Annotated in this window: 52 protein-coding genes (2 of these 52 only partly in view); 23 read left to right on the top strand and 29 right to left on the bottom strand. The window is 74.7% G+C overall.

All coding sequences use genetic code 11. The features are described from left to right. Positions 1 to 993 carry the 5' portion of a DUF4389 domain-containing protein gene (locus ACR80Q_RS05375; protein ID WP_435376547.1) on the bottom strand. It extends 588 nt beyond the left edge of the window, so only the first 993 of its 1,581 coding nucleotides appear in the window; the start codon lies at positions 991 to 993; the stop codon falls past the left edge of the window. 271 nt (positions 994 to 1,264) lie between these two features. On the opposite strand from ACR80Q_RS05375, the gene ACR80Q_RS05370 reads away from it, so the two are divergent. After that, the gene (locus ACR80Q_RS05370; RefSeq protein WP_435376546.1) at positions 1,265 to 3,646 is read left to right on the top strand and encodes a heavy metal translocating P-type ATPase; all 2,382 of its coding nucleotides are present in this window, start codon (positions 1,265 to 1,267) and stop codon (positions 3,644 to 3,646) included. A 24-nt stretch (positions 3,647 to 3,670) separates the two neighbouring features. Here the strand turns inward: ACR80Q_RS05370 and ACR80Q_RS05365 are convergent, their stop codons facing one another. From ACR80Q_RS05365 to glnA, 7 genes are all read right to left on the bottom strand, one after another. Further along, entirely contained in the window at positions 3,671 to 4,558 is an 888-nt protein-coding gene (locus ACR80Q_RS05365; RefSeq protein ID WP_435376545.1) for a universal stress protein, read from the bottom strand. A 183-nt stretch (positions 4,559 to 4,741) separates the two neighbouring features. Next, complete coding sequence (locus ACR80Q_RS05360) at positions 4,742 to 5,434, bottom strand: response regulator (RefSeq protein WP_435376544.1); 693 nt, start codon at positions 5,432 to 5,434, stop codon at positions 4,742 to 4,744. Between the two features lie 81 nt (positions 5,435 to 5,515). Then, the gene (locus ACR80Q_RS05355; RefSeq protein WP_435376543.1) at positions 5,516 to 5,713 is read right to left on the bottom strand and encodes a hypothetical protein; all 198 of its coding nucleotides are present in this window, start codon (positions 5,711 to 5,713) and stop codon (positions 5,516 to 5,518) included. Next, on the bottom strand, positions 5,710 to 6,333 hold the full coding sequence (locus ACR80Q_RS05350; RefSeq protein ID WP_435376542.1) for a hypothetical protein: 624 nt from the start codon (positions 6,331 to 6,333) through the stop codon (positions 5,710 to 5,712). The genes ACR80Q_RS05355 and ACR80Q_RS05350 overlap by 4 nt, the downstream gene beginning before the upstream one ends. Continuing rightward, positions 6,330 to 6,806, bottom strand: a complete 477-nt coding sequence (locus ACR80Q_RS05345; RefSeq protein ID WP_435376541.1) for a PspC domain-containing protein — start codon at positions 6,804 to 6,806, stop codon at positions 6,330 to 6,332. Before ACR80Q_RS05345 ends, ACR80Q_RS05350 begins: the two co-directional genes overlap by 4 nt. A gap of 120 nt (positions 6,807 to 6,926) precedes the next feature. Continuing rightward, on the bottom strand, positions 6,927 to 8,456 hold the full coding sequence (locus ACR80Q_RS05340; RefSeq protein ID WP_435376540.1) for an alpha/beta fold hydrolase: 1,530 nt from the start codon (positions 8,454 to 8,456) through the stop codon (positions 6,927 to 6,929). 378 nt (positions 8,457 to 8,834) lie between these two features. Then, positions 8,835 to 10,259: a type I glutamate--ammonia ligase gene (gene glnA / locus ACR80Q_RS05335; protein WP_435376539.1), complete on the bottom strand. Its 1,425-nt coding sequence runs from the start codon at positions 10,257 to 10,259 to the stop codon at positions 8,835 to 8,837. Between the two features lie 207 nt (positions 10,260 to 10,466). On the opposite strand from glnA, the gene ACR80Q_RS05330 reads away from it, so the two are divergent. Beyond that, complete coding sequence (locus ACR80Q_RS05330) at positions 10,467 to 10,922, top strand: RDD family protein (protein WP_435376538.1); 456 nt, start codon at positions 10,467 to 10,469, stop codon at positions 10,920 to 10,922. A gap of 9 nt (positions 10,923 to 10,931) precedes the next feature. Here ACR80Q_RS05330 and ACR80Q_RS05325 read toward each other — a convergent pair whose 3' ends face one another. Both ACR80Q_RS05325 and lipA read right to left on the bottom strand, forming a co-directional pair. Continuing rightward, the gene (locus ACR80Q_RS05325) at positions 10,932 to 11,654 is read right to left on the bottom strand and encodes a DUF4191 domain-containing protein (RefSeq protein WP_435376537.1); all 723 of its coding nucleotides are present in this window, start codon (positions 11,652 to 11,654) and stop codon (positions 10,932 to 10,934) included. Positions 11,655 to 11,788: 134 nt separating this feature from the next. After that, the gene (gene lipA, locus ACR80Q_RS05320) at positions 11,789 to 12,721 is read right to left on the bottom strand and encodes a lipoyl synthase (protein WP_435376536.1); all 933 of its coding nucleotides are present in this window, start codon (positions 12,719 to 12,721) and stop codon (positions 11,789 to 11,791) included. A gap of 109 nt (positions 12,722 to 12,830) precedes the next feature. Here lipA and ACR80Q_RS05315 point away from each other — a divergent pair, with 109 nt between their 5' ends. Both ACR80Q_RS05315 and ACR80Q_RS05310 read left to right on the top strand, forming a co-directional pair. Then, positions 12,831 to 13,757 (top strand): LLM class F420-dependent oxidoreductase, encoded by a 927-nt coding sequence (locus tag ACR80Q_RS05315; RefSeq protein ID WP_435376535.1) that lies wholly within the window; start codon positions 12,831 to 12,833, stop codon positions 13,755 to 13,757. Positions 13,758 to 13,834: 77 nt separating this feature from the next. Then, entirely contained in the window at positions 13,835 to 14,755 is a 921-nt protein-coding gene (locus ACR80Q_RS05310; RefSeq protein ID WP_435376534.1) for an alpha/beta fold hydrolase, read from the top strand. Here ACR80Q_RS05310 and ACR80Q_RS05305 read toward each other — a convergent pair. Continuing rightward, on the bottom strand, positions 14,729 to 15,445 hold the full coding sequence (locus ACR80Q_RS05305) for a TetR/AcrR family transcriptional regulator (protein ID WP_435376533.1): 717 nt from the start codon (positions 15,443 to 15,445) through the stop codon (positions 14,729 to 14,731). The genes ACR80Q_RS05310 and ACR80Q_RS05305 overlap by 27 nt on opposite strands. 89 nt (positions 15,446 to 15,534) lie before the next feature. Here ACR80Q_RS05305 and ACR80Q_RS05300 point away from each other — a divergent pair, with 89 nt between their 5' ends. Both ACR80Q_RS05300 and ACR80Q_RS05295 read left to right on the top strand, forming a co-directional pair. Beyond that, positions 15,535 to 16,023 carry a hypothetical protein gene (locus tag ACR80Q_RS05300; protein WP_435376532.1) on the top strand — a complete coding sequence of 163 codons (489 nt, stop codon included), beginning with the start codon at positions 15,535 to 15,537 and terminating at the stop codon, positions 16,021 to 16,023. Between the two features lie 121 nt (positions 16,024 to 16,144). Next, on the top strand, positions 16,145 to 17,251 hold the full coding sequence (locus tag ACR80Q_RS05295) for a phosphatase PAP2 family protein (protein WP_435376531.1): 1,107 nt from the start codon (positions 16,145 to 16,147) through the stop codon (positions 17,249 to 17,251). A 42-nt stretch (positions 17,252 to 17,293) separates the two neighbouring features. On the opposite strand, the gene lipB is transcribed toward ACR80Q_RS05295, so the two are convergent. Continuing rightward, positions 17,294 to 17,971 carry a lipoyl(octanoyl) transferase LipB gene (gene lipB / locus ACR80Q_RS05290; protein ID WP_435376529.1) on the bottom strand — a complete coding sequence of 226 codons (678 nt, stop codon included), beginning with the start codon at positions 17,969 to 17,971 and terminating at the stop codon, positions 17,294 to 17,296. Beyond that, positions 17,968 to 18,492, bottom strand: a complete 525-nt coding sequence (locus ACR80Q_RS05285) for a MarR family winged helix-turn-helix transcriptional regulator (RefSeq protein ID WP_435376527.1) — start codon at positions 18,490 to 18,492, stop codon at positions 17,968 to 17,970. The genes lipB and ACR80Q_RS05285 overlap by 4 nt, the downstream gene beginning before the upstream one ends. Positions 18,493 to 18,594: 102 nt before the next feature. On the opposite strand from ACR80Q_RS05285, the gene ACR80Q_RS05280 reads away from it, so the two are divergent. Beyond that, on the top strand, positions 18,595 to 21,102 hold the full coding sequence (locus tag ACR80Q_RS05280) for an MMPL family transporter (RefSeq protein WP_435376526.1): 2,508 nt from the start codon (positions 18,595 to 18,597) through the stop codon (positions 21,100 to 21,102). A 278-nt stretch (positions 21,103 to 21,380) separates the two neighbouring features. Here the strand turns inward: ACR80Q_RS05280 and ACR80Q_RS05275 are convergent, their stop codons facing one another. Genes ACR80Q_RS05275 through ACR80Q_RS05260 form a run of 4 tightly spaced genes read right to left on the bottom strand, consistent with a single transcriptional unit; the run spans position 21,381 to position 25,354 of the window. Further along, positions 21,381 to 22,148: an adenosylcobinamide-GDP ribazoletransferase gene (locus ACR80Q_RS05275; protein WP_435376525.1), complete on the bottom strand. Its 768-nt coding sequence runs from the start codon at positions 22,146 to 22,148 to the stop codon at positions 21,381 to 21,383. Beyond that, positions 22,148 to 23,203 carry a nicotinate-nucleotide--dimethylbenzimidazole phosphoribosyltransferase gene (cobT, locus tag ACR80Q_RS05270; protein ID WP_435376524.1) on the bottom strand — a complete coding sequence of 352 codons (1,056 nt, stop codon included), beginning with the start codon at positions 23,201 to 23,203 and terminating at the stop codon, positions 22,148 to 22,150. Before cobT ends, ACR80Q_RS05275 begins: the two co-directional genes overlap by 1 nt. Further along, entirely contained in the window at positions 23,200 to 23,934 is a 735-nt protein-coding gene (locus tag ACR80Q_RS05265) for a Type 1 glutamine amidotransferase-like domain-containing protein (protein WP_435376523.1), read from the bottom strand. Before ACR80Q_RS05265 ends, cobT begins: the two co-directional genes overlap by 4 nt. Beyond that, positions 23,924 to 25,354 (bottom strand): NAD(P)/FAD-dependent oxidoreductase, encoded by a 1,431-nt coding sequence (locus ACR80Q_RS05260; RefSeq protein ID WP_435376522.1) that lies wholly within the window; start codon positions 25,352 to 25,354, stop codon positions 23,924 to 23,926. Before ACR80Q_RS05260 ends, ACR80Q_RS05265 begins: the two co-directional genes overlap by 11 nt. A gap of 70 nt (positions 25,355 to 25,424) precedes the next feature. On the opposite strand from ACR80Q_RS05260, the gene ACR80Q_RS05255 reads away from it, so the two are divergent. Beyond that, positions 25,425 to 26,831, top strand: coding sequence for a protein kinase domain-containing protein (locus ACR80Q_RS05255; protein ID WP_435376521.1), 1,407 nt, complete (start codon positions 25,425 to 25,427; stop codon positions 26,829 to 26,831). Between the two features lie 12 nt (positions 26,832 to 26,843). On the opposite strand, the gene ACR80Q_RS05250 is transcribed toward ACR80Q_RS05255, so the two are convergent. The 4 genes from ACR80Q_RS05250 to ACR80Q_RS05235 form a co-directional block, all read right to left on the bottom strand. After that, entirely contained in the window at positions 26,844 to 27,734 is an 891-nt protein-coding gene (locus ACR80Q_RS05250) for a TIGR01777 family oxidoreductase (protein WP_435376520.1), read from the bottom strand. A gap of 4 nt (positions 27,735 to 27,738) precedes the next feature. Continuing rightward, entirely contained in the window at positions 27,739 to 29,778 is a 2,040-nt protein-coding gene (gene sucB, locus ACR80Q_RS05245) for a 2-oxoglutarate dehydrogenase, E2 component, dihydrolipoamide succinyltransferase (protein ID WP_435376519.1), read from the bottom strand. A gap of 83 nt (positions 29,779 to 29,861) precedes the next feature. After that, complete coding sequence (gene lpdA / locus ACR80Q_RS05240; RefSeq protein ID WP_435376518.1) at positions 29,862 to 31,241, bottom strand: dihydrolipoyl dehydrogenase; 1,380 nt, start codon at positions 31,239 to 31,241, stop codon at positions 29,862 to 29,864. Positions 31,242 to 31,319: 78 nt separating this feature from the next. Further along, complete coding sequence (locus ACR80Q_RS05235) at positions 31,320 to 32,843, bottom strand: leucyl aminopeptidase (RefSeq protein WP_435376517.1); 1,524 nt, start codon at positions 32,841 to 32,843, stop codon at positions 31,320 to 31,322. A 94-nt stretch (positions 32,844 to 32,937) separates the two neighbouring features. On the opposite strand from ACR80Q_RS05235, the gene gcvT reads away from it, so the two are divergent. Further along, entirely contained in the window at positions 32,938 to 34,143 is a 1,206-nt protein-coding gene (gene gcvT, locus ACR80Q_RS05230) for a glycine cleavage system aminomethyltransferase GcvT (protein ID WP_435376516.1), read from the top strand. Here gcvT and ACR80Q_RS05225 read toward each other — a convergent pair. After that, entirely contained in the window at positions 34,133 to 35,341 is a 1,209-nt protein-coding gene (locus ACR80Q_RS05225; protein WP_435376515.1) for a nicotinate-nucleotide--dimethylbenzimidazole phosphoribosyltransferase, read from the bottom strand. The two genes, gcvT and ACR80Q_RS05225, sit on opposite strands and share 11 nt — an antisense overlap. A gap of 228 nt (positions 35,342 to 35,569) precedes the next feature. Between ACR80Q_RS05225 and ACR80Q_RS05220 the strand changes: the two genes are divergently transcribed. Beyond that, complete coding sequence (locus tag ACR80Q_RS05220) at positions 35,570 to 35,755, top strand: hypothetical protein (protein ID WP_435376514.1); 186 nt, start codon at positions 35,570 to 35,572, stop codon at positions 35,753 to 35,755. 78 nt (positions 35,756 to 35,833) lie between these two features. After that, complete coding sequence (locus ACR80Q_RS05215; RefSeq protein ID WP_435376513.1) at positions 35,834 to 36,064, top strand: hypothetical protein; 231 nt, start codon at positions 35,834 to 35,836, stop codon at positions 36,062 to 36,064. A gap of 83 nt (positions 36,065 to 36,147) precedes the next feature. Here ACR80Q_RS05215 and ACR80Q_RS05210 read toward each other — a convergent pair whose 3' ends face one another. Next, on the bottom strand, positions 36,148 to 37,161 hold the full coding sequence (locus tag ACR80Q_RS05210; protein WP_435376512.1) for an aldo/keto reductase family protein: 1,014 nt from the start codon (positions 37,159 to 37,161) through the stop codon (positions 36,148 to 36,150). A 48-nt stretch (positions 37,162 to 37,209) separates the two neighbouring features. After that, complete coding sequence (locus tag ACR80Q_RS05205; RefSeq protein ID WP_435376511.1) at positions 37,210 to 37,797, bottom strand: DUF3043 domain-containing protein; 588 nt, start codon at positions 37,795 to 37,797, stop codon at positions 37,210 to 37,212. 35 nt (positions 37,798 to 37,832) lie between these two features. Between ACR80Q_RS05205 and ACR80Q_RS05200 the strand changes: the two genes are divergently transcribed. Further along, entirely contained in the window at positions 37,833 to 39,311 is a 1,479-nt protein-coding gene (locus ACR80Q_RS05200) for a M20/M25/M40 family metallo-hydrolase (RefSeq protein ID WP_435376510.1), read from the top strand. Positions 39,312 to 39,350: 39 nt separating this feature from the next. On the opposite strand, the gene nadA is transcribed toward ACR80Q_RS05200, so the two are convergent. Beyond that, positions 39,351 to 40,559 carry a quinolinate synthase NadA gene (gene nadA, locus ACR80Q_RS05195; RefSeq protein WP_435376509.1) on the bottom strand — a complete coding sequence of 403 codons (1,209 nt, stop codon included), beginning with the start codon at positions 40,557 to 40,559 and terminating at the stop codon, positions 39,351 to 39,353. Between the two features lie 70 nt (positions 40,560 to 40,629). Here nadA and ACR80Q_RS05190 point away from each other — a divergent pair, with 70 nt between their 5' ends. From ACR80Q_RS05190 to aat, 3 genes are all read left to right on the top strand, one after another. Further along, complete coding sequence (locus ACR80Q_RS05190) at positions 40,630 to 41,793, top strand: glycerate kinase family protein (protein WP_435376508.1); 1,164 nt, start codon at positions 40,630 to 40,632, stop codon at positions 41,791 to 41,793. A 108-nt stretch (positions 41,794 to 41,901) separates the two neighbouring features. Continuing rightward, positions 41,902 to 42,285, top strand: a complete 384-nt coding sequence (locus tag ACR80Q_RS05185) for a HesB/IscA family protein (RefSeq protein WP_435376507.1) — start codon at positions 41,902 to 41,904, stop codon at positions 42,283 to 42,285. Next, on the top strand, positions 42,282 to 42,983 hold the full coding sequence (gene aat / locus ACR80Q_RS05180) for a leucyl/phenylalanyl-tRNA--protein transferase (protein WP_435376800.1): 702 nt from the start codon (positions 42,282 to 42,284) through the stop codon (positions 42,981 to 42,983). The genes ACR80Q_RS05185 and aat overlap by 4 nt, the downstream gene beginning before the upstream one ends. Here the strand turns inward: aat and ACR80Q_RS05175 are convergent. Next, positions 42,889 to 43,125, bottom strand: a complete 237-nt coding sequence (locus ACR80Q_RS05175) for a sulfurtransferase TusA family protein (RefSeq protein ID WP_435376799.1) — start codon at positions 43,123 to 43,125, stop codon at positions 42,889 to 42,891. The two genes, aat and ACR80Q_RS05175, sit on opposite strands and share 95 nt — an antisense overlap. 116 nt (positions 43,126 to 43,241) lie before the next feature. Next, a complete protein-coding gene (locus ACR80Q_RS05170; protein WP_435376506.1) occupies positions 43,242 to 44,417 on the bottom strand; it encodes a cysteine desulfurase family protein in 1,176 nt (391 codons plus the stop codon). 146 nt (positions 44,418 to 44,563) lie between these two features. On the opposite strand from ACR80Q_RS05170, the gene ctaC reads away from it, so the two are divergent. The 3 genes from ctaC to ACR80Q_RS05155 are packed head-to-tail and all read left to right on the top strand — an operon-like array spanning position 44,564 to position 47,680. Beyond that, the gene (gene ctaC / locus ACR80Q_RS05165; RefSeq protein WP_435376505.1) at positions 44,564 to 45,508 is read left to right on the top strand and encodes an aa3-type cytochrome oxidase subunit II; all 945 of its coding nucleotides are present in this window, start codon (positions 44,564 to 44,566) and stop codon (positions 45,506 to 45,508) included. Beyond that, positions 45,508 to 47,280 (top strand): aa3-type cytochrome oxidase subunit I, encoded by a 1,773-nt coding sequence (gene ctaD / locus ACR80Q_RS05160; RefSeq protein WP_435376504.1) that lies wholly within the window; start codon positions 45,508 to 45,510, stop codon positions 47,278 to 47,280. The genes ctaC and ctaD overlap by 1 nt, the downstream gene beginning before the upstream one ends. Position 47,281: 1 nt before the next feature. After that, the gene (locus ACR80Q_RS05155; protein ID WP_435376503.1) at positions 47,282 to 47,680 is read left to right on the top strand and encodes a cytochrome c oxidase subunit 4; all 399 of its coding nucleotides are present in this window, start codon (positions 47,282 to 47,284) and stop codon (positions 47,678 to 47,680) included. 111 nt (positions 47,681 to 47,791) lie between these two features. Here ACR80Q_RS05155 and ACR80Q_RS05150 read toward each other — a convergent pair whose 3' ends face one another. Further along, positions 47,792 to 48,502, bottom strand: a complete 711-nt coding sequence (locus tag ACR80Q_RS05150) for an HAD-IA family hydrolase (RefSeq protein ID WP_435376502.1) — start codon at positions 48,500 to 48,502, stop codon at positions 47,792 to 47,794. 57 nt (positions 48,503 to 48,559) lie between these two features. Here ACR80Q_RS05150 and thyX point away from each other — a divergent pair, with 57 nt between their 5' ends. The 5 genes from thyX (at position 48,560) to ACR80Q_RS05125 (ending at position 55,786) form a co-directional block, all read left to right on the top strand. Further along, on the top strand, positions 48,560 to 49,291 hold the full coding sequence (thyX, locus tag ACR80Q_RS05145; RefSeq protein WP_435376501.1) for an FAD-dependent thymidylate synthase: 732 nt from the start codon (positions 48,560 to 48,562) through the stop codon (positions 49,289 to 49,291). A 192-nt stretch (positions 49,292 to 49,483) separates the two neighbouring features. Then, complete coding sequence (dapA, locus tag ACR80Q_RS05140; RefSeq protein ID WP_435376500.1) at positions 49,484 to 50,371, top strand: 4-hydroxy-tetrahydrodipicolinate synthase; 888 nt, start codon at positions 49,484 to 49,486, stop codon at positions 50,369 to 50,371. Between the two features lie 10 nt (positions 50,372 to 50,381). Next, the gene (locus tag ACR80Q_RS05135) at positions 50,382 to 52,067 is read left to right on the top strand and encodes a ribonuclease J (RefSeq protein ID WP_435376499.1); all 1,686 of its coding nucleotides are present in this window, start codon (positions 50,382 to 50,384) and stop codon (positions 52,065 to 52,067) included. Positions 52,068 to 52,137: 70 nt separating this feature from the next. Beyond that, on the top strand, positions 52,138 to 54,987 hold the full coding sequence (locus tag ACR80Q_RS05130; RefSeq protein ID WP_435376498.1) for a DNA translocase FtsK: 2,850 nt from the start codon (positions 52,138 to 52,140) through the stop codon (positions 54,985 to 54,987). Further along, complete coding sequence (locus tag ACR80Q_RS05125) at positions 54,980 to 55,786, top strand: NYN domain-containing protein (protein ID WP_435376497.1); 807 nt, start codon at positions 54,980 to 54,982, stop codon at positions 55,784 to 55,786. The genes ACR80Q_RS05130 and ACR80Q_RS05125 overlap by 8 nt, the downstream gene beginning before the upstream one ends. Positions 55,787 to 55,823: 37 nt before the next feature. Here ACR80Q_RS05125 and ACR80Q_RS05120 read toward each other — a convergent pair whose 3' ends face one another. Beyond that, on the bottom strand, positions 55,824 to 55,973 hold the 3' end of the coding sequence (locus tag ACR80Q_RS05120) for a CYTH and CHAD domain-containing protein (RefSeq protein WP_435376495.1). The gene runs 1,371 nt beyond the window's last position; the window shows 150 of its 1,521 coding nt (coding positions 1,372–1,521); the start codon falls outside the window, past its right edge — the gene reads right to left on this strand; it ends in the stop codon at positions 55,824 to 55,826.

Here is a 55,973-nt window from a genome sequence, read left to right as displayed (position 1 = left end):
GGCCGCCGCGTCGACGTCCAGGTCGACGTCCTCGACACTGATGACCGCGGTCGGGCTGGACAGCGTCCGTTCGGGGGCGGTGGTGTAGCCGTCGGGGTCGCGTTGGGCGTCCACGGCGAGCGCCGTCCCGCCGAGGGCCACCAGGCCGGCGCCGGGGACCAGCAGCAGGAGCCCGGTCACCAGCGCGACGACCGCGCCGACCCCGCCCGACCGGGCGCCCGTCGGTCCCGTCCCGCCGGCACCGGGTCCACCGGCGCCGTCGGCGGCTACCGGTCGCGTGGGCGCGCCCGCAGGCTCGGACCGCGGGACCGCCGTCGGGCCGGCAGGCCCCGGCCCCACCGGCGGCACGACGTCGGCGCCGCCCTGGTCGAGCCGGAAGGGTGGGTAGGCGTCGGTCATCAGGGCCGCGTACGCCAGGACCCGCAGGACCCAGCGGTCCAGGCCGAGCACCAGGTCGAACAGCCCTCGCGGGTACCGGGCGGTGAACAGCAGCGCGACCCCCGCGAAGAGCACGAGCAGGCCCAGCAGACCGCCCGCGCCGACGGACCAGCCGCCCGGGTCCTGCTCGGCGGCGTCCGCGACCACGAAGGCGCTGCCGGTGACGACGGCCAGCACGAGGTAGTGCGGCAGGGCCAGCAGCCACCACTTGACCAGCACCAGTCCCCGGGACAGGCGCTGCGGGTAGGGGATGTCGAGGGTGGCCGGGTAGTCCGCGGCCTCGGACAGGGTGAACGGTGGGTAGCGGTCGGTGCCCAGGGCGCTGTAGCCGTAGTAGGAGACCCGCCAGCCCCAGCGGAGGACGCCCAGGTTGAAGTGGAACAGGCGACGCGGGTAGCGGCCCGTCACCAGGATGGCGACGAAGGCCACGACCGTGACGAGGACGAACGCCACCCACAGGAACGCGAGCACGACGTAGTGCGGCAGGAGCAGGACCCACTTCACGAGCCAGAGCCACCGGCTCAGCGGCTCCTGGAGGTGCGCGTGCACCAGCACCGGTGCGCCTGGGTTGCGAACTGGCCCTGCAGACATCTCGGCTCCCCAGCCGGTCCTCCTGCCTCGCGCCGACCCGTTCGGCGCAGCGGAGGCCTACCCGCAAGCACACACCTCACGGGTCGTCGGTGGGACGGGACGAAGGTCCTGAAGATCGGCCCGACGCGTGCGCGGGACGGCGCGACCTGCCGACCGGGGCCCGGGCCGCCCGGCCCGTCGCCGAGCGGGCCCTAGGTCCCGGTGGGCGAGGCCGGGGGATGTCTAGCGTCGTGGGGTGGACCTCACCGGTGGTCGTGGCGCCGTGCTGCTGTTCGTCTCCGTCTCGGGGCTGCTGCTGGCCGGCGGCGGGCTGTGGCTGCTCGGCGACACCGGTGCGGCCGGGCTGACGTGGGCGGTCGCGGCCGTCGTGGGGCTCGTCGTCTCGCTGGCGACCACCGCCCGGGCCGTGGCCCGGCGCCGTCCCTCGGTGGACGTCATCGCCGTCCTCGCGCTGGGTGGGTCGCTGGCGGTGGGTGAGCCGCTGGCCGGGGCCGTGGTGGCCGTGATGCTCGCCAGCGGGCAGCTGCTGGAGGCGCGAGCCACCGCGCGTGCCCACCGCGAGCTGCGGCTGCTGGTCGCCCGGGCCCCGCGCCGGGCCCGCCTGGTGCGGGACGGGACCGTCACCGACGTCCCCGTGGAGCAGGTCCGCCGCGGCGACCGTGTCCTGGTCGGGACGGGTGAGGTCGTCGGCGTCGACGGCCGGCTGTGCGGGCCGACCGCGCTGGACGAGTCGGCGCTGACGGGGGAGCCGCTGCCGGTCGACCGGGGCACCGGTGACGACGTGCGCAGCGGCGTGGTGGTCTCAGGAGCGCCGGTGGAGCTCATCGCCACGTCGCTGGCCGAGGAGTCCACCTACGCGGGCGTCGTGCGCCTGGTGGCCCAGGCCCAGGCCGGCAGCGCCCCGCTGGTGCGCACGGCCGACCGGTTCGCCGTCCTGTTCGTGCCGCTGACCCTGCTGCTCGCCGCCGCGGCGTGGGCGTGGAGCGGGGACCCGGTGCGTGCCGTCGCGGTGCTCGTGGTCGCGACCCCGTGCCCGTTGCTGCTGGCCGCGCCCATCGCGATCATGTCCGGGTTGTCACGGGCGGCCCGGCTCGGCGTCGTCGTCAAGGGTGGTGGGGCCCTGGAACGGCTCGCCTCGGGCCAGGTGGTCCTGTTCGACAAGACCGGGACCCTGACGCAGGGGCGCCCGGAGGTGAGCGGCGTCGTCTCCGGCCCCGGGGCCGACGCCGACGAGGCGCTGCGTCTGGCGGCCTCGCTGGACCAGGTGTCGCCTCACGTCATGGCGGGGGCCGTGGTGTCCGCGGCGGCGGCCCGCGGCCTGGGGCTGACGCTGCCCACCCTCGTGCACGAGGAGCACGGGGCCGGGTTGCGGGGCGCGGTGGACGGTCACCGGTTGAGGATCGGGAAGGCGGTCTGGGCCAACGGCGACGGTCCGGCGCCGGCGTGGGTGGACCGGGCACGTCGGCGGGCCGACCTCGACGGCTCGCTCACCGTCTTCGTGTCGGTGGACGACCGACCGGCGGCCGTCCTGCTGCTGGCCGACCCGTTGCGCCCCGACGCGCCCCGGATGGTCCGTGCCCTGCGCGGGGTCGGGTTCGAGCGGGTCGTCCTGCTGACGGGGGACCGGCTGTCCACGGCCCGCTCCGTGGGGCGGCTCGTGGGGGTGGACGAGGTGCTCGCCGAGCGCGACCCGACGGCCAAGCTCGCCGCCATCCGGGCCGAGGGCGGCGACCGCGTGACGGTGATGGTCGGTGACGGCGTCAACGACGCGCCGGCGCTGGCCGCGGCCGACGTGGGCGTGGCCCTCGCCGCCCGGGGCGCGACGGCCTCCTCGGAGGCGGCGGACGTCGTGCTCACCGTCGACCGGGTCGACGCCCTGGCCGACGCCGTCCTGGTGGCCCGGCGGTCCCGCACCATCGCCCTGCAGGCGGTGTGGGTGGGCATGGGGCTGTCCCTGGTGGCCATGGTCGCGGCCGCCGGCGGGCTGCTGGCCCCCACGGCCGGCGCCCTGGTGCAGGAGATGATCGACGTGCTGGCGATCGGGATCGCCCTGCGGGCCGTCCTGCCCGGCCGGGTGCACACCGTGCGGATGAGCGGGACCGACCAGGACACGGCCGCCCGGCTCCGCCTGGAGCACGACGCGGTGTCCCGCGTGGTGGAGCAGGTGCGCACCACCGCCGACGCCCTGTCCGAGGACACCACCGACCTCACCGCCGTGGCTGCGCTGCTGGCCGAGCTGGAGGCGGTGCTGCTGCCGCACGAGCGGGCCGAGGAGAAGGACCTGCTGCCCCTGCTCGCCCGGGCCGTGGGCACCCCCCTGGCCACGGTGGGTCTGAGCCGCACCCACGCCGAGATCGAGCAGCAGGTGTCCACGCTGCGGCAGATGCTCCTGGGCGGCGCGGTCGAGGGGGCCACCGGCCCCGACGGCCCGGCGCGGGCGCCGCAGGTCCTGCGGACCCCTGACGCCGAGGACGTCGTCGAGCTGCGGCGTCTGCTGTACGGGCTGTACGCGGTGCTGCGCCTGCACGAGGCGCAGGAGGAGGAAGAGGTGTTCAGCCTGGTCCCGGTCCCACGCACCCGCAGGAAGGACGACCGCCACGGCCCGGACCGCAGCTGAGGCCGCCCGGCGGGCGTCGACCGGTCACCGCACGACGGTGACGGGGCAGGGTGCGCGGTGGAGCACGTCGCGGCTCACCGAGCCCATGACGGCCGACCGCAACGCACCGCGGCCCCGGGAACCGACGACGAGGAGGCGGGCACCGGTGGCGTGCTCGAGGAGGGCGTCGACCGGGGAGCCCTGGACGACGGTCGGTTCCAGGCGCACGTCCGGGTGGTCCACCGCGCACCCCGCCAGCGCCTCCCCGAGGAGCGTCCCGGCCTCCTGCAGCTGCGGCTCGTCCGGACCCACCACCTGGCCGTGCGGGTCCCGCGGCGCAGGGACGGCGAGCACCGCCCGCAGCGGGAGGCCGAGCAGCTCGGCCTCCTCGACCGCGAACCGCACGGCGGCCAGGGACAGGGCCGACCCGTCGACGCCGACCACCACCCGGTCTCCGGGCGGCGGCTCGTCCGCGGCCCCTGCTGCCGGTGGGACCACCATGACGGGGACCTCGGCGAAGACGGCGACGTGGCTGCTCGTGGAGCCGAGGACGGCTCGGGCGAGCGGGCCGTGCGAGCGGCAGCCGAGCACCACGAGGTCCCCGGGCCGCACGGCCTCGAGCACGACCGGGACCGGGTGGCCCCCGCGCACCGTCGACGTGACCGCCTGCTCGCCGAGCCGTTGCCTCGCGGCGACCGCGCCCTCCTGGGCGGCCCGGAGCGCGGGCGCGCCGGGCCGCGGGTGGGCCAGGGCCAGGACGGGGTCCGGCTCGACCGCCGTCACCAGCGTGAGCGGGACCGACCTGCGGTCCGCCTCGTCGATCGCGACCTGCAGGGCCTGCTGCGCCGACGGCGACCCGTCGAAGCCGACGACCACCCGGTCGACGTGGACCGCGTCCTGCCCCTCGACCTCCGTGCTGAGAGCTGTGCTCATCGTCGGACCTCTCTCTCGTCGTGCCCGCGTCGCCCGGGGATCCGGGCGTCCGGTCGGGGGCGGTTCGTCGCTCACCACCAGGGTCCTCGTCCGGCCCACGACGGCCAGGGCCTTAGGTCCTGCCCGGACGCAGGTCGGCCGGGCCGCCCGGGCGGCGACGGCGGGACGGCGCCGGGGTGACGGTCAGCCGCGTCGGGGGCTGAGGTCGCCGGCGGGCCCCGACCGCGGCATGGGCACCGCCGACCGGACGGTCGCGGCACCGTCGGCGGCGACCCAGGCCGCGACCTGGCTGCGCCGCCGGAACCCCAGCTTGGACAGCACCGACCTGACGTGGTTCTTGACCGTCTGCTCGGCCGAGCCCAGCCGCTCACCGATCTCACGGTTGCTGAGCCCCTCGCCGATGCCCAGCAGGACGCTCCGCTCGGCCGGCGTCAGCACCGCCAACGGGTCCGTCCAGCTGACGGGCTCCGGCCGCGTCAGCTCCTCGAACGGTGCCCGGCCGGCCGCCACGGCCAGGACGGTCTCGACGATGTGGCTGCCGCGCATGGTCTTGGCCACGAACCCACCGGCCCCCGCGGCGGCCAGGGACTCCGCGGCCTCCTCGGCCTCGACCACGCCGGACAGGACGACGAAACGGGTGCCGGGGGTGGTCAGTCGCAACCCGCGCATCACGTCCACGCCGGTCCCGTCGGGCAGGTCGAGGTCCACCAGGGCCACGTCGGGGCGCACCGCGGGTCCGCGGCGGATCGCCTCCGCGACCGATGCGGCCTCGGCCACGACCTCGAGGCCGGGGGCGGCGTCGCAGACCTCGACCACCCCGCGCCGGACGACCTCGTGGTCGTCGACGACCATCACCGTGACCCGCCGGGTCGACATCACGCCAGGGTAGGGACCCCGGACCTCGCCGCCAAGGTCCGCGGCGAGCCGGCCGGGCGACCGGGACCCACGGCCGCGTCCTCAGCGTCCGGCCCGCGCCGCCCCGGAGACGAGCAGCACGACCCCGGCGGCCACCAGCAGAGCGGGCGCCAGGTAACGCAGCTGCAGGGTCACCACGCCCCACTCCTGCGCCAGGGCGGCGACCGCCAGCAGGAGCATGAGTGCGCCCAGGACGAGTCGCCCCCGGTGCAGCTCCGCGGGCGGCGCGACGGCGCTCACCGGGTCACCTCGACGGTCCCGAGACCGACGTGCAGCAGCAGGACGAGCGGGTCGAGCCCGGGGCCCACGACCTCGGTGACCTGCGGCGACGTCCCCTGCTCACGGGTGCCGAGGACGTCCACCTCGCCGGTCCGGGCGCTGGCGGTGACGTCGACGGCCAGGTCGTCGGGCAGCAGGACCGTGATCTCGCCCAGGCCGACGGTGACCTCCGTGGTGCCCGGTGACGTCGCGTCCGGGGGGAGCTCACGCAGGTCCAGGACGAGGGAGCCCGCCCCCAGCTCGTACTCCCGCTCGAGCTCGGCCGCGGTCGTCGGGCGGTACGTGCGGTCCCCGGCGCCGTCCGCCAGCGGGACGCCCGGGACGACGCTGGTCAGCACGAGCAGCACGAGCAGGACGATCCCGACCGGGACCAGACCACCCGCATGGGGTGAGCGGGCCGTGAGGATCAGCAGGACCCCGACGGCCCCGACCGCCAGGGCGATCGCGACCGGCCAGGAGACGTCGACGAGGCCGCTCTCCTCTCCCAGCCACACCAGCCCCGCGAGGACCAGCAGGGTGCCGACGGTCAGCGCACCCACGGGCACGGGCGCCCTGACCGGTGCCTGCACCGTGGCGCTCATCGTCGGCCGGCCACGACGAGGACCGCGATGCCGGCGCCGAGGAGGAGCACCGGGCCGAGCAGGGAGGACGCCTGCGGCAGCACCTGGGAGACCAGGGCCAGGCTGCCGGCCACGACGAGGACGGCTCCGATCGCCAGGCTGGTGTCGTGCTGGGAGACCCCGGTCACGCGACCGACGCGGTCACCGGGCTGCTCGGCCGGGATCACCAGGGCGCCCACCAAGTACAGCAGCACGCCGGAGCCGCCGAACAGGGCCAGCAGGACGAAGCCGACCCGCACCACCACCGGGTCGACGCCCAGGTAGCGGGCCAGCGCCGCCGCGACCCCGAGGACCACCCGGCCCTGCTCGGGGCGTCGCAGCACGGGGGCCGGGGGGCCGGGTGGAGGACCGGGCGGAGGGCCCGGTGGTGGCCCGGAGCCCGGCGCGAGGGCAGCGGTCCTGACGGGGTCGGGGTCCAGCGGTCGTCGGTTCATGTGACACCTCCCGGGTGCTCGTCCATCCTCCGCCCGGGACCCCGTCCGCATCGAGGGACGAAGGTCCCAGCCCTCGACCCGGTGGCGCGGGGGAGGCGGGGGGCCGTCCGCAGGCCTGGGCTATCCGCTGCCGGCCGTGTCCGTCAGGACCTGCTGCATCAGGCGCGCGTAGGCCTCGGGCTGCTCGAAGGAGGCCCGGTGGCTCGCGGCCGGCACCTCGATCCAGGTCTTGTCCGGCGCCTGCAGCTGCTCGAACCACTCCCGGGCCGGGTCCACCCGACCCCGGGCCTCGTGCTCGCCCATCACCACGTAGACCGGCACCTCCAGCCGCGGCACGTCCTCGCGGAAGTCGAGCTCCTGCAGCTGGGGGTAGAGCAGGGAGTAGGTGTCCAGCAGGCCGCGGGCGGCGTTGACCCGGTCCATGAAGGTGTTCTCCGGCCCCCAGATCGTCGCGGGCATCTCGGTCGACCCGTCGAACTCCGGGTAGGCGTAGATGTCACGCTCGGCGGCGACGAGCGTGGTGTAGTCCAGCATGTCCTCGTAGGGAGGCGGTCCCTGCTCCAGCAGGTCGGTCGCCAGCGACGCGTCGCCGGTCGTGCGGGCCCACTGCGAGGTCTCCTCGTAGAAGATCTCGTCGGTCTCGCGGATGTCCACCATCTGCCCGGTGCTCACGAGGGCCCGGTAGTGCTCGGGCCGCTGCTGCACCGCCAGCACCCCGAGGACCGTGCCCCAGGACTGTCCGGTGAGCACCACCTGGTCCTCCTCGAACCGGGTCCGCAGGTAGTCGGTGACCGCCAGCGTGTCGTCCACCACCCGCTGCAGCGTCATGTCCTCGGTCGGGTCGAGGGCCGGGTAGGACTTGCCGGTCCCGGGCTGGTCCCAGGTCACCACGACGAAGTCGTCCTCGAGCGAGGGGTCCAGGCGCATCGCCCCCAGGTCGGTGCCGCCCGGGCCGCCGGCCAGGTGCAGCAGCACCGGGTCCTCCGTGCTCGACCCGCGGATCATCAGGGTCTGCTCGGTGTCGCCCACCGGCACGCTCACCAGCTCGGCGATGCTGCCCTCGACCGGGTCGCCCGCGGCGTCGACGACCGGGGCGGTCGACCCGGGCCGGGCCACGAGCGCCGCCAGCAGCAGCAGGGCCACGGCGGCCAGCGAGGTACCGGCCCAGCCCCACCGACCCATCCGGGGCGGGCCACCGATCCCCCGACGCGCGGCCACCTCCACGCCGTACCGGCTGCCGAGGACCATGGGGGCCAGGACGAGCAGCCCGTGCACGCCGCGTCCGGCCACGAGGGCGAGGACCCCCAGGACGGAGTCCAGCCGGACCGTGTCCACGGTGGCGCCGCTCGTGCCTGTCCGGGCCACCTCGAAGACGACGACGAAGAGGACAGGGGCCACCAGCAGGGCCCACCGGCTGCGCAGCAGCGCGCCCGACAGCACCCCGACCACGAGGGCGGCCAGCATCGACAGCAGCACCTCGGGGGCGGTCAGCGGACCGCGGGGAGTCAGGCCGGCGGACACCAGCCCGGCGACGGCCGGCACGGCCAGGCCGAGCACGGCCGACGTGCCGGGGGACCAGCCCCGACCAGGCGGGGCGGCCGCCGTCGCGGCGGCGTCGGTCGAGCGCCGCGGGGTGGTGGTGTCGTCCATGTCGTCCTCCCTAGGGGCCGTCCCTCACCGCAGACGCGGGCACGAGCAGCACCAGGTGCGCCACTCCGCAGGACGGCGGGGGGCCGCTTCGCGAGCCCGAGGTGCAGCCCGCCGGTGCTCCCGCACGACGAGCTGCGACGCCGCGGCCATGGCCAGGGCGAGGCGTCGTCGGTGGTGCTCGCCGTCCTCGTCATGGCCCCTCCGTCCCTCGCGGTCCGGCGTCACGACGAGTCTGCCCACCGGCGGTCGGTTCGCCGAGGGACGTTGGTCCCGCCCGGTGCAGGTTCCTGGCAACGCGAAAGCGGGCCCCCCGGAGGGGGCCCGCCTCGTGTCCGCGCAGGTCAGCGCGTGGTTGCGGTGATGGGGAGCGCAGTCGGATCAGATGTCGTAGTACAGCTCGAACTCGTGGGGGTGCGGCCGGCTCTGGATGGGCAGGACCTCGTTCTCCATCTTCCAGTCGATCCACGTCTCGATGAGGTCCGGGGTGAACACGTCGCCCTCGGTGAGGAACTCGTGGTCGGCCTCCAGGGCCTTGAGGACCTCGGGCAGCGTGGTCGGGACCTGCTGGATGTTGGCGTGCTCCTCCGGGGGGAGCTCGTACAGGTCCTTGTCGACCGGCGCGGGCGGCTCGGTCCGGTTCTTGATTCCGTCCAGGCCGGCCATGAGCATGGCCGAGAACGCCAGGTACGGGTTGCCCGAGGGGTCGGGCGCGCGGAACTCGATGCGCTTGGCCTTGGGGGAGGAACCGGTGATCGGGATCCGGATGGCCGCGGAGCGGTTGCGCGCGGAGTAGACGAGGTTGACGGGCGCCTCGAAGCCGGGCACCAGACGGTGGTAGCTGTTGACGGTCGGGTTGGTGAACGCCAGCACCGCGGGGGCGTGGGCGAGCAGGCCGCCGATGTACCAGCGGGCCATGTCCGACAGGCCGCCGTAGCCGGCCTCGTCGTAGAACAGCGGCTCGCCGTCCTTCCACAGCGACTGGTGCGCGTGCATGCCGGAGCCGTTGTCACCGAAGACGGGCTTGGGCATGAAGGTGGCGGTCTTGCCGTTCTTCCACGCCGTGTTCTTGATGACGTACTTGAACTTCATCAGGTCGTCGCCGGCGTGCAGGAGCGAGTTGAACCTGTAGTTGATCTCGGCCTGCCCGGCGGCGCCCACCTCGTGGTGCGCGCGCTCCATGACGAGCCCGATCTGCTGCAGGGTCTGCACCATCTCGTCGCGCAGGTCGGCCTGGTGGTCGGTGGGGGAGACGGGGAAGTAGCCGCTCTTGTAGCGCGTCTTGTAGCCCCGGTTGCCGCCCTCCTCCTGGCGCGCGGTGTTCCACTGCGCCTCGATGGAGTCGATCTCGTAGTAGCCGGTGTTGGGCTTGGTCTCGAAGCGCACGTCGTCGAAGACGTAGAACTCGGCCTCGGCCCCGAAGAACGCGGTGTCCGCGATGCCGGTGCCCTTGAGGTACAGCTCGGCCTTCGCGGCGACCTGGCGGGGGTCACGGCTGTACGGCTCGGAGGTGAACGGGTCGACGATCGAGTGGGTCACGACGAGCGTCTTGGCCGCGCGGTACGGGTCGATGTAGGCCGTCGCCGGGTCCGGGATCAGCTTCATGTCGGACTCGTGGATGGCCTGGAAGCCACGGATCGACGAGCCGTCGAACATCTGGCCGTCCTCGAAGGCCGACATGTCGAACGCATCGGCCGGCATCGTGAAGTGCTGCATCACGCCAGGGAGGTCGATGAAGCGGACGTCGACGAACTTCACGTCCTCGTCGGCGATGAACTTGAGGACCTCTTCCGCGGAGCTGAACATCGGTTCTCCTGTCGCTCTGGGTTCTGGAGCATGTCACGCTGCCCGGGGGCGGCGGCGGGTCGGTACGGCACGGTACGGAGCCGCGCGTCGGACGGCACGCTAGGGCGTGGCCGTGTCGCGTCAGTGTCCCGTGTGTTTCGCGCATGTGACGACGCGGCGAGGCAGGTCACAGGCGTGTGTCCGCGAGGCGCCACGTACGCTCTGTGCGTGAGCGACGACAGCGGGAGGCCGGCCCTCGGTGGCTGGCTGTACGGACCGGGCGGCCCCAGGGAGCCCACGCAGGACTTCCCGGGGCAGCGGCTGGGGCGGCCGCCGTCGGGGCCCGGCTCGGTCGCGCCGATGATGCGACGGGTGCTCGCGCTGGTCGTCGACTGGCTGCTGGCCGTGCTGGTCGGGGACACCCTGCTGGCGAGCCTGTCGTCGTTCGGGCCGCTCGTCGTGTTCGGGGTGGTCCAGGTCCTGCTGGTCGGGACCATCGGGTACTCGATCGGGCACCGCGTGATGGGGCTGTCGGTGACGCGGGTCGACAGCGGGCCCCTCGGCCCGGTGGGCGCACTCGTGCGCACCGCCCTGCTGCTGCTGGTCATCCCGGCCGTGGTGATGGACGAGGACGGACGCGGTCTGCACGACCGGGCCGCGGGCAGCGTCGTCGTCCGACTCTGACGTACCGGTTCAGCGGCCCCGCATGGCCTTGCGGTCGGCACGGGCCCGGAACGGGTCGATGCCCTTGGGCACCGGCGCGCGGAGACCCCCGAGGGCCTGCATCCGCTTGACCACCGCGGTCACCTCGGCGCCGTTGAGCGCTCGGGGCAGGCGCATCATCCGGCGCGACACCTTGCGCAGCGGGGTCTGGTCCGGCCCGCTGCCGACGTAGAGCAGGTGGACCGGCACGCCGGAGGCCACGCGGGAGTGACGCTTCTTCTCGTTCTCGCCCAGGCGGAGCGCCCGGGGCAGCGGCCCCTCGACCAGCAGGACGATGCCCGGCTTGCCGACGGCCCGGAACACCAGGTCACCGCTGCGGGGGTCCGCGGCCACCGGCTCCTCCGAGGTGGTCCAGCCCCGCTTGAGCTGCTGCATGACGATGGCCGTGCTGCCCTGTCGGCCGTCGACCTGCGCGAACAGGGCCCGGTCGGCCCGACGCGTGAGGATGGCCAGCCCCACCAGCAGCGCCGCCATCACCGTGGTGACCACGCCCAGGACCCGGCTGAAGATGCCGTCGGTGAGCAGGAACGTCAGCGCGATGCCGACCACCAGCACCAGCAGCGCGGAGCCGAAGACCCACAGCGGAGCGGGCTTGTCGTACCGCGCCGTCAGCTTGTAGACCTGGGCGAACTGCTTCAGCCGCCCCTGCTTCTTGGGCGTGTCTGCTGCCGGTGCGGTGTCTTTGCGGGCCATGGGGACGAGGATACGGGGGCCGCCGACATCCCTCGCGCGCGTGGAGGCCGACGCCGGGCGCACCCCGCAGCGGCGACGCGCCCGCTACGGGGCCCGCCGGGAGACGTCGGCAGGGGCCGTGCCGACCGGTGCCCTCAGCGGGTGGCGGCGCGGGCCGCCAGGGCCTCGCGGTACAGCCGTCCGGCCCGGTAGCTGGAGCGCACCAGCGGTCCGGACATCACCCCGGCGAAGCCGATCTCCTTGGCCTCGGCCTCCATCTCGACGAACTCCTCCGGCTTGACCCAGCGCTCGACCGGGTGGTGGCGGGGGGTGGGGCGCAGGTACTGCGTGATGGTGATGAGGTCGGTCCCGGCCTCGTGCAGGTCGACGAGGGCCTGGTGGACCTCCTCGCGGGTCTCGCCCATGCCCAGGATGAGGTTGGACTTGGTGACCAGCCCCGCGTCGCGGCCCTGCGTGATGACGTCGAGCGAACGCTCGTAGGTGAACGCGGGCCGGATGGCCTTGAAGATGCGGGGGACCGTCTCGACGTTGTGGGCGAACACCTCGGGCGCGGCGTCGAACACCTGCTGCAGCAGCTCCGGCACGCCGTTGAAGTCGGGTACCAGGATCTCGACCCCCGTGCCGGGGTTGAGGGCGTGGATCTGCCGGATGGTCTCCGCGTACAGCCAGGCGCCGCCGTCGGGCTGGTCGTCACGGGCGACCCCGGTGACGGTGGCGTAGCGCAGGCCCATCTTCTGCACGCTCTCGGCGACCCGGCGCGGCTCGTCGCGGTCCAGCGGCTCGGGCTTGCCGGTGTCGATCTGGCAGAAGTCGCAGCGACGGGTGCACTGGCCGCCGCCGATGAGGAACGTGGCCTCCTTGTCCTCCCAGCACTCGAAGATGTTGGGGCAGCCGGCCTCCTGGCACACCGTGTGCAGGCCCTCGGACTTCACGAGCTTCTGCAGGGCCGTGTACTCCGGGCCCGTGCGCACCCTCGTCTTGATCCACGAGGGCTTCTTCTCGATCGGGACCGAGGCGTTGCGGGCCTCGATACGGAGCATCCGGCGGCCTTCGGGAGCGAGAGTCACGAGATCCACGGTACGCCCGGTGGCCGGTGTGCACCGCACGGGTGGTCGCCCTGCCGAGGGGCGGCGGCCGGTCCGCCGTCACGGCGGCCCAGCCCTAGGGTCGACGGCCATGGAGCTCCGGGTGTTCACCGAACCGCAGCAGGGCGCGAGCTACGACGACCTGCTGGCCGTGGCGCGGACGGCGGAGGAGTGCGGCTACGGCGCGTTCTTCCGGTCCGACCACTACCTGGCGATGGGCGACGGCGACGGGCTGCCGGGCCCCACGGACGCCTGGGTCACCCTGGCCGGCCTGGCCCGGGAGACGTCGACGATCCGGTTGGGCACCCTGGTCACGGCCGCGACGTTCCGCCACCCCGGTCCCCTCGCGATCGCGGTCGCGACCGTGGACGCCATGTCGGGCGGGCGCGTCGAGCTGGGCCTGGGCTCCGGCTGGTTCGAGCAGGAGCACGACGCCTACGGGATCCCGTTCCCGGACCTGGGGGAGCGGTTCGACCGCTACGAGGAGCAGCTCGCGATCGTCACCGGGCTCTGGTCCACCCCGGTGGGGGCCCGCTTCGGCTTCGAGGGCCGCCACCACACCCTCGTCGACAGCCCCGCCCTGCCCAAGCCGGTGCAGGAGCACCTGCCGGTCCTGGTCGGCGGTTCGGGCAGGCGGCGGACCCCTCGGCTGGCCGCGACCTACGCCGACGAGTTCAACCTGCCGTTCGCGTCGGTCCAGGACGCGGCCCCGCAGCTGGACCGGGTCCGGGCGGCCTGCGAGGCGGTGGACCGCGACCCGGCCTCGATGACGTTCTCCGTCGCGCTGACGACCTGCGTCGGGACCGACGCCGCCGAGGTGGCCCGCCGGGCCGCGGCGATCGGGCGTGACGTCGACGACCTGCACGAGACCGGTCTCGCCGGCACCCCCGAGCAGGTGCTCGAGCGGCTCGCGGCCTGGGCGGCGCTCGGTTGCGAGCGGGTGTACCTGCAGGTCCTGGACCTGCACGACCTCGACCACCTGCGTCTGGTGGCCGAGGACGTCATGCCGCTGGTGTGACGGGGTCCCACCCGCTGCGGCAGACTCGCCACCCGTCCCGGTGATGTCCTCCGGGTCCAGGTTCGGGGAGGACGTCGGTGGGCACTCGTCTCGTGCGTCGCTGCGCGAAGCCCGCCGCGCAGCTCGCCGCGGTCGGGTTCGGCCTGTCGGGCGTGCTCTTCGTGCTGTGGTGGCTCGTCACCCGCCGTCGACCCGTGGGCGAGGACGTCGTGGGTCGGATGTGGCACCGCGAGTCCTCGCCCGCCACCGGGGCCGAGCCCGAGGCCGTCGTGGCGGCCGAGGCCGAACCCCCGTCCGGCGTGGGGGCCGACGACGTCCCCGTGGTCCTGCTGCACGGCCTGGGCATGTCCAGCCGGTCGATGTCGGCCCTGCTGCGCGCGCTGGGTCGGCACACCCGGGCGCTCGCGCCCGACCTGCCGGGGTACGGGCGGAGCCCGCAGCCGCGAGCCGGGATGCTCGGCATCGACGAGCTGGCGCGGGTGGTGCTGGCCTGGATGGACGAGGTCGACGTGGCGGAGGCGGTCCTGGTGGGGCACTCGCTCGGCGCGCAGGTCGCAGGCGAGGTGGCCCTGCAGGCGCCGGGGCGGGTGCGTCGTCTGGTGGTCATCGCCCCGACGGGAGACCCCGAGCGTCGCAGCGTGGGCCGGCTGGCCCTGCACCTGCTGCAGGACGCCCGGCTCGAGCCCCCGTCGCTGCTGCTGCTGGCCGTGGGTGACTACCTGCGGGCCGGCCCCGGCCAGATGGTCACCCTGATGAGCCGGGCCATCCGTCGTGCGGTCGACCAGCTGCACGTCACGGTGGACGTCCCGTTGCTGGTGGTGCGGGGGGAGCGGGACCCGGTGGTCCGGCAGGCCTGGTGCGAGGACGTCGTCGCCGGGACACCGGGGGCCCGGCTGGTCGTCGTCCCGGGTGCGGCGCACGGGGTGGCCTTCACCGCGCCGCCGGAGCTGGTCCGGGTGCTGCGGCAGGAGCTACGGCGAGGTCAGGCCTCCGGCTGAACCCACCATCGTCCCGGTCCCGGTCCCGGTCCCGGTCCCGGTCCCGGTCCCGGCCCCGGCGTCCCCGGTGCGGTCGGCTGCCGGTCCGGCGGCGAGCAGCCGCTCGACGTCGGTGCGGAGGATCGCCGCGGCCGTCGTCTGGTCCAGCGGCGTCCCGGGCGACAGCAGCCCCAGCATCAGGCCGTCGACGCGGGTGAGCAGGGCCAGCGCCGTGGTCGGCACGTCGGCGATGAGGGCTCCCTCCGCGACGAGGCGACGCAGCCACCGGTGCACCGCCGCGTACGACGCCTCGACCATCCCGGAGTACATCGCCCGGCCCACCGGTGTCGCGTCGACACCCAGCGCGGACTGCGCGAGGGTGAACCAGGCCCGTGCGGGGCCCAGACCGGCCGGCGCACCACCGTCCACGGGCGGCAGGAACTGCGACATGCACTCCGACAGGCGGTCGACCGCCGGCACGGTCGGGTCGGCGATCCGGTGGTCGCGCAGCTCGACGGACAGGGCTCGACGGGCGATCGCCTCGCTGAGCGACTCCTGGCTGGGGAACCAGTACCGCATCGTGCTGGCGCCGATGCCCGCCCGCGACGCCACGGCCCTCACGCTCACCGCGGCGAACCCGCCCTCGGTGAGCAGCTCCTGGGCGGCGTCGAGGATCTGCTCCCTGCGGTCGACGCGTGTACCCCGGCCCACGAGGCGAGATTAGCACGGTGTACCAGACTATTGGTACGGTGTGCCAGTACCGCTCGGTCGGGCGGGGGACGTCGAGGAGAGGAGCAGGGGTGGTGGGGCTCGAGGGTGTCCGTGACCTGGTGGAGGGGACCGACCCGCTGTGGCAGTGGCTGACGGTGCTGCTGGCCGGGGCCGCCCCCTACGTCGAGAGCTACGGGGCCGGCGCGATCGGGGTCCTGGTCGGGGTGCCGGTGGGGGTGGCGATCGTGGCCGCCGTGGTCGGCAACATGGTGAGCATGGTCCTCGTGGTCACGCTGGGGGACCGGATCCGGCGTCGACGCGTCGACCGGCTCGGCCCCGACGCGCCCGAGCCGTCACCCCGGCGCCAGAAGCTCAAGCGGCGCTTCGACCGCTACGGCGTCGCCGGGGTCAGCCTGCTCGGTCAGACCCTGCTGCCCAGCCAGGTGACGTCCATGGCGATGGTGACGTTCGGGGCCGACCGCCGGGCCGTCGTGCTGTGGCAGCTGCTGTCGATCACCCTGTGGGGGCTGGGCTTCGGGCTGCTGGCCGCCGCCGGGATGCAGGTCGTCGACGCATGACGCCGGGGCGGTCGCGGACCGGTTGTCACGTGATGTTCAGACCTCGTTCAGACCGGGTGAACCCGCAGGTCATGACCGTGCGGTGCACGACTGTCCGCCAGGCCCTGTACTTTTCGTGGTGATGGAGACTATTCAGGGGGAGCAGCAGGTCTCTCGCACGCAGGTCCTGGGGTGGCGCCGGCTGTACGTCAGCGGGGTGGTCCTGGCCCTCGCGTTCGGGGCCCTGGCGGTGCTCACGGCGGCTGTGGCCGACCTCCCGCTGCGGGACCCGGACGGCTTCCTGGGGCCCAGCTACATCCGGCTGCCCCTCATCGCGCTGGCGATGATGCTGGTCGACGTCGTACCCCGCGTCGCGCGCCGGACCTACCGCGGTGGCGCGATCGGCCAGGTCGTCCGTGACGTCGTGCGTGAGCGGTGGTCGGGTCGACGGCTCGGGCTCACGGCGCTCGGGTTCGGCGTCTTCTACGTCTGCTACGTCGCCTACCGCAACCTCAAGAGCTTCCTGCCGTTCCTGCGCGAGGACCTGCACGACCCGTGGCTGGTCGACTCCGACCGCTGGCTGGCGTTCGGCAGCCACCCCGGCGACATGCTCCACGAGCTGCTCGGGACCGGGGCCAGCGCCGAGCTGCTGTCGTTCGTCTACATGATCTACCTGCCGCTGGTGCCGATCTCGCTCGCCGCCGCGCTGGTGTGGGGCGACAACATCATGCGTGGCGCCTGGTACGCCATCGCGCTCAGCCTGAACTGGGTGCTCGGCACCGCGACCTACTACATGCTGCCCGCGCTGGGCCCCATCTACGTGGAGGCCTACCGGTTCACGGACCTGCCCGACACGGCCGTGACGGGGTTGCAGGCCGCCTTGTGGCGCAACCGGGCCGAGGTGCTCGCCGACCCGTTCGCCACCTCGGCGGTGCACGGCGTCGCGGCGTTCGCGTCGCTGCACACGTCGATCACGCTGACGGCGGCGCTGATCGTCACCCTCACCCGGATGCCCGGCTTCGTCCAGTGGCTCACCTGGGCGTTCTTCGCCCTGACGGCCGTGGCCACGGTGTACTTCGGCTGGCACTACGTCCTGGACGTGGTGGCGGGCGCCTTCGTCGCGTGGGCGTCGGTGATGCTGGCCCGCGTCATGGTGGGCCGGTCGAGCTGGAGACCGTCCGCCGAACCGCCGGCCGCCGTGGCGCTCGAGGCGTCCCCGGCCGCCGTGACCGGGGTCCCCGGACGCTGAGGTCAGCGGTCCCGGCGGGTCGCCCGACGCGCACGTCGCGCCTCAGGCGGACGGCAGGGCCGCGAGCACCTCGCGCTCGACCAGGTCGAGGACGTCCGCCACGCGCACCTGCCGGCCGAGCTCGGCCGACAGGGACGTCACCCCGGCGTCCGGGATGCCGCACGGCACGATCGGGGCGGCCCAGGACAGGTCGCAGTCGCAGTTGAGGGCGAACCCGTGCATGGTGACGCCCCGCGCGACCCGGACGCCGATGGCCGCCACCTTGCGGTCCAGCCCGCCCGGGCCGGGGGAGCCGTCGCCGCGCACCCAGACCCCGGATCGTCCGTCGACGCGCCCGGTGGGCAGGCCGACCTCGGCGCAGACGGCGATCAGCGCCGCCTCCAGGGCGCGCACGTAGGCCACCACGTCGATGGGGTCGGGCAGACGCACGAGCGGGTAGCCGACCAGCTGCCCCGGGCCGTGCCACGTGATGCGCCCGCCGCGGTCGACGTCCACGACCGGGGTGCCGTCGCTGGGGCGGTCCGACGGGGCCGTGCGCTTCCCCGCGGTGTAGACCGCCTCGTGCTGCAGCAGCAGCAACCGGTCCGGGCCGCCGTCGGCGACCAGCGCGTGCTGCTCACGCTGCAGGGCCCAGCCGTCCAGGTACGGGACGAGCCCGCCGGGCCGTTGCACCACCACGTCGCCGCGGGGGCGGGTGGGGCCGGGGGTGGTCGTGGTCATCCGGCGTCCTCCGGGTCCATCAGGGCCAGCAGCGCGGCCCGGAACGCGGTCAGGTCGCAGTGCGCGGCGATCCGCTCGTCGACCAGCTCGCGGTCCAGCTGCGAGCGGGCCACGGTCGCGAAGGCCGCGCGCCCCTCGGTGGTGACCGACACGATCCGCCGGCGTCGGTCGGCGGCGTCCTGCGCCCGCTCGATGTGGCCCTGCCGCTCCAGCCGGTCCAGCGTGCGCGACATGGTCTGGTCCTCGACCTTGGTCCGCCCGGCGATCTCGTGCTGCGACAGCGGTCCACCCATGAGGTGCGCGATGACGCCGAAACCGGCGTGCGTCAGGCCGAACGTGGCGAGACCCTCGTTCCAACGGTGCTCGACCAGGCGGGCGGCCGTGGACAGGAGGCGCCCCGTGGCCCACCGTGTCGGGTCCTCCCCGCTCTCGGCCGCCGTGTCGCGAGCCGTCCCGCCGTTCTCGCCGCCCGGCAGGGCGTGGCCGGTCGGCATCACGTGCTCCTCGCGACCGGGTCCCATCCGACGAACGGTATCCGGTGACGCGGGGGATGACGCGGGCGGGACATGCCCTTACCCTACGCATGCTGATGGTTAGCCTACGAACTGATTGCGAGGGTCGTCGTGCCCGATGACACCCACACCCACCGCGCCGCCCCCCAGCCCGACCGGGAGCGCTCGGGCTCCCGGCTGCGCTGGCTCGTCCCGGCCCTGCTGCTGGTCGTGTGGCTGGCCGTCGCGGCGGTGGGCGGGCCGTTCCAGGGTCGCCTGGCGGAGGTGCAGGAGAACGACGCCGCGGCCTTCCTCCCCGACGGGGTGGAGTCGACCGAGGTCAGCGAGCTGAGCGCCGGGTTCAGCGACGACGAGACCTTCCCCGCCTTCGTGGTCGTCGAGTCGCCCGACGGGGCGCTGACGCCGGAGCAGCTGGAAGGGGTCGCCGCGTTCGCCGCCGACCTCCCGGGGCTGACGGTGCCCGTCGGCACGGCCGAGGACGACCTCCCGGACGTCGTCCTGCGGGACTTCCTCGTCGCGCCCGACCCCGCGGCGGCGCAGGCGCCCGGCGGGGGAGCCGTCCCGGTGATCCCGTCCGAGGACGGCGAGGCCGTCCTGCTGCTGCTGCCCTTCGACAGCGCCGCCGTGGAGGAACCGCTGGCCGACGGCGAGACGGCCGTCGGGGTGCTGGTCGAGGCGGTGCGCGACGCCGACGACGGGCTGCCCGAGGGGCTCATCAGCTACGTGGCGGGCCCCGCCGGGGCGACCGCCGACTTCGTCGAGGCGTTCGGCGAGATCGACGGCATCCTGCTGGGGGTCGCGCTGACCGCGGTGCTGGTCATCCTGCTGCTGGTCTACCGCAGCCCCGCCCTGCCGTTCCTGGTCATCTTCAGCTCGGTCTTCGCCCTCGCGGCGGCCAGCGTCATCGTCTTCTACCTGGCACGCGAGGGGGTCGTCGACCTCAACGGGCAGTCCCAGGGCATCCTCTTCATCCTCGTGGTCGGCGCCGCCACCGACTACGCGCTGCTGCTGGTGGCCCGCTACCGCGAGGAGCTCAGGCGTCACGACGACCGCTACCGCGCGATGGGGATCGCCTGGCGGCGGGCGTTCGAGCCGATCGTGGCCTCGGGCACGACGGTGATCCTGGGCCTGCTGTGCCTGCTGCTGTCCGACCTCGGCAGCAACCGTGGCCTGGGTCCGGTGGCGTCGGTCGGGATCGTCACGGCCATGGTCTCGGCCCTGACGTTCCTGCCGGCGGCGCTGCTGCTGCCGGGCCCGCTGGTGGCCCTGCTCGCGGTGGGCGCGGGGGCGGGGGTGCCTGCTCTCGTCGCGGTGCTGCTGGACGCCGACACCGCCGTGGTGCTGGGCCTGGCGGTCGTCGGGGCCCTGGTCGGTCTGGCCCTCACCGTGCTGGTGGGTCTGCGGCTGCGGGCCCGGCGTCGCCGCCGCGAGTCCGCGGGGGAGCCCACCGAGCAGGGCCGCTGGGTGTTCTGGCCGTCGGAGCCCCGGCTGGGCTCGGCGGACACCAGCGCCACGGGCGTGTGGGCCCGGTTGGCGCGCACCATCGGGCGGCGCCCTCGGCGGGTGTGGGTGTCCACGGTCGTGGCGCTCGGGGCCCTGGCCGCGTTCCTGCCGTTGCTGGACGCCGACGGGGTCGCGCAGTCCGACGTGTTCCTCGTCGAGGTGGAGTCCGTCACCGGCGGCGAGGTGCTGGCCGAGCACTTCCCGGCCGGCTCGGACTCACCCACCCTGGTCGTGGCGCCCGAGGCGGACGCGGACGCCGTCCTCGAGCTGGTGGCGGCCACCGACGGCGTCGAGTCCGCCACCCTCACGAGCGAGACCGGCCCCGACCCGACGGTCCCGGGCGACCCCGTCGTGGTCGACGGCCGGGTGCAGGTGGAGGCGGTCCTGTCCGACCCGTCGGACTCCCTCGCCGCCCAGGCGACGGTCGAGCAGCTGCGGTCCGACCTGGACGAGGTCAGCGGGGACGCCCTGGTGGGCGGGGCCACCGCCCAGCAGCTCGACGTGCTGGACGTGTCCACCGCCGACCTGTACCGGATCATCCCCGTGGTCCTGGTCGTCATCTTCGTGGTGCTCGCCCTGCTGCTGCGCAGCGTCGTGGCGCCGGCGCTGATCCTGGCGGCCAACATCTTGTCCTTCGCGGCCACCCTCGGCGCGTCGGCGCTGGTGTTCCGCTACGTGTTCGACTTCCCGGGGGCCGACCCCGCCGTGCCCCTGTTCGGGTTCGTGTTCCTGGTCGCGCTGGGCATCGACTACTCGATCTTCCTGATGACGCGGGTGCGGGAGGAGTCGCTGCGGATCGGCACCCGCCCCGGCATCCTCGCCGGGCTGTCGGTGACCGGGGGAGTGATCACCTCGGCCGGCATCGTGCTCGCGGCGACGTTCGCGGCGCTCGGTGTCCTGCCGATCCTGTTCCTGGCCCAGATCGCGTTCATCGTGTCGTTCGGCGTGCTGCTGGACACCTTCGTCGTCCGGTCCCTGCTGGTGCCGGCCCTGGGCTACGAGATCGGTCGCCGGATCTGGTGGCCGCACCCGATGTCCCGCGCCGACGCCCCCGGCGAGCTGGCGGCCCGGGCCCACGGCAAGCACGTCGACCCCGACGCGGTGCCCGTCGCCTGACCCCCGGGCCGGTTCGGTCCCGCCCGCCCGCCCGCCCGGCGTACCGACCAGCGACACCGGACGGTCGCCGGGCGGCACTAGGCCGTCGAGGCCGCGTGTCGTGTCGCTGGTCGGTACGGCGCGGGCGGTCGGTGCGAGCGGGGCGGTCGGTACGGCGCGGTGCGACCGGTGCGACCGGTGCGACCGGTGTGGCCGGTGCGAGCGGTGTGGCCGGTGCGACCGGTGCGAGCGGTGTGGCCGGTGCGGTCGGTGCGGTCGGTACGGTGCGGGTGGGGCGGTCAGAGAGCGGTGAGCACGGCGAGCGCGGCGAGCAGGGCCACCTCGACCCCTGCGCCGAGCACGTCGCCGGTCAGCCCGCCGAGGCGCCGGTGGGCGTGGGACGCCAGCGCGCCGGCCGCCACCACGGCGGCGAGCACGGCGAGCGCGGCGACCGGGCCGGCGAGGACCAGCCCCAGCAGCGCCAGCACCCCGGCCGGCACCCAGCACAGCGCCCTCGGCACCGAGCCCAGCACACCCGCCCCCAGGCCGCCGGCCTGGGCGGGGCGCGTCCCGACCGCGGTGAGCAGCGCCAGGACCGCGCGCGAGGCGGCCCAGGCCAGGGTGAGCAGCCCCACCACCGCCCACCACGGTCGGTCCTCGACGAGGGCCCCGACCGCGGCCGCCTGACCGCCCAGCACCAGCAGCAGCGAGGTCGCCCCGGCGGGCCCGACGTCGCCGCGGTGCATGACCTCCAGCGCGCGTTCGGGGGTGTGACCGGCGACCAGGCCGTCGGCGGTGTCCGCGAGGCCGTCGACGTGCAGGAACCGGGTGAGCAGCACGGCCACGCCGACGGCGACCACCCCGACGACCCCGGCGGCCAGACCCAGGAGCAGCAGCGCGGCGGCGACCGCTCCGGCGAGGAGCCCGACCACCGCGCCGGGCAGCACCGCCAGCGTCATGGCTACCGCGGCCGCGGTCCGGTCCACCGACCCGGGGGCCTTGACCGGGAGCAGGGTCAGGGTGCCGAAGCCGAGCCGCAGGCCGTCGACCAGCGCCCTCGGGCGCATCAGCCGTCCAGCAGGTCGGCGAGCAAGGCCGTCTCCGCCAGCAGCGACGCGGCGGCCCCGAGCAGGGGGAGGGCCACGAGCGCGCCGCTGCCCTCGCCCAGGCGCATCCCCAGGTCCAGCAGGGGGGCCAGGCCCAGCGCGGCCAGGGCGGGGGCGTGGGCGGGCTCGCTGGAACGGTGACCGGCCGCGAACCAGGCGGCGGAGCCGGGCGCCATCCGCTCGGCGACCAGGGCGGCGGCGGTGACGACCACGCCGTCCAGCAGCACCGGGGTGCGCCGGGCCGCGGCCTGCAGGTGGATGCCGGTCATGCAGGCCAGGTCCGCGCCGCCCAGCGCGCCCAGCAGCGCCCGCGGGTCCTCGCCGTGCTGCTCGGTGGCGCGGGCCACCGCCGCGGCCACGACGTCGGTCTTGCGCCGGAGGGCGTCGTCGTCCACCCCTGTGCCCCGACCCGTGGCGGCCGCGGCGGGCAGGTGCAGCAGCGCGGCCACCAGGGCGGCGGCGGGGGTGGTGTTGCCGATGCCCATGTCCCCGACCACGAGCAGGTCGGCGCCGGCGTCGACCGACTCGTCGGCGATGGCCCGGCCCGCCGCCAGGGCGGCGTCCAGCTCGCCGGGGCCCAGCGCGTCCTCGGTGTCGATCGGCCCGGACGACCGGCGCACCTTGTGGGCCAGGAGGGCGGGGTCGGTGCCGGCGGGCCAGTCCACGTCGACGGCCAGGTCGTGGGTGCGCACGCGGACGCCGTGGCGTCGGGCCAGGACGGTCGCCGCGGCGCCGCCGTCCAGGAACGCCCCCACCATCAGCGGGGTGACCGACGCCGGGAAGGCGGACACCCCGCGGACGGCGACGCCGTGGTCGCCCGCGACCACGTGGAGGTGGACCTGCTGCGGTGGCGGTGGCAGCGCCAGGCCACGGACGCCGGCCCACCAGACGGCGAGGTCCCCGACCCGCCCCAGGGCACCCGGCGGGGTGGCCAGCGACCCGAGGCGCGCGGCCGCGGCCGCGGCGGCCGCGGCGTCCGGTGCCGGCGGGGAACCCACGGCGGGGCTCGGGCTCACCGGCGCACGTCCCGGACGTCGAGCCGCTCCTCGACGGCCTGACCGGACTCGTCGCGCTCGACCACGTAGGCCCCCGCGCCGTCCCGCTCGACGACCGCCTCGGACAGCTCGGTGCCGCGGTACACCAGGCCCGCACCGTCGTCGGTGCAGTAGGTCCGACCGAGGGTCCCGTCGGCCACCAGGGAGTGCACCAGCGGGCGACGACGGGCCTCGGAGTCGTAGTGCACGCCGTTGTCGTACGGGATCAGCCCGAGGCCGTTCGTCACGGGGTCCAGGCCCGGGCCGAAGGAGTCGGTGGTCCCGCCGGTGTGCCAGCAGATCGAGCCCGCGCTCACGCCCCCCAGGACCACACCGGCCTCCCAGACCTGCCGCATGACGGTGTCCAGGCCGTGCGCGCGCCACACCGCGAGCAGGTTGACGACCGAGCCGCCGTTGACCCACACGACGTCGGCGTCCAGCAGGTGCCCGGCGACGTCGTCGACGCTCGGCATCGGGAACAGCGACAGGTTCGTGGTCTCCACCCCCGCCGCCTGCCCCGCCTCCAGGACCCAGGCGTTCCAGTGGCCCTGGTCGCCGCCCGCCGTGCCCAGGTGGGTCAGCCGCGGCGTGCGCCCGTGCACCCCCGACAGGTCCAGGCAGTGCTGGATCAGCGGCCCGAAGGCGATCCGGGTCCGGTGCCCCGGCACCCACCCCCCGGACGTGGCGACGATCGTGGGGGTGTCAGCGGGCACTGCTGTCCTCTCGGGTGGGGGGCGAGGTCCTGACGCCGTCAGGCCCCAGCCCCAGGTGCTCGAGCACGGCGCGGGCGCCGCGTCGGCCGGACACCAGCGCCCCCTGGATGGAGGGGGTGTCACGGTGGTCACCGACGACGAAGCGACCGTCGGTCAGGTCCACGGGGCGTCGGACGTCCAGCGGGGGCGTGCTCCGCGGCAGGGCGTGAGGGATCTCGTGCACGGCGACCTCGTCGCCCAGCTGCTGCTCGCTCGCGCCCAGCACCCGCGCCGCCTGGGTGCGGATGCTGCGCAGGGCGGCGGCCCGCTCGTCGCCGAACGTGCCCAGCACCGTCGTCGCGACCAGGTCCCGCCGCCCGTGCAGGCCCGGCGGCAGGTAGTCGGGGGCGCTGCGGCTTACCACGACCGTGTTGACCAGGCCGAACCGGCGCAGGTGCGAGCGGTCGCCGTCGACGTGCAGGTAGTGGCCCCGGCGCGCGACGGGCAGCGGCTCGGCGCTCAGGTGCCACACCGTGGTGAGCGCCCGGTCGGGTGCCGCCGGGCGCTCCAGCAGCGACGCGGTGGAGCGGGCCTCGCCGGCCAGCACGACCGTGCCGGCGACCACCGCGAACTCGCCGTCGGCGTGGACGCCGTGGACGGTCCAGCCGTCGCCGGTGGCGGTGAGCGACTCCACCCGGGCGCGGGTGCGGACGCTCCCGGCGGGCAGCGGGGCGGCGACGGCGTCGGAGAACGCCTGCATGCCGCCGGTGGGCAACCCGGGGGCGGCCCCCAGCCCCGCCTTGACGAAGGAGCGGAGCAGCAGGTCGACGTGGCGTCGGGAGGTGCTGCCGTCGGCGTCGGCGAGCGTGCCGGTGAGGAACGGCTCGACCACGTGCCGGCGCAGCGGCCCGTCCAGGCCCGCGGCGTCGAACGCGGCGTGCCAGCCGGTGTCGGGGGCCCGTTCGAGGCTGCGCACCGGCAGGGCCAGGGCCCGCCCGGCCAGCCGCGCCAGCCCGACCAGGTCCCGGACGGTCACCAGGCCCGAGCGCAGCACGCCCGGCAGGGCGTCGGGACGGCGGACGGGGTCGGCCAGCAGCGTGCGGGTGGTCGGGTCGTCGCCCCGGGCCACGACGACGCCGGCACCCAGTGCCTGCAGCCGCAGCGCGTCGACGTCGACGAACCACGGCAGGACGGGGTAGGTCGGGTTGAGCAGCTGGAAGCCCCGGTCCACCAGGACGCCGTCGACGTCGTCGGTGCGGACCCGGCCGCCCACGCCGTCGTCGGCCTCGAGGACGACGACGTCCAGGCCGCTGCCCATCAGCTCCCGCGCGCAGGCCAGCCCGGCCAGGCCCGCACCGACGACGACGACGTCCGCGGCGCCGGGCGGTCCCGAGGCGTCGACGGGGCTCCGACCAGGGGCGGTCACGGGACGAGAGGGCACGGCAGCACCGTAGTCGCCCGCCTGTGGACGGCGCCCGCGGGACCGGTCCCGACCGTGGTGGCATGGGGCGATGACGGGTGGGCCGACGCAGCGACGGGTGGCGGGCGCGACGGTGGCCGGGGTCCGCCTCGGCCAGCTCGTGGGGCGCGGGTCGACGGGGGAGGTGTGGGCGGGGACGGACCTCCTCGACGGGACCCGGGTCGCGGTCAAGCTGCTCGCCGGGGTGCCGGCGGTCGTGGACGGCGCCCTCGCGCAGCAGACCGGCCACCCGCACGTGCTGGAGGTGCGCCGGGTCAGCCACGACCCCCCGGCGGTCGTCACGGTCCTGGCCGGTGGCGGGTCCCTCGCGGCCCAGGTGCAGGCGCGGGGCTGCCTGCGCCCGGGCGAGGTCGTCACGGTCGTGGCCCCGCTCGCCGACGCGCTGGCCTGGCTGCACGCGCGCGGCGTCGTGCACGGCGACGTGAGCGCGACCAACGTGCTGTTCGTGGAGCGCGGTCGGCCCGTGCTGGGGGACCTGGGCTCGGCGGGCCTGGCCGGGACGGGGTCGCCCGTGGCGACGCCGGGCTTCGCGGCGCCGGAGGTGGTGGCCGGGGGCGACCCCTCGCCCGCGGCCGACGTGCACGGGCTGGCGGCCGTCGCGTGGCTCGCCCTGACCGGGGCCGTGCCACCCGCGGCCGAGGACCGGCTCCCGCTGCGCCTGCTGGTCCCCGAGTGCCCGGACGAGCTCCTCGACGCGGTCACCGCCGGCCTGGACCCGGACCCGCGGCGCCGACCCCCGCCGTCGGACCTGGCCGCCGCGGCCCGCGCCGCCACGGACGCCGAGCCGGTCGGCCTGGTGCCCTCCGCCGCCCTGGGCGTGCGCGCGGACGAGGCCGTCACCTACCGGGTGCGTGCCTCGGCGGCTCGGCAGCGGCCCTCGCCCGCACCGGGACGGCGACGGTGGCCGCACCCGCGGGGGGCCATGGCGGCGGCCGTGCTGACGCTGCTGCTCGTGGCGGCCGGTGGCGCGGTGAGCCACCGGCTCGGCGACCCGCCCCCGACGGTGGCGGCAGCCGACGACGCGACCGTCGCCACTACCGTCGCGTCGACCACCGTCCCCGGGACCTTGGACGGCCCGGGCCTGGAGCGGGAGGTCCGGGCCCTGGTCGGCGCGCGGCAGGCGGCGCTCCGCAGCGGCGACGTCGACCTGCTCGCCCGGGTGCACCACCCCGACGGGACGACCCTGGCCGGGGACCGGGAGCTGCTGCGCTCCGGGCCGGTCGACGTCAGCTACGAGGTGCTGTCCGTCGAGGCGGTGGGCCCCCTGGACTCGGTGGACGCCGCGGACGTCGCGGACCACCCGGACGACGACGGGGCCGTCGAGGCGGCGGTGAGTCTGACCACGACGACGGACGGGGCAGCGGCGGTCCTCGAGGACGTCGTCGTGCGGATCGACCAGCACGACGGCCGGTGGCTGGTCAGCCGGGTCGCGGGCTGACCCGTGCGCCGCCTACTGGTCGGCGAGCCAGCTCGCGGCGTGGTCCAGGTCACCGTGGACGAAGTCGAACCCGGCCTCCGACAGGGCCTGCGGGACCATCCGCTGGCTGGCCGTGACGTCCTCGGAGAACTCGCCCAGCACGATCCGGAGCGCGAAGCCCGGCACGGGCACCAGCGCGGGCCGACCCAGGGCGCGCGCCACGGTCCGGGTGACGTCGACGTTGCGGGCCGGGTGCGGCGTCCCCAGGTTGACGGGGCCGGAGACGTCGGCCGTCAGCAGGAACTCGATGGCCCGGACCTCGTCGACCAGCGTGATCCACGGCCACCACATCCGGCCGTCCCCGATCGGTCCGCCGACCCCGGCCTTGATGATGGGCAGCAGCCGTCCGAACGCGCCGCCGCCAGGGGCCATCACCAGCCCGGTCCGCAGCAGGACGGTCCGGATCCCGGCGTCGGCGGCCGGCTGCGCCTCGGCCTCCCAGGCCACCACGACGTCGCTGAGGAAGCCGTCGCCGCGGGCGCTGGTCTCCAGCAGGACCTCCTCGCCGCGGTCGCCGTAGTAGCCGACGGCCGACCCGGACAGCAGGACCGAGGGACGGGGGTCCAGCTCGAGCATGGCTGTGACGATGGTCCGCGTGCTGTCCACCCGGGAGCGGAGGATCGTCTGCTTGTAGGCCTCGCTCCAGCGCTTGTCCCCGACGCCGGCCCCGGCCAGATGGACGACCGCGTCGGTGCCGGCGAGCCCCACCAGGTCCACCGTGCCGGCCTTCGGGTCCCAGGTGACCTCGTCGTCGGCCGTCGCCGGGCGCCGGACCAGCCGGACCACCTCGTGACCCGACGCGCGCAGCGCGGGGACGAGGGCGGAACCGATCAGCCCGGACGCACCGGTGACGGCGACCTTCACCGGCTCAGAGACCCAGGTCGGACTCGAAGGCGCCGTCCTCGAGCCGCTGCTTCATGGCGGACAGGAAGCGCGCGGCCTCGGCCCCGTCGACGATGCGGTGGTCGTAGGACAGGGCCAGGTAGACCATCGAGCGGACGGCGATGGACTCGTTGCCCTCGCTGTCGGTCACGACCGTCGGCCGCTTGACCACGGCCCCCGTGCCCAGGATGGCGACCTGGGGCTGGTTGAGGATCGGCGTGTCGAACAGGGCGCCCCGGCTGCCGGTGTTGGTCAGCGTGAAGGTGCCACCGCTCAGGTCGTCGGGGCTGATCGAGTTGGTCCGGGTCCGCTCGGCCAGGTCGGCGATCTTCCGGGCCAGCCCCGCGATGTTGAGGTCGCCGGCGTCCTTGATGACCGGGACCAGCAGACCCCGCTCGGTGTCCACGGCCATGCCCAGGTGCTCGGCGCCGTGGTAGACGACCTCGTCGCCGTCGATGCTGGAGTTGACCACCGGGAACGCCTTGAGCGCCTCGACGGCAGCCAGGGCGAAGAACGGCAGGAACGACAGCTTGACGCCCTCGCGCTCCTGGAACGGGCCCTTGGCCCGGTTGCGCAGCGCGGAGACGCGGGTGACGTCGACCTCGACGACCGTGGTGAGCTGGGCCGACACCTGCAGGGACTCGACCATGCGCTGGGCGATGACCTTGCGCAGCCGCGTCATCTTCTCGCGGGTGCCCCGCTTGGCGGACACCTCGGCGGCCGGGGCGGCCTTGGCCGGGGTCTTGGGCGCCGCAGCGGGGGCGGGTGCCTCCGCCTCGGCGGGAGCCGGCTGCTGGGCGGCCTTCTCGGCCGCCTCGGCCGCGGCCAGGACGTCCTGACGGCGGATCCGGCCGCCGACCCCGGTGCCGCTGACCTCGGACAGGTCCACGCCCTTCTCAGCCGCCAGCTTGCGGACGATCGGGGTGATGTAGCCGCTGGCGTCGCCACCGGACACCGCGGACATGCCGCCGGTCGAGGCCGCGGAGCCACCGGAGGACTGGCCCTCGCCGCCCTTGCCCTGCTCGCTGGACGTGGTGGTCGGGGACGTGTCCAGCGCCGTGGGCTGAGGGACCTGCGACTCGGCGGAGTTGTACTGCTCGGCCGAGCTGTCCTGGGTGGTGGGCTCCTCGGCCGCGGCGTCCTCGGCGTCGGCGGCAGGCGCCTCGTCCTTCGGTGCCTCGTCCTTCGGTGCCTCCTCCTGCGCGGGCGCCTCGGCGGGGGCCTCGCCGCCGGCGTCACCGTCGGGCGCGGAGCCGCCGGAGGCCGACGGGTCGCCCACGACGACCAGGGGGGCGCCGACCTCGGCGGTCTCGTCCTCGCCGACGATGATGCGCAGCACCGTGCCCGCCACGGGGGAGGGGATCTCGGTGTCGACCTTGTCGGTGGCGACCTCGACGATGGGCTCGTCGACCTCGACGGTGTCGCCCTCGGCCTTGAGCCAGCGGGTGATGGTGCCCTCCGTGACCGACTCGCCCAGGGCGGGCATGACGATCTCGGTCCCGCCGCCACCCTGCTGGGTGTCGGCGGACGGCTTCTCGGCGGGCGCGTCCGCGGCCGTGCTCGGCGTGTCGGCCGGCTCGTCGGCGTCCTCGGCCGCGACCTCGTCCTGCGGCCCGGGGTCGCCGGACCCGGAGTCCTGGGAGCCCTGGGCGTCGGACCCGGACGAGCCGGAGTCCTGGGCGGCCGGCAGGTCGGAGCCGGACGCCTCGCCGGAGGAGGCGGGCTCGTCGGAGCCGGACGAGCCCGACGAGCCGTCGGACCCGCCGTCGCCGGACCCGCCGGCCTCGGACTCCTCGCCGATCACGGCGAGCTGCGAGCCGACCTCGGCCGTCTCGTCCTCGTCGACGCTGATCTCCAGGAGCGTCCCCGCGAACGGGGAGGGGATCTCGGTGTCGACCTTGTCGGTCGCGATCTCCACCAGGGGCTCGTCCTGCTCCACCCGGTCACCGACCTGCTTGAGCCATCGGGTGACCGTGCCTTCGGTGACGCTCTCACCGAGGGGCGGCATGTTGACCGGGTTCGCCATGTCTGGTCGTCCTCCGTCGTTCGTGCTGTGCGGGACTGGGCTGGCTCCGGTGGAGCCGAGGTCGGGCCGGGGGCCCGGGTGGATCAGGAGTGCGCGTGCAGGGGCTTGCCGGCCAGCGCGAGGTGGGCCTCGCCCATCGCCTCGTTCTGCGTCGGGTGCGCGTGGATCAGGGCGGCCACGTCCTCGGGGTAGGCCTCCCAGTTGACGATGAGCTGACCCTCGCCGATCTGCTCACCCATCCGGGCGCCGACGGCGTGCACGCCGATGACGGGACCGTCGACCTCGCGCACCAGCTTGATGAAGCCGGCCGTGCCGAGGATCTGGCTCTTGCCGTTGCCGCCGAGGTTGTACTCGTAGGTGGCGACCTTGTCCTCGCCGAGCTTCTCCTTGGCCTGCGCCTCGGTGAGGCCGACCGAGGCGATCTCGGGCTCGGAGTAGGTGACGCGCGGCACCATGGAGTCGATGACCGGCTGCGGGTTCAGGCCCGCGATCTCCTCCGCGACGAAGATGCCGTGCGCGAAGCCGCGGTGCGCCAGCTGCAGGCCGGGGACGATGTCCCCGACGGCGAACACGCCGTCGACGCCGGTGCGGAGCCGCTCGTCGGTCGGGACGAAGCCACGGTCGACCGTCACCCCGGCCTCCTCGTAGCCCAGGTTGTGGGTCACCGGGCCGCGGCCCACGGCCACCATCAGGTAGTCGGCGCGCAGCTCCTCACCGGACTCCAGGGTCACCGTGACGCCGTCGTCGTCCTGCGTCGCTCCCGTGAACCGGACACCGGTCTTGAAGGCGATCCCGCGCTTGCGGTAGGCGCGCTCGAAGGCCTTGGAGATGGCCTCGTCCTCGGCGGCCACCAGCCGGGGCAGCGCCTCGACGATGGTCACGTCGGCGCCGAAGGAGCGCCACACGCTGGCGAACTCCACGCCGATGACGCCGCCGCCCAGGACGACGACGCTGCCCGGCACGTGGTCCAGGGCCAGGGCGCCGTCGCTGTTGAGGATGCGTCCGCCGACCTCGAGGCCGGGCAGCGTGCGGGGGTAGGAGCCGGTGGCGAGGACGACGTTCTTCCCGCTCAGGCGCCGGCCGTCGACCTCGACGACCTTCGGCTCGACCAGTCGACCGGTGCCCTCGACGTAGGTGACCTTGCGGCTCTTCACCAGACCCTGCAGGCCCTTGTAGAGCCGGCCGACCACGCCCTCGCGGTACTTGGTGACCGCCGGCACGTCGATGCCTTCGAGCGTCGCCTTGACGCCGTAGGTCTCGCTGTCACGGGCGGAGTCGGCGACCTCGGCCGCGTGCAGCAGCGCCTTGGTCGGGATGCAGCCGCGGTGCAGGCAGGTGCCGCCCAGCTTGTCCTTCTCGACCAGGGCGACGGACAGCCCCAGCTCGGCCCCACGGAGGGCGGCCGCGTAGCCACCGCTGCCCCCGCCGAGGATGACGACGTCGAACTCTTCCTGCTCAGCCACGTGCTGCTCCTCGTACCTCTGCGTCGTTGCTGCGGGTCACCGGGCGGGCCCGGCCGTTCCTCCACTCATCCAACCACCTCAGCGGCTGCGCGCCTCCAGCAGCCGCACCAGTGTGGCCACGGACGCCCCGGTACCACCCTTGTGGACGTGGTCGTAGGCGCCGGAGTCGTTGAACCCGGGCCCGGCGATGTCGATGTGCGCCCAGGGCAGCGGGGCCCCGTCCCGCGTGCCGACGAACTCCTGCAGGAACAGCCCGGCGGTCAGCATGCCGCCGTCGCGCGAGCTCGCGACGTTGGCGATGTCGGCCACGGGGGAGTCCAGGCCACGGCGCAGGTGCGCGGGCAGCGGCATGGGCCACATCTGCTCGCCCGCCTCGCCGGCGCCGGACAGGACCTCGCTGCGCAGGGCCTCGTCGTTGCCCATGACGCCGGACACGCGTCCACCCAGCGCGACGACCTGCGCACCGGTCAGGGTGGCGACGTCGATGACGGCGTCGGGGGAGACCTCGGCGGCGGTGACCAGGGCGTCGGCCAGGACCAGCCGGCCCTCGGCGTCGGTGTTGAGCACCTCCACGGTGGTGCCGCCGTACATGGTGATGACGTCGCTGGGACGCTGGGCCGAGCCCGACGGCATGTTCTCGGCCAGGGCGAGGTACCCGGTCACGGCGACCGGCAGACCCAGGCGCGCGGCGGCGACGACGGTGGCGAGCACGGCGGCGGCGCCGGCCATGTCGGCCTTCATCCCGGGCATGCCGGCCGGGGGCTTGAGGGACAGCCCGCCGGAGTCGAAGGTGATGCCCTTGCCGACCAGGGCGACATGACCCCTGGCGCGGCTGGGGGAGTAGGTGAGGGTGACCAGGCGCGGCGGGCGGGTCGAGCCCTGCCCGACCGCGAGGATCCCGCCGTAGCCCTTGCGGGCCAGCTGCTTCTCGTCCAGGACGGACACCTTGAACGGCAGGGCCTTGGCCAGCTCCTGGGCCCGCTCCGCGAAGGCGGCCGGGGTCAGGTCCAGCGGCGAGGTGTTGACCAGGTCGCGGCACAGCCCGACGGCCTCGGCCAGCACGGCGCCGGTCTCCACCGCCGTCTTGGTGGCCTTGTCGCGGCGTCCGGCGGCGTGCACGAGGACCTCGGCGACCAGCGTCGGTGCGTCGCCGGTCTTGTAGGTGCGGAAGCGGTAGCCGCCCAGCAGGGCGCCCTCGGTCGCGGCGCGCACCTGCTCGTCGTCCTCGGCGGGCAGGACGAGCAGCACCGTGGCGGCCTTGCTGACGGCTCGCAGCGCGGCCCCGGCGGCCCGGCGGACGACGTCGGGGTCCACCGACCCGTCCTCGGCGGCCTCACCGAGGCCGACCAGGACGACCTGCTCGACCTCGAGGCCCTCGACCCCGGGCAGGCGCAGCGTGTGCGACGCCTTGCCGGTGAAGTCCAGCGCCTCCGCGGCCGCCTCCAGCGCGTGGACGCTGTCCGCGGGCAGGTCGTCGACCGCGACGGCCGCCCCGTCGGGGCCGCTCACCATCCCGACGACTGCGGCGTCGGCCCGCACGGACGACAGCTTCCTGCTGCTCAGCGTGGCGCTGGGGACGGGGGTGTGGTCGGCAGTGCTCACAGGGCTCCTCGGTCGGCCCGCCTCGTGGGCGGGGGCGTCTGGGTCGGCGCCGGTGCCTGGGCACGCGCGCGCCCGTCGAGACTACGGTGCTCGGGTGGCCGACACCTCTTCTCGCCCGCCCGACGCCCCCGGGGCACCGCAGACCCCCACCGAGCCGCCGGCGCCCGCAGCGCCACGGGGCGACGGGCTGCGCCGCTCACCCCTGCACGAGGCCCACGTGGCGGCCGGGGCGCGCCTGGCCCCGTTCGGCGGCTGGGCCATGCCGGTGGAGTACGACGGCGGCGGCACGCTGGCCGAGCACGCCGCGGTGCGCGAGCACGTGGGGCTGTTCGACGTGTCGCACCTGGGGACCGTCCTGGTCGGGGGCACCGGCGCGCTCGCCCACGTCGACGGTGTCCTCAGCAACTCCCTGGACCGGATCGGTGCGGGGCAGGCCCAGTACACGCTGAGCCTCAGGCCCGACGGCGGCATCGTCGACGACCTGATCGTCTACCGGGTCGCCGACGACGACCTGGTGCTCGTGCCCAACGCGGCCAACGCCGCGGCGGTGGTGCAGGCCCTGCGCGACGGCGCACCGGACGGCGTCGAGGTGGACGACGTGCACGCCGACGTCGCGGTCCTGGCCGTCCAGGGCCCGAGGTCCGACGCGGTGATGGCCGCGGTCGACCTGCCCCACGGGCACGCCTACATGTCGTTCGTCGCCACCGGCGGCAGCCGCCAGGAGCGGACCGTGGTCTGCCGGACCGGGTACACCGGCGAGCGGGGCTACGAGGTCCTGGTGCCGTCGGACCGCGCGCCGGCGCTGTGGGACGCGCTGCACCGGGCGGTGGTCGCCGAGGGCGGCCGCCCCGCCGGGCTGGGCGCGCGCGACACGCTCCGCACCGAGATGGGGTACCCGCTGCACGGCAACGACATCGGCCCCGACGTCTCGCCGGTGCAGGCCGGGCTGGGTTTCGCGGTGGGCTGGACGAAGTCGCACTTCGTCGGCCGTGACGCCGTGGTCGCCGAGAAGGAGGCCGGCCCGGCCCGACGCGCCCACGGCCTGCTGTCCCTGGGGCGGGGCGTCCCCCGCGCCGGCATGTCGGTCTACCGCCTGGCCGGCGACGCGCTGGGCGAGCGGGTGGGGACCACCACGTCCGGCACGTTCTCGCCCACGCTGCGGGCGGGGGTGGCGCTGGCCCTGCTGGACACGGCTGCAGGGCTGACGGCCGACGACGAGGTCGCCGTGGACGTGCGGGGCCGCCCGCTGCGGTGCCGGGTGACGCGCCCGCCCTTCGTGCCCTCCCACGTCAGGGACTGACCCGGTCCTCCGAGGTCGCCCCGTCGACCGGGACGTCGGTCTGCGGCCCGTCGTGCACCGGGGGCGAGGCCTCGCCCACCGCGCCGTCGTCCGGCGAGGTCGCGTCGGTGGTGGCCGCCCCGTCGTGCGGCCCGTCGTGCGGCCCGTCGTGCGCCCCGTCGTCCGGGGCCGGGTCCTCGGGCCAGTAGGCCGCGCGGGTGGCCGACGACGTGGCCAGGGCCACCGCCGCCCGCAGCGTCCCCAGGGCGACCAGGCCCGGTACGGCCAGCCCGGTGCGGGTCCCCAGGTCCTGGACCGGCAGCATGCCCAGCGCGTCCTGCGCCAGGTGCACGCACGGCTCGTCGCCCCGCTCGGCGAACAGCCACCACTGCCGCGACGTCGGTGACACCCGGTGGGCGAGGACGGCCGCGGCCGTCGTCACCGGGCCGTCCAGCACCACCGGCAGGCCCAGGGCGGCGCAGCGCAGCAGCAGGGCGGTGCAGGCGGCGACGTCCCCGGACCCCACGGCGGTGAGGATGCTCGGCACGTCCCGGGGCCGGGACCGCGCGCGACGCAAGCCCTCGCGGACCGCGGCGGCCTTGCGCATCCAGGCGGTGTCGTCGACACCGCTGCCGCGGCCGACCACCTCCAGCACACGTCGGCGCTGGGCGGCCCCGATGACGGCGGCGGCCGTGGTGGACCCCCCGACGTTGAGCTCACCGAGCACCACCAGGTCGTGGCCCTGGCCGGACAGCTCCTCCGCCAGCGCCACGCCCCGGTCGAGGGACTCCGCCAGCAGGTCGGGGTCCATGGCGTCCGTGTGGTCGAACGCCGACCCGCGCGGCCCGAGCGGACCGGCCACGTCCAGCTCCTCCGCCCGGACGGTCACGCCGAGCCCGGCCGCCACGGCGTGGGTGGCCGAGCGGCCGTCCCGCAGCGCCCGGAGGGTGACCGCGGTGTGGCCGAGCGGCAGGGCCGACACCCCGCGCACGGCGATCCCGTGGTCCCCGGCCAGCACGACGGCGGTGACCCGCTCCGGGGGGGCGGCCTCGTGGTCGCGCCGGACCCCGGCCCACCACACCGCCAGCCGTTGCAGCGACCCGGTCGCCCCGCTGGGGAGCATGAGGTCCTCGACCCCCTGGCGGGCCCGCTGCTCGGCCGCCCGGCCGGTGGGGCGCACGTCACGGGCGATCTCCTGCAGGTCGGCCGGTGTGGTCACCCCAGGAGTCTGCCGGTCCCGGCCGCCGGTGTCGTCGCACCCCCGGGCCGGGGGTGCCGCAGCGGGGCGGCCAGCCCCGCGGCCCGAACCACGACAGCCGCCGCTGAAACGTCGACTTTGTCACACCGTGTTGACGTGCGAGGCCCGTTTCGTCACTAATAGTGTCGGTATCGCCGTCACACGACGGCGTCCCGGGACAACCGGGCCCACAGACATTCGGGAGGAACCATGCGCAGGACCATCTCCGGTGCGGCGATCGCCGTGCTCGCCAGCGCCACCCTGCTCGCCGGTTGCGCCGACGACAGCGCCGACACCGACCCCGCGGTCGACGACCCGGCGGTCGAGGACACCATGGAGCCCATGGACGACGCCACGATGGACGACATGGCCACCATGGAGCCGACCGACGGCTGATCCAGCCAGCTCCGCACGAGGGCATCAGGGGAGACCCTGACCGGCCCTCGCTGCGTCCGGGGCCCTACCGTGGGGGCCGTGAGCCAGAGCTGGAGCGAGACGTGGACGTGGCGCTACGAGGACTCGACCGGCACCGTCGTGCCCGGTGAGACGTTGCCGCGGGGGTCGTTCCCGTCGCAGGCCGACGCCGAGTCGTGGGTGGGCGAGGCCTGGCGCGAGCTCCTGGACGGCGGCGTCGACGCGGTCTCCCTGCTGCGCGACGGCGAGCTGGTCTACGGCCCGATGAGCCTGCACCCGCCGGAGGCCTGAGCCACCGGCGGGACCCGCCGCCGGACGCACGAGAGCCCGTGCCGGGTCCCGGCACGGGCTCCCGTCCTGCGGGTCGACCTGGGTCAGGCCACGACGCGCTTGCGGGGCATGTCCTGCTTGGTGCGCGACGGGTCGCGCTCGACGACGTCGCCGAGGACCTCGTCGATGCGGGCCATGGCCTCGGCCGGGATGCGGACCCCCGCGGCCTTGACGTTCTCCGTGACCTGCTCCGGGCGCGAGGCGCCGATGATGGCGCCGGACACGTTGTCGTTCTGCAGCACCCACGCCACGGCGAGCTGCGCCATGGACAGGTCGAGCTCGTCCGCGACGGGCTTGAGGCCCTGGACGCGCTCCAGCACGTCGTCACGCATCCACCGGGCGATCATGTTGGCGCCGCCCTTGTCGTCGGTGGCGCGCGAGCCCTCGGGCAACGGCTGGCCCGGCTGGTACTTGCCGGTCAGGACGCCCTGGGCGATGGGGGACCAGACGATCTGGCCCAGGCCCAGCTCGGCGGAGGCCGGCACGACCTCCTCCTCGATGACGCGCCACAGCATCGAGTACTGCGGCTGGCTGGAGACGAACGGGATCTTGAGCTCGCGGGCCAGGGCGGCACCGGCTCGGATCTGGTCGGCGGTCCACTCGCTGACGCCGATGTAGTGCGCCTTGCCCGAGTGCACGACGTCCGCGAACGCGCTCATCGTCTCCTCGAGCGGGGTCGTCACGTCGTAGCGGTGGGCCTGGTAGAGGTCCACGTAGTCGGTCTGCAGCCGCTGCAGGGAGCCGTCGATGGCCTCCATGATGTGCTTGCGGCCCAGCCCGGTGTCGTTGTGCCCCTTGGGCCCGGTCGGCCAGTAGACCTTGGTCAGGATCTCCAGGCTCTCACGACGCTGCCCCTTGAGGGCCTCGCCGAGGACGGTCTCCGCCGCCGTGTTCGCGTACACGTCCGCGGTGTCGAACGTCGTGATGCCGACGTCGAGCGCCGCGTGCACGCACGCCGTCGCCGCGTCGTTCTCGACCTGCGAGCCGTGGGTGAGCCAGTTGCCGTAGATGATCTCGCTGATGACGAGACCGCTGCGTCCTAGGTGTCGGTAGTCCATCCCTCAATCAGACACCGCCGGACGGGGCCGACGCGAATCGCCGTCGGATCAGGGGCGCGGGGCCTCGCCGTGCTTGACCTTCACGTTGGGCCGACGCATCCGCCGCATCTGGGTCGCCCGGCTGATCGCGTACCAGCGCAGACCCTTCTCCTCCGCCGCGTCGGCCCCGAACCGCTCGGCCACGGCGCCCTTGACGGTGCGCGCGAGCAGGATGCAGTCCAGGACCAGGATGCCGAGCATCGTGTACATGCCGACCGCGGACACCAGGACGGCCGTCGAGTTGGGCACCACGGCCAGGAACAGCACCCCGAACGCGACGGGGAGGAAGTACTGGCCGACGTTGCGGCGCCGGTCGACCAGGTCGCGCACGTAGCGACGCACCTCGCCCTGGTCACGGGCCGGCAGGTAGCGCTGGTCCTCGGTCTCGTAGGCCTGGACGACCTTGGCCTGGTTCGCGCGGCGCTCGTCCCGGGCCTTGCGCCCGGCGGCCTTGCGGTCCCCCGGTACCAGGGGCTGGCGGTTCGCGGCCTGCGCGGCGGAGCGCTTGGGCGTGGGTCGGCCCTTGCCCGGGCCCTGCTCCTCGACGACGAGGGGGGTCTCGGTGGTGGTGCTGCTGCGCGCGCCTCGTCCGAACATGAGGACAGGGTAACCGCGGCGGTAGCGTCCGCGGCATGGACGAGGACCGCACCCCCGAGCAGGCCGGCACCGCCGCGACGAGCGAGCAGGCCGGCACCCCCGCGCCGCCCCGACCGTCCGAGGCGGTGGTCGCCGCGACCCGGGCCCAGGTGGAGCAGGACCTGCCCCAGGTGCTGCAGACCCTGCGGCGCCTGGTCGCGATCCCCAGCGTCGGGGCCGCGGCGTTCGACCAGCAGACGGTCGAGACGTCCGCCCAGGCCGTGGCCGAGCTGTTCCGCTCCGCGGGCATGCCCGAGGTCGAGGTGCTGCGCTCACCGCGCCCCGACGGCACCCCGGGCGCCCCCGCCGTCGTCGCGCGTCGCCCGGCCCCGGTGGGCGCGCCCACGGTGCTGCTGTACGCCCACCACGACGTGCAGCCCCCCGGTGACCTGGCCCTGTGGACGTCCGACCCGTTCGAGGCGACCGAGCGCGACGGTCGGCTCTACGGCCGCGGGGCCGCCGACGACAAGGCCGGCGTCTGCGCCCACCTCGCCGCGGTCCGGGCCCACCTGGCCGCCCACGACCCCGGCAGCGGCGTCGGCATCACGGTGTTCGTCGAGGGGGAGGAGGAGATCGGCTCCCCGTCGTTCCAGGCGTTCCTGGCCGAGCACGGCGAGCGGCTGCGCGCCGACGTCCTCGTCGTGGCCGACTCCACCAACGCGGCCGTCGGCACCCCCGCCCTCACCACGACGCTCCGGGGCATGGTCCAGGCCGTCGTCGACGTGGCCACCCTCGACCACACGCTGCACTCCGGCATGTACGGCGGTGCGGCCCCGGACCCGCTGGTGGTGCTGGTGAGGCTGCTGGCGTCGCTGCACACCGAGGACGGGGCGGTCGCGGTGGCGGGGCTGGACGAGCTGCCCGAGCACGCCCGGGTCGCCGCCGCGGCGCAGCAGGACTGGCCGCAGGAGCAGTACCGGGACGAGGCCGGGGTGCTGGCGGGGGTCGACCTGGTGGGCCCCGGGACGGTCGCGGCCCGGGTCTGGGCGGGTCCGGCGGTGACGGTCATCGGCATCGACGGCCCTGACGTCGCCCACGCGTCCAACACGCTGCAGCCGACGGCCCGGGCCCGGGTGTCGGTGCGGATCCCCCCGGGGGCCGACCCCGACACCGCCTACGAGGCGTTCCGGGCCCACGTCCTGGCGCAGCCGGCCGGGGGCGCGCGGGTGACGGTGACCGCCGAGGAGGGCGGCCACGGCTTCGCGGCCGACACCTCCTCCCCGGCGTACGCGGCCGCGCGCTGGGCGCTGGCCACCGCGTGGGGCCGGGACGCCGTCGACATCGGCGTGGGCGGCTCGATCCCGTTCATCGCCGACCTGGACCGGGTGATGCCCGGGGCCACCGTTCTGGTGACCGGGGTGGAGGACCCCGACTCCCGGGCCCACGGCATCGACGAGTCGCTGCACCTGGGCGAGTTCACCCACGCGTGCGTCGCCGAGGCCCTGCTGCTCGAGGCCCTGACGCCGCCGGCCTGACGGCTGGGCCGGGCGGCCCGCAGGGCCCTGCGGGCGGGGTCAGTCCCGGGCGGTGGGGCCCGGCAGGGCCAGCATCCGGTCGAGCGCGACCCGGGCCCAGTGGGCGGTCTCGTCGTCCACCCGGATCCGGTTGACGACGCGGCCGTCGGCCAGCGACTCCAGCGCCCACACCAGGTGCGGCAGGTCGATCCGGTTCATCGTCGAGCAGTAGCAGACGTCCCGGTCCAGGAAGTGGACCCGCTTGTCCGGGTGCGCGGCCGCCAGCCGCTTGACCAGGTTCAGCTCGGTGCCGATCACCCACTCCGACCCCGGCTCGGCCGCCTCCAGGGTCCTGACGATGAGCTCGGTCGAGCCGACCACGTCGGCCCGGGTGACGACCTCGTGCCGGCACTCCGGGTGCACGATCACGTTGACGCCGGGGATGCGGGCCCGGTAGCCGTCCACGGACTCGGCGCTGAAGCGGCCGTGGACGGAGCAGTGGCCGCGCCACAGGACCACCCGGGCCGTCGCCAGCCGGTCCGGGTCGACGCCGCCGCCGGGCTTCCACGGGTCGAACACCACGCAGTCGTCCAGCGACAGCCCCAGCTGCAGGACCGCGGTGTTGCGGCCCAGGTGCTGGTCGGGCAGGAACAGCACGCGTCCGCCGGCGTCGAGCCCACCGGTCTGCTCGAACGCCCACCGCAGGGCCTGCTCCGCGTTGCTGGACGTGCAGACCGTCCCGCCGTGGCGACCGGTGAAGGCCTTGATGGCGGCGGAGGAGTTCATGTACGTCACGGGGACGGTGGTCTCGGCGAGGCCCGCGTCGGCGAGGACCTGCCAGGCGTCTTCGACCTGCCCGATGGCCGCCATGTCGGCCATCGAGCAGCCGGCGGCCAGGTCGGGCAGCACGACCTGCTGGTCGGGCGAGGTGAGGATGTCGGCGCTCTCGGCCATGAAGTGCACGCCGCAGAAGACGATGAACTCCGCCTCGGGCCGGCCCGCCGCGTCACGCGCCAGCTTGAAGCTGTCCCCGGTGACGTCCGCCAGCTGGATGACCTCGTCGCGCTGGTAGTGGTGGCCCAGGACGAACGCGCGGGAGCCCAGCCGCTCGCGGGCCCGCTGCGCGCGGGCCAGCAGGTCGGGGTCCGACGGGCGCGGCAGGTCGCCCGGGCACTCCACGCCCCGCTCGCTGCTCATGTCCTCGCTGCGGCCGAGCAGCAGCAGGGCCGGGGGGACCACGGGGGCCGGGAGACCGACCGGTGCACTCATCCGAGGAGTCCATCACACCTGGGGCGCGGACGTGTCGCCGGTGCACGCGGCGCCCCGGCAGACTGCGGGCATGCGCGTCGTCATGGCCCCCGACTGCTTCACCGGAACGCTGACCGCGCGGCAGGCCGCGGCCGCCATGGCCGAGGGGTGGTGGACCCGGGCGCCGGGCGACGACGTGGTGACCGTCCCGCTGTCCGACGGCGGCCCCGGGTTCGTCGACGCCCTGACCGGGACCCTGCCGGGGCGGCTGCTCACCTCGACCGTCAGCGGACCGACCGGGGAGCCCGTCCCGGCCACCGTGCTCGTGGTGGAGGCCGCCGACGACCCGTCCGGGCTGAGGTCCGCCTACCTGGAGAGCGCGCAGGCCTGCGGCTCGCACCTGGTGGCACCCGAGGCCCGCGACCCCGCGGTGGCGTCGAGCCTCGGGGTCGGCCAGCTGCTGCTGGCCGCGCTGGAGGAGGGCGCCGAGCGGGTCGTGGTCGGGCTGGGTGGCTCGGCCACGGTCGACGGGGGAGCGGGGCTGCTGGCCGCACTCGGGGTCCGGGCCGGAGCGACGCGGCTGGACCGGGGCCCGCGGGGACTGGCCGGGCTGGCGCCGGACGCGCTGACCGGTCTGCCCGCCGCCCGGGAGCGGCTGGCCGGGGTCGAGCTGGTCGTGGCCTCCGACGTCGACGTCCCGCTGCTGGGCCGGCACGGCGCGGTCCACGGCTTCGGCCGGCAGAAGGGCGTCACCGCGGAGCAGCTGCCCGCGCTGGAGGCCGTGATGACCGCCTGGGCGACGGCGGTGCTGGCCGCGGCCGGGGCGGCCGGCGCCCCGGACCCCGGTCGCCTCGTCGCCCTGCCCGGGGCCGGCGCCGCGGGCGGGCTGGGGTTCGCCCTGCTGGCCCTCGGCGCGACCCGCCGCTCGGGGGCGGAGGCGGTGGCGTCGGCGGTGGGGCTGGCCGACCGGCTCGGCGGGGCCGACCTGGTGCTGACCGGTGAGGGCAGCTTCGACTGGCAGAGCCTGCGCGGCAAGGTCATCGCCGGGGTGGCCCACGTCGCCGGTTCGCTCGGCGTCCCTGTCGTGGTGGTCGCGGGCCAGGTCGCGGTCGGTCGGCGCGAGCTCGCGGTGGCCGGCGTCGAGGCGGCCTACGCGGTCGCCGACACGCCGGAGCAGGTCGCCGCCTCCATGGCCGCGCCCGCGGCGCGCCTGGCCGCCCGCACGGCCCGGGTGGCCGGCACCTGGCACCGCTGAGGACGGCACCGGCTCGGGAACACCTGGCACGGTCGTAGCATTGACGACTACGGGAGCGGGTCGACCACCTGCTCCGGACCAGTGCCCCCGGCGATCCAGGAGCCGTACATGACCGACACGACCACGACGCCCGCCACCACGGACGCCCCCGCCGAGATCAAGGCCGCGCACGAGGTGACGCTCACCACCGTCGCCGCCGAGAAGGTCAAGGGCCTGCTCGCCCAGGAAGGCCGCGACGACCTGCGCCTGCGCCTGGCCGTGCAGCCCGGTGGCTGCTCCGGGCTCATCTACCAGCTGTACTTCGACGACCGGACGATGGACGGCGACGCCGTCCGTGACTTCGACGGCGTCGAGCTCGTCGTCGACCGGATGAGCGTCCCCTACCTCGCCGGCGCGACCGTGGACTTCGCGGACACGATCGAGAAGCAGGGCTTCCAGATCGACAACCCGAACGCGGGAGGCTCCTGCGCCTGCGGTGACTCGTTCCACTGAGCACCCCCGCCTCGGCTCCGGAGCAGTTCGCCCGAGCCCTCCAGCGCGCCCCCGACGGCCAGGACCTGGTCTGCGTCGGGGGCGCGCTGTCGTCGGACCTGCTGCTGGACGGCTACCGCAACGGGGTCTTCGCGATGTCCGTCCGGCTGCGGCGCCGCGAGGTCCTGGGCTGGTTCTCGCCCGACCCGCGCGGCGTGCTCGACCCGCTGCGGGCCCACGAGTCCCGGTCGCTGCGGCGCCGCCGGCGTGACTTCGAGACCCGGGTCGACACCGCGTTCGACGAGGTGGTCGCCGGCTGCGCCGACCCGTCCCGCGACGGGGCCTGGATCAACGAGGACTACGTCCAGGTCTACCGGGACCTGCACGCGCTGGGGCACGCGCACTCGGTCGAGACGTGGCGGGACGGCCGCCTGGTCGGCGGGCTGTTCGGCGTGGTCGTGGGCGGGCTGTTCGCGGCGGAGTCCAAGTTCCACCGCGAGACGGACGCGTCCAAGGCCGCGGTGCTGTCGCTGGCCGAGATGCTCGCCGCCGAACCGGCAGGTCCGGGCCTCATCGACGTCCAGTGGGCGACACCGCACCTGAGCACCCTGGGCGTGGTCGAGGTCACCCGGGACCACTACCTGTCGCAGGTGGCCCGGTTGGTCCGGCGGACGCCGCCACGCTGCTTCGACCGGCCCCACCTGCCCCGCCCGTCCTGATCACGACGAGCCAGGCCCCGTCCGTCCGCTCCACCCGCAGCACCTCGTGCCCGCGCATCCCGGCCCAGGCCGGCACGTCGTGCTCGACGGCGGGGTCCTCCGCCCGCACCGACGCCGTCGTGCCCGCCGGGAGGCCCCGCACGGCGGCCGCGAGGCGCAGCACGGGGACCGGGCAGCGCGTCCCGCGGGCGTCGACGTGCACGGTGACGTCACCGGTCGCCCCGCCCGACGCGGGCCCGCCCGTCCCAGGTCCGTCCGTCACAGGTCCGTCGCCCCCAGCTCGGCGCGCAGCTGCGCCACGACCCGGGGCAGGACCTCGCAGAACCGGGTGACGTCCCGGGGCCGGGTGCCGCGGGGCAGGCCCAGGCGGACGTTGCCGTGGGTCAGGGCCCCGACCGCCGCCAGGACGTGGCTCGGGCGCAGCGTGTCGGCCGTGCACGCCGACCCCGACGCCACCGAGAAGCCCTCCCCGTCCAGGCGCCGCACCAGCTCCTCGCCCGGCACGAAGAGCGCGGACAGCGTGAGCACGTGGGGGAGGCGGTCGACGGACGAGCCCACCACGACGGTGTCGGGGACCGCTGTGGCGGCGGCGCGCAGCTGCTCGACCAGGCCGTGGCGGGGGTCGTCGGCGCCCAGCGGTCCGGCCAGCAGCTCCCGCAAGGACACCGCGGCCGCGAGAGCCGCCGGGACGTCGACCGCACCGGGTTGCTCCCCGGGCCGGCGCGAGGCCCCGGCCTCGCCCGGTTCGTGGGGGCGCCACCGCACGCCGGAGCGCACCACGAGCAGACCGGCCCCGGGGGCGGACCCCCACGCCCGCGGTGAGCCGACGAGGACGTCCCAGGCGTCCGGGACCGGCAGGTGGCCCAGCGACGCCCCGGCGTCCACGACCAGGGGCACACCGGCCCGACGGGTGATCGCGTGCACCGCGGGCAGGTCCTGGACCGTGCCGATCTCGACGTTGGCGTGCTGGACGCACACCACCCGCGCCCCCGTCACGGCCTGCTCGAGGGCCGTGAGGTCCACCCGGCCCTCGCGGTCCGTCCCGACCTTGCGGACCTCCGCCCCCGCGCGCCCCGTCGCCCAGGCCGCGGCGTGGTGGACCGCCGAGTGCTCCACCGCCGACACCACGACGGCCCCGTCGGCGCGCCCGCCCGGTGGGCCGCAGCCCAGCACGGCCGCGTGCAGGGCCCGGACGTGGTCCGGCGGGAAGCTCACGGCCTCGGCCGTGACCCCGACCAGGACGGCGACGGCCTCCCGGGCCCCGTCCAGGAGGCGACGGGCCCCCCACGACGTGGCGTGCAGCCCGCGGACGTCCGCCCAGCCGTCCGCCGCCGCGGCCAGCCAGGCCTGCTGGGCCGTCGCGGAGGTGGGCGCCGACGCCGCGGCGTCCAGCTCCACCCGTCGCGGCCCGGCGGGCGCGGACCCCTCGTCCATGACGGGCACGCTAGCCGGGCGAGCCCACCCGGTCGTCGTCGGCAGGGCCGGGGTAGGGTTCGGCGCAGCACCGTCAGCACAGGCACCAGCACACGGCATCGGGCTCGTCAGCGCCCTCGACAGTTCTCTTCGGGAAGGGCTCAGTGGTGACAACTCGTTCCGCGGCCACCAGGTTCCGGCTCGCACGCGCCGGCCTCGGGGTCATCGCGCTGGTCGCGCTCAGCGGCTGCTCCGCCGACCAGCTGGCACGTGGCTACCTGCCCGCCGAGAGCGTCGGCGCGACCAACCAGACGCCCGTCATCCAGCAGCTGTGGAACGGGTCGTGGATCGCGGCCCTCGCGGTCGGCGTCATCGTCTGGGGCCTCACCATCTGGTGCGTGATCGCCTACCGGCGCCGCGCCGGCGACCCTGACGTCCCGCCGCAGTTCCGCTACCACCTGCCGCTGGAGGTGATGTACACCGCCATCCCGTTGATGATGGTCGCGGTGCTCTTCTACTACACGGCCGTGTCGCAGGCGGACATCCTCAGCCTGGAGGAGGAGCCCGACCACGTCGTCGAGGTCATCGGCAAGCAGTGGTCCTGGGACTTCAACTACGTCGACGAGGGCGTCTACGAGACCGGTGTGCAGGCGTCCCTGGACGGCAACGAGGGCGCGGAGGAGCGGATCCCCACCCTGTGGCTCCCCGTGGACGAGCGGGTCGAGTTCCACCTGTTCGCCCGCGACGTCAACCACTCGTTCTGGATCCCCGCGTTCCTGTTCAAGATGGACAACATCCCCGGCCGAGAGAACCGCTTCCAGGTCGTGCCGACCCAGGAGGGCGTGTTCAAGGGCAAGTGCGCCGAGCTCTGCGGCGAGTACCACTCCGAGATGCTCTTCAACGTCAACGTCGTCAGCCGCGACGAGTACGACGACTACATCAGCTCGCTGGAGCAGGCCGGTCAGACCGGTGAGCTCAGCACCGAGCTCAACCGCAGCGGCGTCATCGACAACGACCGACGCCTCGGTGGCACCGTGACCGGCACCGGCCGCACCGGCGAGACCGGCGACACGTCGCTGGACCAGGACGAGACCGACGAGGGGGACAGCTGATGGCCATCGCCGAGCGGTCCGACGCCCGCGCCAGCGAGCGCACCGACGACATCACCACGGCGCTCAGGAAGCGCGGCGCCGGCCAGATCCTCGCGGACTACCTGACGACGACCGACCACAAGAAGATCGGGACGCTGTACCTGATCTCGTCGTTCTTCTTCTTCATCATCGCCGGGGCCATGGCACTGGTGATCCGGGCCGAGCTGTTCGCCCCGGGCCTGCAGGTCGTCGAGAGCCGGGAGTCCTACAACCAGCTCTTCACGATGCACGGCACGATCATGCTGCTGCTGTTCGCGACCCCGCTGTTCGCCGGGTTCGCCAACTGGCTGCTCCCGCTGCAGATCGGCGCCCCCGACGTCGCCTTCCCGCGGCTGAACGCGTTCGCCTACTGGCTGTACCTGTTCGGCGGCATCATCGCCGTCTCCGGCTTCTTCACCCCGCAGGGCGCGGCCGGGTTCGGCTGGTTCGCCTACGCGCCGCTGTCGACCGAGGCGTACTCGCCCGGCCTGGGCGCGGACCTGTGGATCTTCGGCCTCGCGCTCGGTGGGTTCGGCACGATCCTGGGTGCGGTCAACTTCATCACCACGGTGATCGGGATGCGCGCCCCCGGCATGGTCATGTTCCGCATGCCCATCTTCGCGTGGAGCACCCTGATCACCAGCGTGCTCGTGCTGATGGCCTTCCCGCCGCTGGCCGCGGCCCTGCTGGTGCTGGGCGCCGACCGTCGCCTGGGCTCGGTGGTGTTCGAGGCCGAGAACGGCGGTGCCATCCTCTGGCAGCACCTGTTCTGGTTCTTCGGCCACCCCGAGGTGTACATCATCGCGCTGCCGTTCTTCGGCATCATCAGCGAGGTCATCCCGGTCTTCAGCCGCAAGCCGCTGTTCGGCTACAAGGGCATGGTCTTCGCGATCATCGCCATCGCCGGCCTGTCGGTCGCCGTGTGGGCGCACCACATGTACGTCACCGGGGCGGTCCTGCTGCCGTTCTTCGCCTTCATGACCATGCTGATCGCGGTGCCCACCGGGGTGAAGTTCTTCAACTGGATTGGCACGATGTGGCGGGGGTCGTTGACCTTCGAGAGCCCGATGCTGTGGTCCATCGGGTTCCTCATCACGTTCCTCTTCGGCGGTCTGACCGGCATCATCCTCAGCTCGCCCACGCTGGACTTCCACCTGTCCGACAGCTACTTCGTGGTCGCGCACTTCCACTACGTCGTGTTCGGCACCGTGGTGTTCGCGATGTTCGCGGGCTTCTACTTCTGGTGGCCCAAGTTCACGGGCCGCATGCTCGACGACAACCTGGGCAAGCTGCACTTCTGGATGACGTTCGTCGGCTTCCACACCACGTTCCTCATCCAGCACTGGCTGGGGGTCGAGGGCATGAGCCGTCGCTACGCGGACTACCTGCCCGAGGACGGCTTCACCCTGCTCAACCAGATCTCCACCGTCGGGGCCTTCGTCCTGGGGGCGGCGACCCTGCCGTTCCTGTGGAACGTGTACATCACGGCCACCAAGGGCGAGAAGGTCACCCAGGACGACCCGTGGGGCTGGGGCGGCTCGCTGGAGTGGGCCACGTCCTGCCCGCCCCCGCGGCACAACTTCTCCTCGCTGCCGCGGATCCGCTCCGAGCGGCCGGCGTTCGACCTGCACCACCCCGAGATCGCCGCGGCCGACCACACGTCCGCGGACAAGAACCTGCTGGAGCAGCTGCTCGGTGACCCCGACGTGCGCCGTGAGCCCAGCGCCCGCACCGACACCACGAAGGGCCGCTGACATGAGGGTCGAGATCTGGGTCCTGGGGTCCGGTGCGTTCTTCTTCGTCCCGCTCGCGTTCGTCTACGGCCTGCTGTCCGGCTGGGAGTACGTCGGCTTCATCGCCATCCTGCTCACCGGTGGGCTGTCGGCCATGATCGGGCTGTACCTGTACCTGGTCTCCCTGCGGGTCGACGCCCGTCCGGAGGACGACCCGGTGGGCGAGGTGTCGCAGGGCGCAGGGGACCTCGGCTTCTTCAACCCCCGCAGCGTGTGGCCAATCGGGGTCGCGGCCGGCGGCGCCGTGGTGTTCGCCGGGATGGCCGTCGGCGTCTGGTTGTTCCTCATCGGCCTGGGGATCCTGCTCATCACGAGCATCGGGCTGCTGTTCGAGCACTACGTGGGCGACTTCGAGCACTGAGCGACGCCCGGGGCGGCTCCTGGAGCAGCACCGGGCCCGGCACCGACAGGCAGCACCGACGACAGGCAGCACCGACGAGCGTGCCCGGTCCACGGGCCCGCTCCTCGTGCGTCAGGCGACGGTGACCAGCACCCCGGTCGGCGTGAGGGTCATCCCGACGGAGCCCAGGTCGGCCACCACGTGGTCGGCGATCAGCTCGCTGCCCTCGTGGGTCGTCGTGACCGCGAGGGTCGTCATCCCCGCGGCCCGGCCGGCGGTGAGCCCGGCCGGGGCGTCCTCGACCACCAGGCACAGCTCGGGGTCGACCCCGAGCGTGCGCGCGGCCAGCAGGAACGGCTCGGGGTCGGGCTTGCCGCGGGTCACGTCGTCGGCGGTCACGACCACCTGCGGCACCGGGATGCCGGCGGCCCGCTGACGGGCGCGCGCCAGGTCGGCGGCGCACGAGGTGACGATCGCCCCGGCCTGGGCGCTGCCCCGCAGCGCGGCCTCGGCCCCCGGGAGGGCCACCACGTCGTCGACGTCGCCGATCTCCAGCGCGGTGATGCGGGCCAGGGCTTCCGCCCGCCCCGGCTCCGCGAACAGGTCCGCCACGATGTCCCGGGCCGGCCGGCCGTGCCCGGCCGCCGCCTGGAGGTCCTCCACGCTGATGCCGTTCTCCTCCGCCAGGCGCATCCAGGACCTGACCACCGACGGCGTGGAGTCGATCAGGGTGCCGTCCATGTCGAACAGGACGGCGGCGAACGTGCGGCCGTGGACCGGGCGGGCGACCGGGGACGGGTCGAGCCTTGGCTCGTGGGACCGGGTCGGGGAGGAGTGGCTCACCCGGCCAGTGTCCCAGCCGGTCGCGGCGCCGGGCGCACGCGCCGCTAGCGTGGCCCCGTGACCGACGCGCCCGAGCCCCGCCCCACGTTCCGCTCCGACATGGACGTCGAGCTGGTCAAGCACAGCGCCCGCGACGCCGACGTGCTGTTCGCCGCCCGGGTCTCGACCAAGGGCGAGGCCAGCCTGGCCGACGTCGAGGCCGACGCGACCGCCTCGGCCGGGCTGGTCCGCTACCTGATGCGGGACCGGCACGGCAGCCCCTTCGAGCACGCGGTGATGACGTTCTACGTCTCGGCGCCGCTGTTCGTCTTCCGTGAGTTCCAGCGGCACCGCATGGCCTCCTACAACGAGGAGTCGGGCCGCTACCGCCAGATGCGCCCGGTGTTCTACGTGCCCGGGCCGGAGCGTCGCCTGAAGCAGGTGGGCAAGCCCGGTGCGTACGACTTCGTCGAGGGCACGCCCGAGCAGCACGAGCTCGTGGTGCGGCGGACGCAGGAGGCCGCGCTGGCCGCGTGGCAGGCCTACCAGGACATGCTGGAGGCGGGGGTCGCCCGCGAGGTGGCTCGCATCGTCCTGCCGTTGTCGCTGTACTCGTCGATGTACGTGACGGTGAACGCCCGCTCGCTGATGAACTTCCTCAGCCTCCGGACCAAGCGCGAGGACTCGACCTTCCCGTCCTACCCGCAGCGCGAGATCGAGATGGTCGCCGAGGCCATGGAGCAGGTGTGGGCGGGTCTGATGCCCGTCACGCACGCCGCGTTCGACGGGAACGGCCGCGTGGCTCCCTGAACCCGAGGATGTGACGGAGGTCACATCGCGGGTGGGCGGAGAGGTGTAACGAACCCCCACCTTGCTCCGATGTCGCCCATGAACCGCGGTGCCAGCCGGACCCCCCGAGCGACTGGTGCCGCGGTTTCTTCGTCCCCGGGCGCGGCGTGGGCGGGGCGTCCCACCGGCCGCGCGGTCGGTACCCTCGCCCGCATGTCGCATCGCCCCTTCGGCGCCCTCCTCACGGCGATGGCCACCCCGATGACCGAGGACGGCTCCGTCGACCTGGACGCCGTCGGCTCCCTCGCGGACCGGTTGATGCTGGACGGCCACGACGGTCTGGTCGTCAGCGGGACGACGGGGGAGTCGCCGACCACCACCGACGACGAGAAGGACGACCTGGTGCGGGCCGTCGTGGAGGCCGTGGCCGGGCGCGGTCACGTGGTGGCCGGGGTGGGGACCAACGACACCGCCCACAGCCGGCACCTGGCGGTCCGGGCGGCCGCGGCCGGCGCCACCGGGCTGCTGGTCGTGGCGCCCTACTACTCCCGCCCGAGCCAGGCGGGGCTGGTGGCGCACGTGGGCGTCGTGGCCGACGCCACCGAGCTGCCCGTCATGCTCTACGACATCCCCGTCCGCTCCGCCGTGGCGTTCGACACCGAGACGCTGCTGCGGTTGGGGGAGCACCCCCGGGTGGTGGCGGTGAAGGACGCCAAGGGCGACCTGCAGGCTGCGACCCGGGTGATGAGCGGCAGCGACCTGGCCTTCTACTCCGGGGACGACGGGCTGACCCTGGCCTACCTGGCGCACGGCGGGGCCGGCGTCGTCGGCGTGACGACGCACCTGCTCGGGCCGGCGTTCGCACGCCTGGTCGCCGCCGTGGACGCGGGCGACATGGCCACCGCCGTCGCGGAGCACCGGCAGGCGCAGCCGCTGGTGGACGCGATGATGACCAGGATGCCGGGCGTGGTGTCGGTCAAGGCGTCGCTGCACCTGCTGGGGCACATCCCCACCCCCGCCGTCCGGCTGCCGCTCCTGGCCGCCGACGCGGGGCAGCGCGAGGACCTGAGGGCCGCCCTGGGCGTCGCGGGGCTGCTCTAGGCTCGTCGCCGTGCTGCCCGCCCGGACCGAGCTCGGACCCCCGCCCCCGCTCCGCCCCGGCGTCCTGCGGGTCGTGCCGCTGGGTGGTGTGGGCGAGATCGGCCGCAACATGGCGGTGCTCGAGATCGACGGCAAGCTGCTCGTCGTCGACTGCGGTGTGCTGTTCCCCGAGGACGACCAGCCGGGCGTCGACCTGATCCTGCCGGACTTCGGCCACATCGCCGACCGGCTCGACGACGTCGTGGCCGTCGTGCTGACCCACGGGCACGAGGACCACATCGGGGCCCTGCCCTACCTGCTGCGGCTGCGCCCGGACATCCCCCTGGTCGGCTCGCAGCTCACCCTGGCCTTCGTCGAGGGCAAGCTGCGCGAGCACCGGATCACGCCGTACGCCCTGACCGTGCGGGAGGGCGTGACCGAGCAGCTCGGCCCGTTCTCCTGCGAGTTCCTCGCCGTCACCCACTCCATCCCGGACGCCCTGGCCGTCGCGGTGACCACGGCCGCCGGGACCGTGCTGCACACCGGGGACTTCAAGCTCGACCAGGTGCCCCTGGACGGCCGGATCACCGACCTGCGGGCCTTCGCCCGGGTCGCCGACCGGGGTGTCGACCTGCTGATGATCGACTCCACCAGCGCCGACGTGCCCGGCTTCACGCTGCCCGAGCGTGACATCGGCCCGGTGCTGTCGGGGATCTTCGCCCGTGCCCGCAAGCGGGTGGTCGTCGCCAGCTTCGCCAGCCACGTCCACCGGGTGCAGCAGGTGCTGGACGCCGCGGCCGAGCACGACCGGCAGGTGGCGTTCGTGGGACGGTCGATGATCCGCAACATGGGCCTGGCGCGGGACCTGGGCTACCTCAGCGTCCCCGACGGCGTGCTGACCGACATCAAGTCCGCCGAGCGGCTGCCCGACGAGCGGGTCGTCATCATGTCGACGGGCTCGCAGGGGGAGCCGATGGCGGCGCTGTCCCGGATGGCCAACGGCGACCACCGGGTCCAGATCGGGCCGGGGGACACCGTGGTGCTCGCCTCGAGCCTGATCCCCGGCAACGAGAACGCCGTCTACCGCGTCATCAACGGCCTGACCCGGCTGGGGGCCGACGTGGTCCACAAGGGGGTGGCGCGCGTGCACACCGGCGGCCACGCCACCGCCGGCGAGCTGATGTACCTGTACAACCTGGTGCGACCCCTCAACGTCATGCCGGTGCACGGCGAGCCGCGCCACCTGCGGGCCAACGCGGCCATCGCGGTCACCTCCGGCGTCGACCCCGACCGCGTCCTGGTGGCCGAGGACGGGCACGTCGTCGACCTGGTGGACGGCGTGGCCGAGGTCGTCGGGGCGGTCGAGTGCGGCCTGGTCTACGTGGACGGGGCGACGGTGGGCGAGATCACCGACGCCGACCTCAAGGACCGCCGGATCCTGTCGGAGGAGGGCTTCGTGTCCTGCTTCGTGGTCGTCGACCACGACAGCGGCCGGGTCGTGGCCGGGCCGCACGTGCACGCCCGCGGCTTCGCCGAGGACGAGACGGCGTTCGACGACGTCCTGCCCCGGATCGAGGCCGCGCTGGTCGAGGCCGTGACCCTGGGCGCCACGGACCAGCACCAGCTGCAGCAGGTCGTGCGGCGAACCGTGGGCCGCTTCGTCAACGAGCGGTTCCGCCGGCGCCCGATGATCATCCCGGTCGTCCTCAGCGCCTGACCTGCGGCTGCCCGGCCTGCCCCGGCGTGTGGGCTCCGGTCCGTGACCGGCGCGCGCGTACGGTGATGCGGTGACCCGATCGTCGTCCTCGCGCCCCTCCGGGGCCTCTCGTGGTGCCGCCCGCCCGACCGGGCGCGCCGGCGGCTCCGCGCGCGGCGGCACGGCCACCACCAAGGTCCAGACCACCGCCAAGGGGCGCGCACCGGCCAAGGGGCGCGCCCCCGCCAAGGGGCGTCCGCCCGCCGCAGGCCGCACGAGCACCACGGCCAGGACCCGCCCGGCGTCCGCCTCGGGCCGCTCCGCCGGTTCCGGCGGGGCGGGTCGGCTGCTCATGGCCGTGCTCACCCTGCCCGGCCGGCTCGTCGGGTCCGTGGTCCGCTCGGTGCACCGCAGCGCCAGCGAGCTCGACCCCGCCCACCGGCGCGACGGGTTCGGCTTCCTGCTGCTGGCCGCGGCCGCGGTGGTGGCCGCCGGCGAGTGGTTCGGCCTGGACGGCGTCGTCATCGAGTGGGTGCACCTGGGGGTGGCGGGTCTGCTGGGCCGGGCCGCCCTGGCCCTGCCGCTGGTCCTGCTGGCGCTGAGCCTGCGGATGTTCCGCCGCCCGGACGCCGACCGCGAGAACGGCCGGATCGGCATCGGCCTGGCCGCCGTGGGGGCCGCCAGCGCCGGGGTCCTGCAGGTGGCAGCGGGGTTCCCGTCCCCGCCGGACGGCGGCGACGTGCTCCGGGCCGGCGGCGGCATCCTGGGCTTCCTGGTCGCCAACCCGCTCGAGGCGGCCGTGTCGGTCTGGCTGACCGTGCCCGTCCTCGTGCTGCTGGGTGGCTTCGGCGTGCTCGTGGTCACGGCCACCCCGCTGCACGAGGTGACCGACCGGGTGCGCGACGGTGTCCAGTGGCTCACCGGCGGCACGCCCCGCGCCGAGGACGACGACCCGGACGGCGACCCGATCGCCGAGGGCCGGCACGGCGAGGAGATCGTCCCGCGTCGCGGCCTGCGCGGCCGGCGGGAGCGGGCGGCCCTGGCCGCCGCCGAGGCCGCCGAGCTCGAGGCCGGCGAGGTGCCCTACGACTCGGCGGCCGTCGTCGGCCACGAGGACGCCCCGGCCGAGGACCGTCAGCCGTCGACGCGCTCCCGTCGGGCCGGCGCCCCGTCCGCCACCCCCGGCGGGGGGGCGGCGCCCGAGCAGCCACGGCCCGTCGCGGTGGCGCCCGGGGCGGCGGCGGAGGAGAGCCCCGCCGTCCAGCCGATGCCGGACCTGCCCGACCTCCCGGGCCGGGTCGAGCAGCTGACCCTGACCGGTGACATCGTCTACTCGCTGCCGGACGTCTCGCAGCTGCACGCCGGCACGCCCCACAAGACCCGGAGCCCCGTCAACGACGGCATCGTCGCCGCCCTCACCGACGTGCTCACCCAGTTCGGCATCGACGCGGCCGTCACGGGGTACACCCGCGGCCCGACGGTGACCCGGTACGAGGTCGAGCTGGGCCAGGGCGTCAAGGTCGAGCGGGTGACGGCGCTGAGCCGCAACATCAGCTACGCGGTGGCCAGCGCCGAGGTGCGCATCCTGTCGCCGATCCCCGGCAAGTCCGCCATCGGCATCGAGATCCCCAACGCCGACAAGGAGACCGTCTGCCTGGGCGACGTGCTCCGTTCCGAGGTGGCCCGGCGCAGCACGCACCCCATGACGATCGGGGTCGGCAAGGACGTCGAGGGCGGCTACGTCGTGGCCAACCTGGCCAAGATGCCCCACCTGCTCGTCGCCGGGGCCACGGGCGCCGGCAAGTCCTCGTTCATCAACTCGATGATCACGTCGGTGCTGGTCCGGTCCACGCCCGACGAGGTGCGGATGATCCTCGTCGACCCCAAGCGGGTCGAGCTGACCAGCTACGAGGGCGTGCCCCACCTGATCACGCCCATCATCACCAACGCCAAGAAGGCGGCCGAGGCGCTGCAGTGGGTCGTGGCGGAGATGGACCACCGCTACGACGACCTGGCCGCGTTCGGCTTCCGCCACGTCGACGACTTCAACAAGGCCGTCCGCAAGGGCGAGGTCACCCTGCCGCCGGACTCCAAGCGCAACCTGACGCCCTACCCGTACCTGCTGGTGATCGTCGACGAGCTGGCCGACCTCATGATGGTCGCCCCCCGCGACGTCGAGGACTCGGTCGTCCGCATCACCCAGCTCGCGCGCGCCGCCGGGATCCACCTGGTGCTGGCCACCCAGCGGCCCAGCGTCGACGTGGTGACCGGCCTGATCAAGGCCAACGTCCCGAGCCGGCTGGCCTTCGCGACCAGCTCCCTCGCGGACTCGCGCGTCGTCCTGGACCAGCCGGGAGCCGAGAAGCTGATCGGGCAGGGCGACGCGCTGTTCCTGCCCATGGGTGTCAGCAAGCCGATGCGCGTGCAGGGCGCCTGGATCACCGAGGCGGAGATCGCCGAGGTCGTCGCCCACGTCAAGACGCAGCTGCAGCCGTCCTACCGCGAGGACGTCACGGCGCCCGCGGCCGCCAAGAACCAGATCGACGAGGACATCGGCGACGACCTGGACGTGCTCCTGCAGGCGGCCGAGCTGGTCGTCACGACCCAGTTCGGGTCCACGTCCATGCTGCAGCGCAAGCTGCGCGTCGGGTTCGCCAAGGCCGGGCGCCTGATGGACCTGCTGGAGTCCCGCGAGATCGTGGGCCCCAGCGAGGGGTCGAAGGCGCGCGACGTCATGGTCCGCCCCGACGACCTGCCGGACGTGCTGGCCAGGCTCCGGGGCGACGGCCCGCCCGGAGGGGCTCCGCGCGCCGGTGCCGACGGCGACGACCCGGCTGGCCCCGCGGGGAGTAGCGTCGCCGACCACGCGGCCGGACCCGTGTACGACGAGTCCGACGACGAGGTGGACGAGGACGCATGGGAGCTGACCGGACGTGGCTGAGGGCTGGACCGACGTGAGCGGCGGCGCGCACGGCGCGGACCCCGCCGACGTGTACGACGTCGACGAGGACGCGCTCGACAGCGCCGACGACGGGTACGAGGACGCCCCGGCCCCCCGTGGCAGCCAGCCGGACCCCCCGGCCGCGACCTCGGCGCACGAGGCCAGCCAGCGCCCCACGCCGGAGTACGCGATGCCGCCGGGCGACGGCCCGGTCGACCTCATGGTCTGGGACGCGCCCAACATCGACGCCACCCTCGCCCAGGTGATCGGGGCCAAGCCGACGGCGGCCAACCGGCCCCGCTACGACGCGATCGCCCGCTGGCTGGTGGACCGGGCCGGGGCCCACGACGTCGAGGCCGCGGTGTTCGCCAACGTCCCCCCGATGCTGGCCGGGCAGATGCGCGGCTGGGTCGAGGCCGTCCGCTCGCTGGGCTTCGCGGTGTTCGCCCGGCCCAAGCTGGCCGACCGCGACGACGTCGACCTGGACATGCTCGAGCACGTGCACCACCGCGCCCGCTCCGGTCGGCTGCGGCGGCTCGTGGTGGCCAGCGGCGACGGTCGGAACTTCCTGGCCCCGCTGGAGGTGCTGGCGCGCGAGGGCGTCGAGGTCACCGTCCTGTCGTTCTTCGAGGTCGCCGGGTACGCCGCGGAGTCCCCGCACATCCGGTTCCTCGACCTGGAGGAGGTCCCGGGCGCGTTCCTGCAGCCGCTGGACCGCACCCGGCTGGACTCCCTGCCCGTGGACGGCGCCTGGCTGCGACCGACCAAGACGCTGCGCGAGGTGGCGGCCGAGGGCTGAGCGTCCTCGGTCCGCACCGGCCGGCCCGCGGCGTCCCTCAGCCGAACCAGCGCTCGGCCGCCCGGTGCAGCCGCCTCACCGGCCGGTCCAGGCCGGCCACCGCGACCCGGGTGGCCGCCAGCTCCAGCCCGGCCAGGGTCCCCAGCAGGAACGTCTCGGCCTGCTCGTCGGTCCGGCCGGCGGCGCC

Origin of the sequence: Aquipuribacter aurantiacus, from assembly GCF_051216895.1 — a bacterium.
GTDB lineage: Bacteria > Actinomycetota > Actinomycetes > Actinomycetales > JBBAYJ01 > Aquipuribacter.
Note: the sequence above shows the minus strand (reverse complement) of the source record. Positions and strands in the feature narration are given on the sequence as shown.

Excerpts from the sequence above, each read along its gene's own strand:
- ACR80Q_RS05360 (WP_435376544.1), bottom strand. The coding sequence starts at position 5,434 with ATGTCGACCCGGCGGGTCACGGTGATGGTCGTCGACGACCACGAGGTC.
- ACR80Q_RS05155 (WP_435376503.1), top strand. The coding sequence starts at position 47,282 with ATGAGGGTCGAGATCTGGGTCCTGGGGTCCGGTGCGTTCTTCTTCGTC.
- ACR80Q_RS05315 (WP_435376535.1), top strand. The coding sequence starts at position 12,831 with ATGGAGCTCCGGGTGTTCACCGAACCGCAGCAGGGCGCGAGCTACGAC.
- sucB (WP_435376519.1), bottom strand. The coding sequence starts at position 29,778 with ATGGCGAACCCGGTCAACATGCCGCCCCTCGGTGAGAGCGTCACCGAA.
- lipB (WP_435376529.1), bottom strand. The coding sequence starts at position 17,971 with ATGACCACGACCACCCCCGGCCCCACCCGCCCCCGCGGCGACGTGGTG.
- ACR80Q_RS05350 (WP_435376542.1), bottom strand. The coding sequence starts at position 6,333 with ATGAGCGCCACGGTGCAGGCACCGGTCAGGGCGCCCGTGCCCGTGGGT.
- ACR80Q_RS05205 (WP_435376511.1), bottom strand. The coding sequence starts at position 37,797 with ATGTTCGGACGAGGCGCGCGCAGCAGCACCACCACCGAGACCCCCCTC.
- ACR80Q_RS05200 (WP_435376510.1), top strand. The coding sequence starts at position 37,833 with ATGGACGAGGACCGCACCCCCGAGCAGGCCGGCACCGCCGCGACGAGC.
- ACR80Q_RS05255 (WP_435376521.1), top strand. The coding sequence starts at position 25,425 with ATGACGGGTGGGCCGACGCAGCGACGGGTGGCGGGCGCGACGGTGGCC.
- ACR80Q_RS05325 (WP_435376537.1), bottom strand. The coding sequence starts at position 11,654 with ATGGCCCGCAAAGACACCGCACCGGCAGCAGACACGCCCAAGAAGCAG.
- ACR80Q_RS05285 (WP_435376527.1), bottom strand. The coding sequence starts at position 18,492 with ATGGGACCCGGTCGCGAGGAGCACGTGATGCCGACCGGCCACGCCCTG.
- ACR80Q_RS05210 (WP_435376512.1), bottom strand. The coding sequence starts at position 37,161 with ATGGACTACCGACACCTAGGACGCAGCGGTCTCGTCATCAGCGAGATC.
- ACR80Q_RS05340 (WP_435376540.1), bottom strand. The coding sequence starts at position 8,456 with ATGGACGACACCACCACCCCGCGGCGCTCGACCGACGCCGCCGCGACG.
- ACR80Q_RS05220 (WP_435376514.1), top strand. The coding sequence starts at position 35,570 with ATGCGCAGGACCATCTCCGGTGCGGCGATCGCCGTGCTCGCCAGCGCC.
- nadA (WP_435376509.1), bottom strand. The coding sequence starts at position 40,559 with ATGAGTGCACCGGTCGGTCTCCCGGCCCCCGTGGTCCCCCCGGCCCTG.
- ACR80Q_RS05275 (WP_435376525.1), bottom strand. The coding sequence starts at position 22,148 with ATGCGCCCGAGGGCGCTGGTCGACGGCCTGCGGCTCGGCTTCGGCACC.
- ACR80Q_RS05170 (WP_435376506.1), bottom strand. The coding sequence starts at position 44,417 with ATGGACGAGGGGTCCGCGCCCGCCGGGCCGCGACGGGTGGAGCTGGAC.
- ACR80Q_RS05185 (WP_435376507.1), top strand. The coding sequence starts at position 41,902 with ATGACCGACACGACCACGACGCCCGCCACCACGGACGCCCCCGCCGAG.
- ACR80Q_RS05345 (WP_435376541.1), bottom strand. The coding sequence starts at position 6,806 with ATGAACCGACGACCGCTGGACCCCGACCCCGTCAGGACCGCTGCCCTC.
- ctaD (WP_435376504.1), top strand. The coding sequence starts at position 45,508 with ATGGCCATCGCCGAGCGGTCCGACGCCCGCGCCAGCGAGCGCACCGAC.
- glnA (WP_435376539.1), bottom strand. The coding sequence starts at position 10,259 with ATGTTCAGCTCCGCGGAAGAGGTCCTCAAGTTCATCGCCGACGAGGAC.
- dapA (WP_435376500.1), top strand. The coding sequence starts at position 49,484 with ATGTCGCATCGCCCCTTCGGCGCCCTCCTCACGGCGATGGCCACCCCG.
- ACR80Q_RS05365 (WP_435376545.1), bottom strand. The coding sequence starts at position 4,558 with ATGAGCACAGCTCTCAGCACGGAGGTCGAGGGGCAGGACGCGGTCCAC.
- ACR80Q_RS05190 (WP_435376508.1), top strand. The coding sequence starts at position 40,630 with ATGCGCGTCGTCATGGCCCCCGACTGCTTCACCGGAACGCTGACCGCG.
- ACR80Q_RS05295 (WP_435376531.1), top strand. The coding sequence starts at position 16,145 with ATGGAGACTATTCAGGGGGAGCAGCAGGTCTCTCGCACGCAGGTCCTG.